Genomic DNA, 57517 nt, shown 5'->3' with positions numbered 1-57517 from the left:
ACAAGCCGGATATTCTGATCTTCGAAGGCATCAACGTGCTGCAGGTGCGCGATCTGCCGGAAGACGGCAAGATGGTGCCCTTCGTGTCGGATTTCTTCGACTTCTCCATCTATATCGATGCGGAATCGGAACTGATCCACAAATGGTATATCGACCGCTTCATGCGGCTGCGGGAGACCGCCTTCGTCAATCCGGAATCCTTCTTCCATCGTTATTCGCAGCTGTCCGAAGACGCGGCGCGTTCGATCGGCGAAGGGCTGTGGAACAACATCAACCTGAAGAACCTCAAGGATAATATCCTGCCGACGCGCCCGCGCGCCGATCTGATCCTGCGCAAGGGCAGCGATCATCTGATTGAGGAAGTGGCGCTCAGGAAAATATAGGAGCCGCTATGCTGCAGGCGCTGCGTATGTATCAGGTCGATGCCTTCACCGACCGCCTGTTCGGTGGCAATCCGGCCGCCGTTCTCATTCTCGACGCGTGGCTCTCCGATGATCTCATGCAGGCCATCGCCAGTGAGAACAATCTGGCGGAAACGGCTTTTGCCTGTCGCACCGGCGACGGCTGGCACCTGCGCTGGTTCACGCCGACCACGGAAGTCGATTTCTGCGGCCATGCCACGCTGGCAACGGCGCATGTCCTTGCCGCGCATTATGGCGCCGAAGGAGAAATGGCGTTTGAAACCCGCGTCGGAACGATCCGGGTTTCCCGTTCGGCGGACGGTTACGTCCTCGACATTCCGTGTTTCGCCCCGCAGCCTCTGATGGAACTACCGACCTGCATTGCCCCGCTTTTCGACCGGCTGGACGGGAGCCGGTTCTTCCGCAATTTCGAGAACATCTTTGTCGAGCTTGCGGATGAGGCTTCCGTGCGTGCCTTTGTTCCCGATCTGGCGCAGATCGCCAAATTGGGTCCTGTCGGTCTGGTCGTCACGGCGAAAGGCACGGTGTACGATTTCGTCTCGCGCTATTTTGCGCCCGGCGCGGGCATTCCCGAAGACCCGGTCACGGGATCGATCCATGCCACGCTCGTCCCCTATTGGAGCGGCAAACTGGGAAAGAACCGGCTACACGCTTACCAGGCGTCGGAGCGTGGCGGAGAATTGCTGTGCGAACTGAAGGGCGACCGCGTTCTGCTCGCGGGCAAGGCCGTCACCTACATGGCGGCAGATATCTATCTGCCGGACAGACTCTAGGTTCTTTTGTTTTCGTTTGTCTTTTCGGGAAAACCGGGTTCCACTTTTCCCTGACAAACTCTAATCGAAAGAAACCTTTCCCCTGCCCTTCTTGATGTCGGACCGACCGGATTTGGCCTTGAGGCGACGTTCGATAGAGCCTTTTGTCGGCTTGGTTTTCTTGCGCGGCGGCGGTGGCGGTTCGGCCGCCTTGGCGACAAGCGCGATCAGCCGCTCGCGCGCGTCTTCGCGGTTGCGCTCCTGGGTGCGGAAACGATTGGCCTCGATCAGGATATCGCCGTCCTTGGTGCCCTTCTGCCCCGCTAGCTTGAACAGCCGCGACAGGATGTCTTCCGGCAGACCCGACTGTGCCGCATGAAAGCGCAGTTGCACGGCAGTGGAAACCTTGTTGACGTTCTGGCCGCCTGGACCGGAGGCACGGATAAAGCTTTCCTCCAGATCGTCTTCACGGATCGACAGGCGATTGTTGATGCGGATGATGTTCCGGTTCTCTTCCATGGCAAGGAGATATACCGCTTTGTATCCCTTATACAAAAGAAAAACCCGGCCTTTCAGCCGGGCTCTCCCTCCTCCTCAGGATGGTAAAAGCATGTCTCCAAAAAGTGGGAACCGGTTTTTGGATAAAGACATGCGTAGAAAAAGCTATTCCGCGGCGATGCGGATCGACGGAGCCGCGTCCTTGACCTCGTGATCGACATGGCTTTCGAACTTCTCGAAATTCGTGACGAACATGTCGACGAGCTTCTTGGCCTGCGCGTCATAGGCGGCCTTGTCAGCCCAGGTCGAACGCGGATCGAGGATCGATGTGTCCACGCCCGGCACTTCGACCGGAACCGCAAAGCCGAAATTCGGATCGATGCGGAATTCGGCATTGTTCAACGAACCGTCGAGCGCTGCCGCCAGAAGCGCGCGGGTTGCCTTGATCGGCATGCGCTTGCCGGTGCCATAGGCGCCACCGGTCCAGCCGGTATTGACCAGCCAGCAATCGACCTTGTGCTCGGCGATCAGCTTGCGCAGCAGGTTGCCGTATTCCGATGGATGGCGCGGCATGAACGGTGCGCCGAAGCAGGTCGAGAAGGTCGCTTCCGGTTCGGTCACGCCCTTTTCGGTACCGGCGACCTTGGCCGTGTAGCCGGACAGGAAGTGGTACATGGCCTGTGCAGGCGTCAGCTTGGCAATCGGAGGCATCACGCCGAAAGCGTCGGCGGTGAGCATGATGATGTTCTTCGGCTGGCCGCCCTTCCCCGTTTTCGACGCGTTCGGAATGAAGTCGAGCGGATAGGCGCAACGGGTGTTTTCCGTCAGCGAGCCATCGTCGAAATCCGGCTGGCGGTGTTCGTCGAGAACGACATTTTCCAGCACCGTGCCGAAACGCTGCGTGGTTGCGTAGATTTCCGGCTCCGCTTCGGCGGACAGGCGGATGGTCTTGGCATAGCAGCCGCCTTCGAAGTTGAAGATGCCATGTTCGCCCCAGCCATGCTCGTCATCGCCGATCAGCGTGCGGGTCGGATCGGCGGAAAGCGTGGTCTTGCCGGTGCCGGACAGGCCGAAGAAGACCGCGGTGTCGCCGTTCGGGCCTTCATTGGCCGAGCAGTGCATCGGCATCACGCCCTTGGCAGGCAAGATGTAGTTGAGCGCGGTGAAGACCGACTTCTTCATTTCACCGGCATAGGAGGTGCCGCCGATCAGCACGATCTTGCGGGTCAGGTCCACGGCGATCACCGTCTCGGCGCGCACGCCATAGCGTTCCGGATCGGCCTTGAAGGATGGCAGATCGATGATCGTCATTTCCGGTACATAGGAAGCCAGTGCTTCCTGCTCCGGACGGATTAGCAGATTGCGGATGAACAGCGAATGCCAGGCATATTCGGTGATGACGCGGGCATTGATCTTGTTGTCGGCGTCGGCGCCGCCGATCAGATCCTGCACGAAAAGCTCCTTGCCTTTCGCATGCTCGATGAAATCGGCATGAAGCAGGTCGAAGGCCTCCCGGCTCATCGGCTTGTTGTTGTCCCACCAGACATGCGCTTCGGTGTCGGCGTCGCGCACGACGAACTTGTCTTTTGGCGAGCGGCCCGTGTGCTGGCCGGTGCGCGCGACGAGCGCGCCTTGCGCCGACAGTTCGGCTTCGCCCCGGCGGACGGTTTCCTCATAAAGCCGGGCCGGCCCGAGATTGTAAAAGACTGCGGAGAGTTCCTTCAGTCCTGAAGTGGCAATGGAAGCGGCCGTGTTGTGAATGCCGGTCTCTCTCATGATGTCTCCGCCGTGGTTTGACAATTGATCGGTCTCATTTCGCGTCTCCAGATTGAACGCAAAACAGAGGATGGCAGTCAGAAACAGATTAATCGTGGCAATTCAAATATTTAATCGATTTAAAATTTTTGAAATTTTTTTAAATCGGTTAACCTGTGCGTTATGAGCCATTCGATTCCGGGAATGATGGACTTATCGGCATTAACCAAAGCGCGATTCGGTGGGCGGCGTTTCACGGCTTCTTCTGGCGTCGCCACATTTTGTACCTAATTTGTACTGCACAAGCAGGCGCATTATAATAGTATCGATGCGTAATCACGCGCTCGATTGGCAGTCTGCCAGTCTTTTGGCGGCTGAACGACGCCACCAGCCAGACATTCCGGCTGGCTTAGTTGAAGGAGAAAGGTTCGCATGAAGGAAGCCTCGGCAACGCAGACAATTGCGCTGGTCGACGACGACCGCAACATCCTGACCTCCGTGTCCATCGCACTGGAATCGGAAGGCTATCGGGTTGAGACCTACACCGATGGCGCATCCGCGCTGGACGGTCTGATGGCGCGTCCGCCCAATCTTGCGATCTTCGATATCAAGATGCCGCGCATGGACGGTATGGAGCTTCTGCGCCGCCTGCGCCAGAAATCCGACCTTCCCGTCATCTTTCTCACCTCCAAGGACGATGAGATCGACGAGCTTTTCGGCCTCAAGATGGGCGCGGACGATTTCATCACCAAGCCGTTCTCGCAGCGTCTTCTGGTCGAGCGCGTCAAGGCGGTTCTTCGCCGGGTCGCCGCCCGCGACGGCACGGCCAAGCCGACCGGGCAGCAGGCAAAATCGCTTGAGCGCGGCCAGCTGGTCATGGATCAGGAGCGTCACACCTGCACCTGGAAGGGCGAGCCGGTCACGCTGACGGTCACCGAATTCCTGATTCTTCATTCGCTGGCACAGCGCCCGGGCGTCGTGAAAAGCCGTGACGCCCTCATGGATGCGGCCTATGATGAGCAGGTCTATGTGGACGACCGTACGATCGACAGCCATATCAAGCGCCTGCGCAAGAAGTTCAAGGCGGTTGACGATGATTTCGAAATGATCGAAACGCTTTATGGCGTCGGCTATCGCTTCCGCGAGGCCTGATAGATAATTGCATATCGCCAGTCCGTGAGGTCTGGCGATAGCTTAATGAGAGCAGACAGAGCGACATGGTCGCAGAAACCCGGAACGACGGCCTTGTCGGCCAGAAATCGGATTTGCGCGAACGCAGGGCCCGGCGGCAGCGCTCGGTGTTCTGGCGTCGCTTCTTCGCGCCCCTGCGCAAGTTTCTCGGCCAATATCTGTTCTCAAGCCTGACGCGCCGCATCCTGTTTCTCAATCTGGCGGCGCTGGCGGTTCTTGTTTCCGGCATTCTCTATATGAATCAGTTCCGCGAGGGGCTGATCGATGCCAAGATCGAAAGCCTGCTCACACAGGGCAAGATCATCGCGGGCGCAATTTCGGCTTCCGCGACCATCGACACCAATTCGCTGATGATCGATCCGGAAAAGCTTCTGGAACTGCAGGCCGGGCAAAGCCTGACGCCCTCGCCGGATTCGCCCGACAACTGGGAATTTCCGATCAACCCGGAAAAGGTCTCTCCGCTGCTGCGCCGGCTGATTTCACCGATAAGCACGCGGGCGCGCATCTATGATCGCTATGCCAATATGCTGCTCGATTCGCGCGCACTCTATTCGCCGAGCTTCCCGTCGGCAGGGCCGGTGCTTCGCTACGACCTGCCGCCGATTGAGGAAGAGACCCCTTCCATCTGGGAGCGCGCCGGAGCGTGGATTTCGCAGTTGTTCTACGGCGGAGGCCTGCCGGTCTATCAGGAACAGCCGGGCGGTAACGGCCTCGCCTATCCGGAAATCGTCAAGGCGCTGGCCGGTTCGCCGCAAACAGCGCAGCGTCGCAATGAAAAGGGCGAGCTGGTCGTCTCCGTGGCCGTCCCGATCCAGCGTTCGCGCGCAATTTTGGGCGTGCTCCTGCTCTCCACCGAAGGCGACGATATCGACAAGATCGTGCAGGCCGAACGCATGGCGGTTTTCCGCGTGTTCGGCGTCGTGTCGCTGGTCATGGTCATCCTGTCGCTCTTCCTCGCTTCGACGATTGCAAGCCCGCTGCGCAAGCTTTCCGCTGCCGCCGACCGTGTTCGCCATGGCGTGAAAAGCCGCGTGGAAATTCCCGATTTCTCCGAACGTCAGGATGAGGTCGGCCATCTTTCCACATCCATTCGCGAGATGACCGATTCGCTCTATACCCGTATCGAGGCCATCGAGAGCTTTGCCGCCGATGTCAGCCACGAGTTGAAGAACCCCCTCACCTCGCTGCGCAGCGCCGTTGAAACCCTGCCGCTCGCCAAGACCGATGAATCGCGCAAGCGCCTGCTCGACATCATCCAGCACGACGTGCGCCGCCTGGATCGCCTGATTACCGATATTTCCGATGCGTCGCGTCTGGACGCGGAACTGGCGCGCGAACATATCGACCGTGTCGACATGAAGACGCTTCTCACCAATCTGGTCACGGCGGCGCGCGAAGTGCGCCGCAACAAGGTCGGCACCGAAATCGTCTTCGATACCGGCAAGCTTCCCGCCGGAAAGAAGGGTTTTTATGTCGCCGGTCACGATCTGCGTCTCGGTCAGGTGGTGAGCAATCTGATTGAAAATGCCCGGTCTTTCGTGCCTGACGATACGGGGCGCATCGTGGTGACGCTTGCCGGTGAAGGCAGCCGCCTGCGCGTGCTTGTCGAGGATAACGGTCCGGGCATTCCGATCGAGAATATCGAACGCATCTTCGAGCGTTTCTATACGGATCGTCCGACTTCCGAGGCTTTCGGCCAGAATTCCGGCCTCGGCCTTTCGATCAGCCGCCAGATCATCGAAGCCCATGGCGGCACGCTGACGGCAGAAAACATTGTCGACCCGGCAAGGCCCGACCAGTTCAAGGGCGCGCGTTTCATCGTCGACCTGCCTGCAAGCGCATGACGCCCGAAGAGGAAAAAAGCGGATTGCACGCGACGACGCTTCAGGTGCGTGGCCGCGGCGTCATGATCATGGGGCGCTCCGGCGCGGGCAAGACCGAGCTGGCGTTGACGCTGGTGGAAAGGGCCCTCCTTCGCGGCGAGGCCGCTTCGCTGGTCGCGGACGACCGCACATTGCTGCATGTGGAAAACGGAGGGCTGGTCGCCAGTGTTCCCGCGGCGCTTGCGGGTGGCGTGGAGATTCGCGGCGCGGGGCTTTTCAAGGTCGCTTTCGTGGAGGCGGCGCCGCTTTATCTCGTCGTCCGGCTTGTGGACCGTGACGAGGCCGAACGCTATCCAAGCGGCGAGGCCTGGGAATTCGAGGGTGTTTCGCTGCCCCTGCTGCTTTTGCCTGCTTTGTCGTCGAATGGCGATTCCAACGCACTTTCGCGGGCAATCGAGGCCAGTTTGTTCTACGAAAAATGGCCTTCGGACGAAGGCTGAAACGGGCTTCGTTACGAATCGATTAATATTTCGCGACACTGCGGCATTTTGCTTTTTTCATGGCAGCGTGGGAATTTTTCACTTGCTATCAAGATTTGCGCTGCCAAGATGCACAACTCGCCGGCGTTTTTCCGGCGTGGTTTCAGTGCCATCTGACACTCTGGCGGGGTGATGCGGCGGGCACGCGACGGGAGCTTTTATAGTATGATCGGACTCGTGCTTGTCACGCACGGAAGATTGGCCGAAGAGTTTTTGCATGCTGTCGAGCATGTAGTCGGGCCGCAGGACAATTTCGAGACCGTGTGCATCGGTGCCGAAGACGATATGGAACAGCGTCGGCGGGATATCGTTGACGCGGTCGAGCGCGCCGACAATGGCGGCGGGGTCATTATTCTGACCGATATGTTCGGCGGTACGCCGTCCAATCTCGCCATTTCCGTCATGAAGGAAGGCAAGGTCGAAGTCATCGCAGGTGTCAACCTGCCGATGCTGATCAAGCTGTCGAGCGTGCGCATCGGGGGCGACATCAAGACAGCCCTGCGCGAGGCGCAGGATGCGGGGCGCAAATATATCAACGTTGCGAGCCAGGTGCTGACAGGAAAATAATTCATGCATTCCAGCGTGCCCGTCACCGGCGAATACGAACCCGAAACTGCAATTTCCCGATCCTTCGAGATCGTCAACAAGCGCGGCCTTCACGCTCGCGCGTCGGCCAAGTTCGTGCAGCTGGTCGATGGCTATAACGCGCATGTCCGCGTCAGCAAGGACGGCATGACGGTGGGGGGCACGTCGATCATGGGCCTGATGATGCTCGCTGCATCGCCGGGCTGCTGCATCGATGTGAGCGCTTCCGGCGAACAGGCCGATGCGGTGCTCGACGCGCTCCAGGCGCTCATCGCCGATAAGTTTGGCGAAGAATGCTGAAGCACGGAACCGCTGCCGTCGGTGATCTCGATGATCCGGTGGCCGTTTTCGATGCAGGCATCGGCAGTTACGCTCTGGTCGAATTGATCCGGCGCAGCCAGCCGCAGCGCGACATCATCTATTTCGCCGACCGCGCCAGTTTTCCTTATGGCGCCAAAAGCCGCGATGAGCTGCTTTCGATCATGCGTCATACGATCCGGTATCTGACCGGCCTTGGCGCGCAAATGATCGTGCTTGCTTCCAATGCACCCTCGGTCATGGTCCTCGACACGCTGAAAAGCGAGTTTCCAGTGCCGGTTTACGGCGTGGCGCCGCCGGTTCGGGCCGCGCTCGACAAAAGCCGCAGCGGCAAGGTCGCGGTCATGGGCGTGCGCTCGATGATCGAGAGCGAAGAGCTTGCGCGCTTTGTCCGGGCCGAGGCCGACAGACCGGATGACGTTGCCTTGATCAATGCGTCTGCAATGGTGGAACTGGTGGAAAACGGCGCTTTTCTTCGGCAACCGGACGAAACTGCACAGAAGATCGCTGCATTTTGCGACGAGATTGCCGCAAGCCACCCGCTCGTCGACACGCTGACCCTCTCCAGCACCCACCTGCCATGGCTGAGATCATTCTTCGAGCAGGCGCGTCCGGGCTGGCGGTTTCTTGATCCGGCAGACGATGTGATCGCCGCGCTCCCGCAAACCACAGGCGGCGCGGGCCGCACTGTTGCCCTTGTCACGGAAAGCGAAACCTATCCCGTTTCCGGCTTTCGCCACATGCTCGAAATATTGCAGGTCGATCTTCCCCTGACGGTCATTGATCCCCTGCATGGCAAACATGCCTGATATGCACGTATAAAGATTTCTTTATATTGCGTTGTGCTTCTGGCTGCAATCTGCTAGTCAAGTCGCCAGCCGGGGCGCTTTCCCGCATGGAAAGCCGCTCCATACTGGAACGCAATTCCGGCCGCAGACTGCTTTTTCGTCGCGCTGGGACTGCCTTTGACTGGAGCACGCGATGACCGCAAGCCAAGATTTTGTCGTCAAGGACCTTAGCCTGGCCGATTGGGGCCGCAAGGAACTCGATATCGCAGAAACCGAAATGCCCGGCCTGATGGCTGCCCGCGAGGAATTCGGCAAGTCGCAGCCGCTGAAGGGCGCGCGCATTTCCGGCTCGCTGCACATGACGATCCAGACTGCTGTTCTGATCGAAACGCTGCAGGCGCTCGGCGCACAGGTCCGCTGGGCCTCCTGCAACATCTTCTCGACGCAGGATCATGCTGCCGCCGCGATTGCCGCAACCGGCACGCCGGTTTTCGCCATCAAGGGCGAAACGCTTGAAGAATACTGGACCTATACCGACAAGATCTTCCAGTGGCCGGACGGCGAACCGTCCAACATGATCCTCGACGATGGCGGCGACGCCACCATGTATATCCTCATCGGCGCGCGCGCCGAAGCGGGCGAGGACGTTCTTTCGAACCCCGGCTCGGAAGAAGAAGAAGTGCTTTTCGCGCAGATCAAGAAGCGTATGGCTGAAACGCCGGGCTTCTTCACGCGTCAGCGCGACGCCATCAAGGGCGTGACGGAGGAAACCACCACCGGCGTCAACCGTCTTTACCAGTTGCAGAAGAAGGGCCTCCTGCCCTTCCCGGCCATCAACGTCAATGACAGCGTCACCAAGTCGAAGTTCGACAACAAGTATGGCTGCAAGGAATCGCTCGTTGACGGCATTCGTCGCGGCACCGACGTCATGATGGCAGGCAAGGTTGCCGTCGTGTGCGGTTATGGCGATGTGGGCAAGGGTTCCGCCCAGTCGCTCGCCGGTGCAGGTGCTCGCGTCAAGGTGACCGAAGTCGATCCGATCTGCGCGCTTCAGGCCGCGATGGACGGCTTCGAGGTCGTGACGCTGGACGACGCCGCTTCGACCGCCGACATTATCGTGACCACGACCGGCAACAAGGACGTGATCACCATTGACCATATGCGCAAGTTCAAGGACATGGCGATCGTCGGCAATATCGGCCACTTCGACAATGAAATTCAGGTGGCTGCACTTCGCAACCTGAAATGGACCAATGTGAAGCCGCAGGTCGACCTTGTCGAGTTCCCGGACGGCAAGCGCATCATCCTGCTTTCCGAAGGCCGCCTGCTCAATCTGGGCAACGCAACGGGCCATCCGAGCTTCGTCATGTCGGCCTCGTTCACCAATCAGGTTCTGGGCCAGATCGAGCTGTTTACCCGCACCGACGCCTACAAGAATGAGGTCTATGTGCTGCCGAAGCATCTCGACGAGAAGGTCGCGCGCCTGCATCTCGACAAGCTCGGCGCCAAGCTGACTGTGCTTTCTGAGGAACAGGCCGCCTATATCGGCGTCACTCCACAGGGGCCGTTCAAGTCGGAACACTACAGGTATTAACCATACATTAAGCATTGCACTACATGTTGAGGCCGGACGGTTGACAAGCTGTCCGGTCTTTCTTTTTGCGTGCAAGATGCTTCACGTGGATTCGCCGGAAGGGTATTGTGTAGGCGAATCAAGGTGTTTGAGCGGGTGTTTGCGTTGCGCGTTTTTTGCCGTTGTGGCGGGAAGCGAGAGGACGATTCATCCCCTGAATACCTGAAAACGCGTTGACTATCGTGCACTGTGGCGGCGTGCGTATGGTCAGGCTTTGATGTGTATTGAAGTGTTTTAATACGGCCAGTCTGCCCTCGGGCGGGTTTCATGGCCGGGTGGCGGAGAAAAGGACAACATGCCAGAGTTCGGCGCAACGGGGATTTTGCGGAATGTTTCCGCAATCGTTACTGGCAGGCAATGGCGTCCTGCCGCCCATGTTGCAAAGCCGCATGCCTGGCTCTCCCTGAAAAAAGCCGTGATGAAGGCTTCCGTTTCCCTTGCAACGCTTTTCGCTGCCGTGCCTGCTTTTGCGCAAGGCGCGGAATCGGCGCGCATCGCCCTCCCCTTTGGCGGCGGCAGCGTCGGCGCTTTCGAGGTCATCCAGTTTTCCATGTTCCTCGGCGTGATGGGCGCGGCGCTTCTTTCTGCCGGCTGGCTGATCCGCGAACGGTCGCGTGTTGCGGCGGAAAACAAGGAACTGCGCTCCAAATTCGCCGACCTCAATCTGGTCGCGCAGCGCAATGAGGCCCTGCTCAACCTCAAGGATCAGCGCATCGTGGTCTGGGATGGCCACAGCACGCGCGCCGAGGTTGTCGGGTTGCTGCCGGACGAAAGTGCGGCGCCGCAGGATCGTTCGGCATTTCTGGCCTTTGGCCGCTGGCTGCGCCCGCAATCGGTTGTGGCGCTTGAACGTGCCATTGCGATGCTGCGCGAACAGGCGCGGTCTTTCGATCTCACGGTTGAAACCGTCAACGGCACCCTGCTCGACGTGCGGGGGCGCACTTCCGGCGGCTTTGCGGTGGCGCGTTTCCTGAGCCTCCAGGGCGTACAGGCGGAACGCGCGGCACTACAGGCGCAGAACCGCGAATTTTCCGAGCGTATCGAGCTCTTCCGCCGTCTTCTCGACCGGATCGACCAGCCGGTATGGGCACGCGATGCCAGCGGTCGCGTCGAATGGGTCAATGCGGCCTATGCGCGAGCGGTCGATATGGCCGACGCAAGCCAGGTGATTTCCGAAGGGCGTGAGCTGTTCGGCGCGCAGGCGCGTCAGCGTCTGGAGCGTGACCGTTTTGCCGAACCTGTCCTGCAGGAACAATTGACGGCTATCGTGCATGGTGATCGCCGCCTTTTCAACGTGACCGATGTGAGCGCGGAAACGGGTTCTGTCGGCCTCGGCTTCGACCTGACCGAAGTGCAGGCCGTGCGCGAAGAACTGAACCGCACGCTGAAGAGCCATGCCGAAACGCTGGACCAGCTTTCCACTGCCGTGGCGATTTTCGATCCCGAAATGAAGCTGCAATTCTTCAATCAGGCTTTTGCCAAGCTCTGGTCGCTCGATACGGCCTGGCTGGAATCGCAGCCGAGCAACACGCTGATCCTCGACCGCCTGCGTTCGGAAGGCAAGCTGCCCGAACAGCCGGAATGGCGCAAGTGGAAGGATTCCGTCCTTTCCGCCTATCGTGCTGTCGAGCCGCAGGAACATATGTGGCATCTGCCGGATACCCGGACCATGCGCGTCGTCGCCAATCCGCATCCGCAAGGCGGCGTCACCTGGTTCTTCGAGAACATGACCGAAAAGTTCGAGCTCGAAGGCCGTTATAACACGCTCATCAAGGTGCAGGGCGAAACGCTCGACCATCTGGCGGAAGCCGTGGCGGTGTTCGGCTCCGATGGCCGTATCCGGCTTTCCAACCCATCCTTTGCCGATCTGTGGGCGCTGCCGATGCCGCTCATCGTCGAAGGTACGCATATCTCGTCGATTGCCAGGATATGCAGCGAGCGCGGCGGCAATGGCTTGTGGGATGATTTCGTCTCCACCGTCACCGGCTTCCTCGACAAGCGCGACGGTCGCATGGGGCAGGTGGAGCTGGACGATGGCACCATTCTTTCCTTTGCCGTGGTTCCGCTGCCCAAGGGCCAGACCATGCTGACTTTCATCGACGTCACCGACACGGTGCGCGTCGAGCGGGCGCTGAAGGAAAAGAACGAGGCGCTGGAACTGGCCGACCAGATCAAGAACGATTTCGTCCAGCACGTCTCCTATGAACTGCGTTCGCCGCTGACCAACATCATCGGCTTTACCGAGCTGTTGCAGACCCCGGCTTTCGGGTCGCTCAACGAACGCCAGATCGAATATCTCGACCATATCAGCACGTCGTCATCGGTTCTGCTGACCATCGTCAACGACATTCTGGATCTTGCCACCGTCGATGCGGGCATTATGGAGCTGGAGGTTGGCGACGTTTCCGTCGTGGAGGCGATTTCGGCTGCCGCCTCGCGCGTCAGCGAGCGGATGCGCGACCACGATATCGGTCTCGATGTCGACATTGCCGCCGATGTGGATGTGTTCAAGGCCGACGCCAACCGCGTCCGTCAGGTGCTTTTCAACCTCCTGTCCAACGCTACAAATTATGCGCCGGAAGGCTCCAGCATCCGGCTGCAAGTGGCGCGTGAAGGATCGGAAATCGTCTTCGCGGTCCACGATGACGGTCCGGGCATGCCGGGTGAGGTCCTCGATACGGTTTTCAAGCGCTTCCAGTCCTATCCGAATGGCGGCCGCCGCCGCGGCGCCGGGCTTGGACTTGCCATCGTCAAGAGCTTTGTCGAACTGCATGGCGGATCGGTCGATATCGATACGGGTTCCGGTCGCGGAACAACGGTAATTTGCCGCTTTCCATCGGAAACACGCAGCTTCCGCATCGCCGCCGAATAAGATAAAGGGTGCCCATGAGCGCCTCACAATCCAGCATCACCTATTTCTTGCCCGACGAAATCGCAACGCAGCGATTTGGTGAAGATTTCGCCCTCGCGCTTCAAAAGGGCGATCTTGTCACGCTTTCCGGCGATCTGGGGGCGGGAAAATCCTCGCTTGCCCGCGCCATCATCCGGGCAATCGCCGATGATGAAGGGCTGGACGTTCCAAGCCCGACTTTCACGCTGGTGCAAAGTTACGAGGCCTTGCGGATTCCGGTCGCCCATACCGATCTCTACCGTATTTCGCACGGCGAAGAACTGGATGAGCTGGGACTGCCGGAATTTATGGAGGATGGGGTGGTTCTGGCCGAATGGCCGGAGCAGGGCGAAGGTTTTTTGCCGGAACCGTCTTTTGCCGTCACGCTGAGCCATGAAGGGGCAGGGCGGCGCATTGCCGTGTCGGGGCCTGCAGCTGCCATCAGCCGTCTGGAACGTTCGCGGGCCATTCGCGCCTTTCTGGACAGCCACGGCCGTTCCGATGCAACGCGGCGCTATTTGCAGGGCGATGCGTCCCCACGCAAGTACGAGACGATCTACACATCTGCCCATGGTGTCGAAATTCTGATGAATGCGCCGCAGATGCCCTATGATCCGCCGCTGCGCGACGGCAAATCCTATCGGCAGATTGCGCATCTGGCGGAAAACATTTTTGCCTTTGCTGCCGTTGACGGGCTTCTTGCAAGGCAGGGCTTTCGTGTGCCGCAAATGCGTGCCGCCGATCTTGATGCCGGTTTTCTCATTCTTGAAAATCTCGGCACGGAGGGCGTGCGTGCGACCTCCGGCGAACCTGTCGCGGAACGTTATGAAGCCGCCGGGCGCTTTCTAGCACATCTGCACGGTATCACCTGGCCGGATCACGCGCCGGTGCCTGGGCATCCTGACCACATCATCGCCGGTTTTGACCGCGATGCGATGATGATCGAGGTCAGCCTGATCGGCCAGTGGTATGCGCCACGCATGATGGGCAGGCAGCTCACAGACGCAGAAAAGCAAGCTTTCGAAGCGGGATGGGATCGCGTGATCGCCGATATTGCCGATGTCGAGAAGAGCCTGCTCCTGCGCGACTATCATTCGCCGAACCTGTTCTGGTTCCCGGAGGCGCAAGGCAGGGACAGAATCGGTGTCATCGATTTTCAGGATGCGATGATCGGGCCCGCAGCCTATGACGTGGCCTCGCTGGCGCTCGATGCGCGGGTGACGATTTCGCCGGAGCTGGAGCAGGCCGTGGTCGCAGCCTATTGCGACGAGCGCCGGGCGCTCGGGCATGAGTTCGATGAGAGCTTGTTCCGCAAGGCCTATGCGGCCATGGGTGCACAGCGCAATGCCAAGCTGCTGGGGCTTTTCGTGCGGCTTGACGAGCGCGATGGTAAGCCGGCTTATCTGGAGCATCTGCCGCGCATTCACGACTATCTCGGACGCGTGCTTAAAGATCCGGTCATGGCGCCTGTGGCTGCATGGTTTGAGCAATTGGGGTTGATGCAGCAGGAAGAGGCCGCGCAATGAAAATGCCTGAACTGGTAATGGTTCTTGCTGCCGGTCTTGGCAAGCGCATGCGCCCCATCACCGAAACCATTCCAAAGCCGCTGGTCAAGGTGGCGGGCAAGCCCCTGATCGACTGGGGTCTCGATGCGGCGGCACGCGCCGGTATCCGCACCGCAGTCGTCAATGTGCATTATCTGGCCGACCAGCTTGAAGAGCATCTTCGGGACCGTAACGATCTGGAGATTGTGATCTCGGATGAACGCGACATGCTGCTCGATTCCGCTGGCGGCATTGTGAAGGCGCTGCCCGTGCTCGGAACCGAGCCGTTTTTCATATTGAATGCCGATACATTCTGGGTCGGCGATGAGATGGCCCCCAACCTTACGGCGCTGGCTGAGGTCTGGGATGCGGAGCGGATGGATATTCTCCTGATGACGGCGCGTCTCGATCAGGAAACCGGCTATGAAGGCAAGGGCGATTTCGTTGCCGACGAGAAGGGACATCTGCGTCGTGCGCGTGATGTCTCCGGCGAGCCGGTGATCTATGCCGGTGCGGGAATCATCAATCCTCGCATCTTCGATGGCGCGGAGCCTGTCGTGTCCTCGCTCAACCGTTATTTCGACGAGGCGATTGCGGCGGGTCGCCTTTATGGTATGCCAATGACCGGGCACTGGCTGACCGTCGGCACGCCGGACGCTATCGGCAAGGCGGAGGCCGCACTTACCGCATTTGCATAAGGAGGTGGAGCGCATGAGCGCACGCAGACCCAGAGATGGGAAACAGCGCCTGTTTTCAATTCCTCCCGGCACATCGTTTTTGCCAGCCTTTGCCAATGCCCTTCTGGAAGGGCGGCTGGTCGAAGGTTTTCCCGGCAATCCTTCCGATCCGCTGGCACTGGCCAATGCAACCATCTACGTGCCGACGCGCCGTGCGGCGCGTGCGCTAAGATCGATTTTAGTAGATAAGAATCTAGCTAGAAGCGCTATATTGCCGACGATAAAGCCGCTCGGCGATGTGGATGAGGATGCGGCTTTCTTCAATGCCGGTTCGTCGAGTATGTTCGACATCAATCCGCCTATCGGCACGGCGGAGCGGCTTCTGCTTCTGGCGCGATTGATCCGTCCGTGGCGGGAATCGCTGCCCTCCCATGTGCGTGCCTTGTTTGGCGTTGACGATGTTTCCGTTCCGGCAACCACTGCCGATGCGATCTGGCTTGCCCGCGATCTGGCGGGGTTGATGGATCAGGTCGAAACCGACGGAGCTGCATGGAGCGAGCTTGCGAGCATTGCCCCGGAAGACCTCGCCGACTGGTGGCAGGTCACGCTCGGCTTTCTCAATATCGTCACCAATCTGTGGCCGGATATTCTGGCGGAGCGCAAGCTCTCAAACCCCGCCGCGCATCGCAACGATCTCATATGGAGTGAGGTAAAGCGGCTGCGCACCCATCCGCCCGCCGGTCCGGTTATCGTGGCGGGTTCCACGGGTTCCATACCGGCGACTGCGGAACTGATTTCCGCCATTGCCGACTTGCCGAACGGCGCGGTGGTGCTGCCGGGGCTGGACCGCGATCTCGACGATGCCGCCTGGCAGTTGCTGGCATCGGCAACCGACAATCCGTCCACCTTCGGTCATCCGCAATTCGGTTTGCGCAAGCTTCTCGATGCAATGCAGACCCTGCGCGAGGATGTGGAACATCTGGACGATATGCCAGCTTCCAAACGCCTGCGCGAGCGGGTAGTGAGCGAGGCGCTTCGCCCGGCCGAAACGACCGATGCGTGGGGCAAGCTCGATATAGAGGCTGATAGCCTGCACGCCGCCGCGCAGACGATCGACCTGATTGAAGCCGCCAACGAACGCGAAGAGGCGCTCGCCGTCGCGCTTGCCTTGCGTGATGCGATCAATGAGGAAGGCAAGACGGCGGCGCTCGTCACCGCCGACCGCAATCTGGCCCGGCGCGTGGTGGGTGAGCTTGCCCGTTTCGGCATCGATGCCGACGATTCGGGCGGTCGGCATCTGCGCGATGTCGAAACCACCACATTGCTGCGGCTGCTGGTGGAAACGGTCTTCGATCCGGGCGATCCGGTTGCCTTGCTGGCGCTGGTCAAGCATCCGCTGTTGCGGCTGGAGGCCCCCCGCATCGAACGCCGCCTTGCCGCCGAAACGCTCGAACTCATCGCCTTTCGCGGCGGCACGGGCCGCGCTTCCGTGCTTGATCTTCCGGCATTTTTCGACCGGCGGCTGGAGGAGAGCGCCAGCCAGCCGTGGCAACCGGCATGGCACGACACGGTTCCGCCGGATATGATCGCGGCTGCGCGAAATCTATGCGAAAGCCTGTCGAATGCCGTGGCGCCGCTCGCACCTTTCGTCCTCGCTGGCCGCAGGACCGAGATCGGCGAAATCGCGCGCGCCACGGTCGAGGCGCTGGAAAATCTGGCGCGCAACGAAAAGGCCAGTGTGGCGCCTTTTTATTCCGGCGAACGCGGAGAACAGCTCGCCGCCTTTTTGCGCGGTCTGGTCTCGAGTGAAGCCGGGCTTGATTTTGAAGCTTCCGAATGGCCAGCCGTGCTGGATGCCTTGATGGCGGGTGAGACGGTGAAGCCGCATCCGGGCGGTCATCCGCGCCTCTTCATCTGGGGTGCGCTGGAAGCGCGCCTGCAAACCATGGATACGGTGGTGATCGGCGGTCTCAATGAGGGAAGCTGGCCTGCCCGCACCCGCAACGATCCGTTCATGTCGCGCCCGATGAAGTCGATGATCGCGCTCGATCCGCCCGAACGGCGCACCGGCCTTGCCGCCCACGACTTCCAGATGGCGCTGGGCATGGATCATGTCGTGCTGACGCGCTCGCAGCGTTCCGACAATGCGCCGACGGTTGCCTCGCGCTGGCTGCAGCGGCTCGAAACGGTGCTGGGCGCTGATGTGACCGCCCAAATGCGCAGGCGCGGGGCGCGTTTCATCCAGTGGTCACGGGAAATCGATCAGGCACCTGACGTGCCTTTCGTCAAGCGCCCGGAGCCAGCCCCGCCTGTTGCCGCCCGTCCGAAGCATTTTTCGGTGACGGAAATCGAAACGCTGCGCCGCGATCCCTATGCGATCTTTGCGAAGAAGATACTGAAACTGCGGCCACTTGAGCCGTTGATCCGTGATCCGGCGGCGGCAGAACGTGGCACATTGTTCCACGATATTCTGGGTCATTTCACGCAAGAGGCAATCGATCCGCTGGCGCCCGATGCCGCCGAACGCCTGATGGAGCTTGGCCGCATTCTTTTTGCCGACATGGACCTGCCAACCGAAATCGAGGCCGTGTGGTGGCCGCGCTTCACGGCGCTCATTCCGGAGTTTCTGGCCTGGGAGCGCGAGCGCGCCTATAATGTCCAGACCCGCTTTGCCGAGATTTCCTCCGACAAGCGTGAGGTTGAAGGACTTGGCGTCACGCTTTCCGGCCGCGCTGACCGTATCGACCTGATGCGCGACGGGACAGCCGAAATCATCGATTACAAGACCGGCTCGACGCCATCGCCAAAACAGGCGCATGTGCTGCTGTCGCCGCAGCTGGCGCTGGAAGCCGCACTTCTGGTGCGCGGTGCGTTTCGTGAACTGGGGTCGGTCCGCGCTTCGGACCTCACCTATGTCCGTCTCAAGGCGGGCGGCGAGGTAAAGCCGGAATCCATCCTCAAGATCGGACGACCGCCATCGGAAAAAACCGCCCCGGCGCTTGGCGAGGAATCCTGGCAGCGGCTGGCGCAACTGCTGGCCGAATATCAGAAGCCGGAAAAAGGCTATCTTTCTCGTGCATTGCCGTTCCGCGAGACGGACCTGACAGGCGATTACGATCATCTGGCGCGGGTGCTGGAATGGTCTGCCGGTGGCGACGCGGGCGGGGAGGGCGAGGCATGAAGAAAAAGCTCCATATTCCCCCGGAAACATTGTTTGCGCAGGGCAGGGCCGCCGATCCGTCAGCGTCCGTCTGGGTTTCCGCCAATGCGGGTTCCGGCAAGACTCATGTTCTGACTGAACGGGTTATCCGCCTTCTGCTCGAAGGCACCGATCCATCCAAGATTCTCTGCCTCACCTACACCAAGGCGGCGGCGGCGGTGATGCAGAACCGCGTGTTCATGCGGCTTTCCGAATGGGCGGTCCTGCCCGATATCGAACTGGCCGAACGTCTGAAATCGCTGGAAGGGCGCAGGCCGGGCGATGCCCGTCTTGCCGCAGCGCGACGGCTATTCGCGCGCGCGCTGGAAACGCCGGGCGGGCTCAAAATCCAGACCATCCATGCTTTCTGCGAAGCGATCCTGCACCAGTTTCCGCTTGAGGCGAACATTGCCGGTCATTTCGAGATGATGGACGACTTGATGCAGGCCGCTCTTGTCGGTGAAGCGCGGCGCCAGTTGCTGGAGACCGCGCATGGCGGCGGTGACATGGAGCTCGCCGCTGCCTTTGCCGATGTCCTGCAGGCAGCCGGCGAGATGGGCCTGCAATCGCTGCTCGATGAAGCGGTAAGCAGGCGCAATGGCTTGCAGACCTATATCGCCGAACTGGGCGTAGCGGCGCATCGCAACGAAGCCCTGCATCGTGCTTTCCGCTTCGACCCGCAAACCAGCGAAGACGATCTTGTTGCCGATCTCTGGCCGATACCGGAATTTTCCGATGATGCGCTTGATCTCATCATGTCGATCCAGAAAGGGGCGTCGCGCGCGCAGGATTTTGCGCTGCAACTCCGGCGTTTCGACAAGGTGACGAACCAGCGCGACCGCGAATCCGTGTTGCGCGCCGCCTTCCTGAAAAGTACCGGCGAGCCCAAATCCGGTTCCTATGTCTGCTCGGCAGCGGTGAAAAAGCTTCTGCCGGATTTTGAGGAGGATTTCGACGCGGCGGCGGCGCGTGTCGAACAGGGGCTCGACCGGCTGAAGGAGTTGCGTCTGGTGCGGCTCAATCTGGCTGCGCTCACGCTGATCGACAATCTCCTGCAACGCTATCACGACCTGAAGCGCCAGCGCGGCCTGCTCGATTTCGAAGACCTCATCACCCGAACCGTGGCGCTGCTTGCCCGCAACGGGGCAGGGCAGTGGGTGCAGTACAAGCTCGATCGCGGCATCGACCATATTCTGGTCGACGAGGCGCAGGATACCAGCCCCGACCAGTGGCAGGTGATCCGCATGCTGTCGGAAGAGTTTTTCTCCGGCCTCGGCCAGCGCAATATCAGCCGCACGCTCTTTGCCGTCGGTGACGAAAAACAATCGATCTATTCGTTCCAGGGTGCGGTGCCGGAGGATTTTGCGGCGCAGGGACGTTCCGTCAGTCTGCGGGCGGAAGATGCAGAGCTGAAATTCGAGCGCGTCAGCCTCAATTTCTCGTTCCGCTCCGCACCCGATGTTTTGCAGGCGGTGGACGAGGTTTTTGCCAGACCCGAGGCCCATCGCGGCCTTGCGGGCGCAACGGTGCATGAGGCCATTCGTTCCGACGCGCCGGGCGAGGTGGAAATCTGGGATATGCTGACGCCGGAAGAGGTAGAAGAGCCGGACGACTGGCGTGAGCCGGTCGATCATCTGGCCGCCCCCGCCGTCCGGCTGGCGGATCAGATCGCGGCTACCATTCGCCACTGGCTGGATAGCGGCGAAGCTATTCCGGGCCAGAACCGGCGGATCATGCCGCGTGACATCATGGTTCTGGTGCGAAAGCGCGACCAGTTCATGCCTGCCCTGTCGCGGGCGCTGAAAAACCTGTCCGTTCCGGTGGCAGGCGCCGACCGCCTGCGGCTCACCAGCCATATCGCCATTCAGGACCTGATGGCGCTCGGGCGCTTCGTGTTGCAGCCTTCGGATGATCTTTCGCTGGCATCGGTCCTGAAAAGTCCGCTGTTCGGCTGGGATGACGACCAGCTTTTCGATCTTGCCCATCCGCGAGGTTCAAGCCTCACATTGTTCGAGCGGCTTTATCAGGTCTCGCGTGGCGATGCCGCGCTGGCCGAGGTGCACAAGACCTTGAGCCGCTGGCGCAATATGGCCGACACCATGCCGGTGTTCGAATTCTATGCACGCATATTGAGTGCGGATGGTGCGCGGCGAAAACTCCTGGCACGGTTGGGACCGGAGGCTGGCGACATTATCGATGAATTCCAGAATTATGCGCTTTCCGCTGAGCGTGCCGGTCTGCCGGGCTTGCAGGCCTTCCTAGAAACGCTGGAAGCGGCATCGCCGGAAATCAAGCGCGAACTCGATCAGGGGCGCAATGAAGTGCGCATCATGACCGTCCATGCCGCCAAGGGGCTGGAAGGGGCGGTGGTGTTTCTGGTCGATCCGGGAAGCGCTGTCTGGACCGGCAGTCGCGCGCCAAAGCTCATTCCGTTTGATTTTTCGAACGGTAATCCGCCGGTGAAAGGCTATCTCTGGCAACCCAATGCCGGATACCAGACCGGCTTCACAGCGGCTCAGATCGACAAGCTGAAGACGCGGGCCGAGGAAGAATATCGCCGCCTGCTTTATGTCGGCATGACGCGGGCCGAAGATCGGCTCATCATCTGCGGCTATCGCGGCACGCGTGAAAGCGGAGAAACATGGCATCGCCTTGTCGAAGATGCGCTGGCCACCAAGGCCGAGACATTCGTGCATCCCGTGCTGAAAGTTGCCGCAAGGCGTTATCGCAATACGCCGCGCGGAATGGTCCAGATTGCCGATCAGGATAGAGCCGAAGAGCATAAACTGCCTTCGCTGCCGCTCGACTATCTGCGCCCGATAAAGCCGGAAACCGGATTGCCGCGCCCGCTGGCGCCGTCCGGCGCGTCTGCGCTGATCGAAGCGGATGAGGAACCGCCGCTCGACACGTTTTCGCCGGTTCTGGGGCCGGGCAACGGGACGCCCGCCTTTGCGCTGCGGCGCGGCACGGCAATCCACATGCTGCTGCAATATCTGCCCGATGTGCCGCAGGCTGACCGTGCAACGCTTGCGCATGACTATCTTGACCGGATCGCCGCCGATTGGCCGGAAACCGAGCGCCAGATGGCATGGCAAAGTGTGCGGACCATTCTGGATGATCCGACATATGCGCCTGTCTTTGCCGAAGGCTCACGCGGGGAGGTGGCCATCATGGGCACGATCGAGCTTGGCGGGCGCGATCACGCGGTGTCAGGCCAGATCGACCGTATCAGCGTTGGCGAGGACCGTGTGCTGATCGTGGACTACAAGACCAATCGACCACCGCCGAAAACCATCGAAGCGGTTCCTTTCGCCTATCGGGCGCAGCTTGCGCTCTACCGGGAATTGTTGGCGCCGCTCTATCCGGGGCGGATTGTCGAAACGGCGCTTCTGTTCACCGAAGGCCCGTTTTTGATGCCCTTGCCGGATGCGATTCTGGACGAGGCGTTGCAGTCCCTGAAAGACTCTCAAGTAAAGGTGACGAACCAGAACTTGACGGATGGCAGCAGACACGCCACATGATATAGCGAATAAAGAGCGGAATGTGTTGTGAGTCTGAAAAGATGTCTGCCGTTCTTGGAGAGAAAAGAGGATAGCCCTATGGCAACCGTTAAGGTCGATAACAGCAATTTTCAGTCGGACGTTCTTCAGTCGAGCGAGCCTGTCGTGGTGGATTTCTGGGCTGAATGGTGCGGTCCCTGCAAGATGATCGCTCCGGCTCTGGACGAAATCGCGACCGAAATGGCCGGTCAGGTCAAGATCGCCAAGGTCAATATCGATGAGAATCCGGAACTGGCCGCGCAGTTCGGCGTGCGCTCGATCCCGACGCTTCTGATGTTCAAGGACGGCGAACTCGCCGCCAATATGGTCGGCGCTGCTCCCAAGAGCCGCCTTGCCGACTGGATCAAGGCTTCTGCTGCTTAATCAGCGCATCCAAGAAATGAAAAAACCCGGCCTTCGAGCCGGGTTTTTTGTTGGTGCGAGAAAGAGTTCGGACTTACTTCGACTTTTTCCGAGCGCGGGCTCGGTCGTCGTCGCTTGGATTGCATTCCTGATGCGTTCCCGGAATGTAGAATTTTCCGTCAGCGGCGGGGTTGGTGCCGCCGTCACATCCCGGCATTCCATTCCCTGCGCTTCCTCCATCGCCGCCATTGCCGCCCGCTTGAGCGAAAGCGTGTGTCGTCGCCCCGCCAACGGCAACGAATAGAATTAAAAACACAAACGTCCTCATCTCGATTCCTCCCGTGGAGTGAGGCAGATTGCTCGTTATTCTATTACCGGAGGGCTCTGGCCGCATCTCCTACTTGTTGCCGGCAAACCAGCCAGTCAAACAGGCGGGGTTCCGTTGTCTCGCAGGACTTCGCCCGCGAGATAAAGCGATCCGCCAATCAGGATGCGCGGCGGCGCTTCATCCGGAGGCCATGTGTCGCGCAAAAGTTTCAACGCATTGGCAACCGAATGCACAGGCTCTGCCGAAAGATTGGCCTTCTGCGCGGAAACCGCCAGCTCGTCATTGGGAATGCCCGCATCGCTGGACGGGATGGGCACGGTGAAAACATGCCGCGCCATGCCGGAAAAGGCTTCGAAATAGCCGACAGGGTCCTTGGTGTTGATCATGCCGGTGATGAGGAATAGCGGGCGTGCATTGCGCTCTTCAAGGTCGCCGAAGGCTTCCGCGATCACGGCGCCCGCACCCGGATTATGACCGCCATCAAGCCAGATTTCGGATGCTGCCGGGGCCATATCCACGAGCGCGCCATGGGTAAGCCGCTGCATGCGGGCAGGCCAGTCCACCACCATCAGCGCCTTTTCGACTGCCTTGTCGGTCAGGCTGAAACCGGCCATCTGCACGGCCTCGATTGCGGCTGCGGCATTGGAAATCTGATGGCGTCCGGGCAGGCGCGGCAAAGGCAGGTCGATCAGACCATCCTCGTTCTGGAACACCATGCGGCCATGTTCCTCGAAGGCGAGAAAATCCTGTCCGTAGACCGAAACCGGACAGTCAAGCCGGTCTGCTGTCGAGACAAGCACTTCCCGCGCCGCATCGAAGGGCTGGAAGCCGACGACGACCGGGCATTTCTTCTTGATGATGCCAGCCTTTTCGGCGGCAATAAGCTCCACACGGTCACCGAGATAGGCCTGATGGTCGATGGAAACCGGCATGATGAGCGAGACGGCGGGATCGGTAATGACATTGGTGGCGTCGAAACGCCCGCCAAGGCCCACTTCCATGACGACGACATCCGCCGGATGCTCGGAAAAGAGCACGAAGGCCACAGCGGTCAGGATTTCGAAAACGGTGATGTGCTGCCCGCCATTGGCCGCTGCAACACGTTCTATGGCGTCGGCCAGAACATCATCGCTGACCAGCTTTCCGCCGCCGGGCGCCGCCAGACGATAGCGCTCGTGCCAATGGACAAGATGCGGCGAGGTGTGGACGTGAACGTCGAAGCCACCTGCCTCCAGAAGCGCACGGCAGAAAGCGGTCGCCGATCCCTTGCCGTTGGTTCCGGCAATGTGGATGACCGGCGGCAGCTTCAGATGCGGATTGCCAAGCTTTTCCAGAAGACCGCGGATGCGGTCCAGGGAAAGATCAAAACCCTTTGGATGCAACTGCATAAGCCGCTCGATTGCGGCGGCGGCTTTTTCCGTCACGATCAGGCTGCCTTGCTGTTTGCTTCCGTCTTCTTGGCGTCCGGAGTATCGCTGTTGGCAGGCTGCTTGGTCATGATCTTGAGGAGGCGCGCAATCGTGCTCTTCAGTTCAAGGCGAGAGACGACCATGTCGACCATGCCGTGTTCCATGAGATAATCGGCGCTCTGGAAGCCCTCGGGGAGCTTTTCACGGATCGTCTGTTCGATGACGCGCGGTCCGGCAAAGCCGATCAGTGCGCCGGGTTCGGCGATGTGGATATCGCCCAGCATGGCATAGGAAGCCGTCACGCCGCCGGTGGTCGGGTTGGTCAGGACGACGATATAGGGCAGGCCTGCCTCTTTCAGCATTTCCACGGCAACCGTGGTGCGCGGAAGCTGCATGAGCGACAGGATGCCTTCCTGCATGCGTGCGCCACCGGAGGCGGCGAACAGAACCATGGGACGCTTCAGCTCGATGGCCTTTTCAAAGCCCTGGATGATCGCTTCACCGGCGCCCATGCCAAGCGAGCCGCCCATGAAGCCGAAATCCTGAACGGTGGCGACAATCGGCAGGCCTTCGATGGTGCCGATGCCGTTGACGATGGCGTCATCCATGCCGGTGCGGGTGCGGTAATCCTTGAGACGATCGATATATTTCTTCTCGTCGCGGAATTTCAGCGGATCGACCGGCACTTTCGGTGCTTCAAGCGTGGTGTATTCGCCATTGTCGAAGAAGAAGCGCAGGCGATCCTTTGCCTTGATGCGCATGTGATGGCCCGAGGAGGGGATCACAAACTGGTTGCTCTCAAGGTCCTTGTGAAACACCATTTCACCGGTCGACGGATCCTTGATCCAGAGGTTTTCCGGCATTTCACGACGCCCGAGCATCGAATTGATCTTCGGACGGACGTAGTTGGTGATCCAGTTCATGACGTTTGGTTCCGTTTCTTGTTCTTCGGCAAAGAGCTTCAGCCGCCTAGCACTTTTAAGATGTGCTCTAAATGGACGATTTATTGGGCGGCTTCAAGGCGTGTGGCACGCACACTCTCTGCAAGAGCGTGGACAAGTCTTGTTGCTGCGGCGACAGGATCGCCCTTCGCCTTGCCGTTTTCGTCCAGTTCACCGGCAATCGCGTTGACAATCGCCGTGCCGACGACGACGCCATCCGCATGGGCGGCGATGGCTGCGGCGTGCTCCGGCGTCTTGACGCCGAAGCCGACGCAGATCGGCAGATCGGTGCTCTTCTTGATGTGGCGCACGGCTTCGCCAACCTTTGCCGTATCGGCAATAGCCGAACCGGTAATGCCGTTCATCGAGACGTAATAGACGAAGCCCGATGAATTATGCAGCACCTTCGGCAGGCGCTTGTCGTCGGTGGTCGGCGTGGTGAGGCGAATGAAATTGATGCCCGCCTTCATGGCCGGAATGCAAAGCTCGGCATCCATTTCGGAAGGAAGATCGACAACGATCAGCCCATCCACGCCGGAAGCCTTGGCATCAGCCAGAAAGCGCTCCACGCCATAGATATAGATCGGGTTGTAATAGCCCATCATCACGATCGGAGTCGTGTCGTCTTCCTTGCGGAATTCTGCCGCCATGTGCAGCGTCTTCGCCAGGGTCTGGCCGGCGTTGAGGGCGCGAAGGCCTGCCGCCTGAATAGCCGGACCGTCCGCCATCGGATCGGAAAATGGCATGCCAAGCTCGATCACGTCCGCACCGGCCTTTGGCAGGGCTTTCATCACCTTGAGCGAGGTTTCGAGATCCGGATCGCCACCCATGAAATAGGTAACGAGCGCCGGACGGCCCTCGGCCTTCAGTTCAGCGAATTTGGTGTCGATGCGAGTAGTCATACCGTGCCCCGTGGCAAAGTGCGCGCCAGATAGTCGGCAACGGGCTTGCCCGCCATCGCCGTTTCCATCCATGCGCGCCGTTCAAAGTCTATGATTCCCAGTTCCCACACGCAGGCCATCAAGAGCGGCTGTGCGGGCATGAATTCCACCTCGTCGCCGAGTTCCGACTGCCAGAGGATTTCCGTAGCAATGCCGCCCTCAAGCCACCAGTGCAGGAGCAGCCACAGGCCATCTTCACCCTGATGCAGAATCGCGAAACCCACGCCCAGATGCGGCAGGGCGGCGAGCTTTTCGGCGGCGGTCTCGATCTGTCTGCGGGCGAGGCCGACAGCGGCCTCCGCGACAGGATTGGCCGGATCGGCTTCGATGATGTTGAGCTTGATCGTCGCCGGACCGCACGTCGTCAGGCCGTCGAACCATGCGGCGCGCGGCTTGTAGACGGAGATTTCGGCGACGTCGTTGCCCATGTCAAATGTCCATGCCGAGAAGTTTGCCGACCGTGTGGACATCCTTGTCGCCACGACCGGACAGATTGACGATCATGACCTGATCCTTGCCCATGGTCGGGGCCATTTTCACGGCCTGCGCGATGGCATGGGCGGATTCGAGGGCGGGGATGATGCCTTCGGTGCGGGTGCAAAGCTGGAATGCATCCAGCGCCTCATCGTCGAGGATCGGCACATAGTCGACGCGCCCGCTGTCTTTCAGCCATGAATGTTCCGGCCCGACGCCGGGATAGTCGAGACCAGCAGAAACAGAGTGGCCTTCGAGAATCTGGCCGTCATCGTTCTGGAGGAGATAGGTGCGGTTGCCATGCAGCACGCCGGGACGGCCAGCGCTCATCGAGGCGCAATGTTCGTCACCGTCAAGACCGCGCCCGCCAGCTTCGACGCCGACGATTTTCACGGAGGCATCGTCGAGGAACGGATGGAACAGGCCGATGGCGTTGGAGCCGCCGCCAACCGCTGCCACGATCACGTCGGGCAGGCGTCCTTCCTGTTCCAGAATCTGCTGGCGTGCCTCGTTTCCGATCACCGACTGGAAATCGCGCACCAGTTCCGGATAGGGATGCGGCCCGGCAGCAGTACCGATCAGGTAATAGGTGTCTTCGACATTCGTTACCCAGTCACGCAGGGCTTCATTCATCGCATCTTTCAGCGTGCCGTTACCAGCAGTGACGGGCTTCACTTCGGCGCCGAGCAGCTTCATGCGGAACACGTTCGGCTTCTGGCGCTCGACGTCGGTTGCGCCCATATAGACCACGCAGGGCAGGCCGAAACGCGCGGCAACGGTGGCAGATGCCACGCCATGCTGGCCAGCGCCGGTTTCGGCGATGATGCGGGTCTTGCCCATGCGCTTGGCCAGCAGAATCTGGCCAAGGCAGTTATTGATCTTGTGACTGCCGGTGTGATTGAGGTCTTCGCGCTTGAAGTAAATCTTCGCGCCGCCCAGATGCTTGGTCAGGCCTTCGGCATAATAGAGCTTGGAAGGACGACCGGCATAGTAGGTGGAAAGCGCGTTCAGCTCCGCCTTGAACTCAGGATCGTTCTTCGCCGTTTCATAGGCTTCCTGCAATTCGAGGATCAGCGGCATCAGCGTTTCGGCAACAAAGCGTCCGCCGAAAATACCGAACATGCCCTCTTCATCGGGGCCTGTTTTGTAGGAATTGGGTTCAACCGGCTTGTTCAACGCTTCGCTCCGTCATTTCAGGCTGTCTGCGGGCGTCAGTGACAGCCCGGAAAAAATTCTCGATGAGACGCACATCCTTTTCGCCGGGCGCACGCTCGACGCCGGACGATATATCGATACCGGGCGTCTGGGTCTTGTGCAGCGCCTCCGCGATATTGTCCGCATTCAATCCACCGGAAAGCATGTAATCGATATCCGCGTCAAGCGCAGCCAGAAGTTCCCAGTCGAATGACACGCCATTGCCGCCCGGAAGCTCCGATCCCTTCGGCGGCTTGGCATCGAACAGGAAACGGTCGGCTATGCCTTTATAGGCCGCAATCGGCGCTAGATCGCTGGCCTCGCGCACCGAAAAAGCCTTCATGACCGGCAGGCCATAACGCGCCTTGATGGAGGCCACGCGTTCCGGCGTCTCGTGGCCATGCAGCTGCAAAATGTCGGGCTTCACCGTTTTCACGATGTCGTCCAGCGTTTCATCGTCGGCATCGACTGTAACGGCAACCGCAAGCGCGCGTCCCTTGACCGCATCGCGCAGGCTTGCCGCTGTCTGCGGCGTTATATGGCGCGGGCTTTTGGGAAAGAAGATGAAACCGATATGCGTCGCCCCGCCGTCGAGGGCGGCGGCAACGGCCTCCGGCGTCTTCAACCCGCATATTTTGATATCAAGGACCATAGGTTTCCCGTCGCACAAATCAGGGCACTACTCAAGTTGCTATCGGACCGGATGCCCGTCAAAACCCTGTGCAATCAGAAAATCATACGCCTCCATGGCCTCAAGGGGAACTGCCTGCGCGATCTGGTAGCCCTTGGCGGGATATTCCAGAATGCGTTGCAGGTCGCCAGTCATCTCATGGATAAGCATTTCGACCGGATGATCCGCCGTCGGCTGGTCTTCAAAGGCGGTGAGGGGAGCGGTGATGCTTGCGCGCGCTTCCGGCCATTGGCGCGCCACGGTCGCCAGAACGCGGCGCTGGGTCTGCGGCTTTGTCACAAGGATGGCGCTGATGGCGCCGGGCGCAAGCCTTTCGCGGCTAAACCTTATGTTTTCGCCGATATTGGTGGCATTGGGCTCGATCGCGATCGATTCTTTGGGCACGCCGCGCTTGATGGCGATTTCGGCAAAGGCTTCCGCTTCGCTTGTCTTATAGAGCTTTTCCGTCCAGTGGCCGCTTTTGCCGGTGAATACCAGCCAGGTCGCCATGCCTTCGAGAAAAAGATCGGCTGCTCTTTCGGCCACGCGCGGATCGTAGCTGCCAAGCCCGATAATGACATCGGCGGTTTCCAGCGGATCATAGATGCAGTGATAATCCCACAGCACCTTGGCGGCGGTCAGTATGGATGGGTTCATGTAAAGTCGATAGCCTGTAATGCGCTGCCATTGCGCTTCAGCCAAGCCTTGCAGCGCTCCGTGTCGGGGCAAAGCTCATGGCAGAGTTTCCAGAATTTGGGCCCATGGTTCATCTCGATGAGATGGGCCACTTCATGGGCGACAAGATAATTGATCACCGGGGCAGGCGCCATGCCGATGCGCCAGGAGAAGGAAAGGACGCCGTCCGAGGTGCACGATCCCCAGCGGCTTTTCGTATCCTTGAAACGCACCGCTTTCGCCTTGCGGCCGACAGCGGCGGTGTGGCGGGCGACAAGCGCCTCAATCTCGCGCTTCACCTCGCGCTTGATGTGATCGGCAACGCGGCGCGGCAGATGTGCCGGGTCACCATGGACGAGCAGGATGTTGCCTTCAAGAAGCTCGGTCGTGCCGCGTCCCGGCTGGTGCATGATCTTGTGCGGAACGCCGCGCAGGGGGATTTTGATACCGGCGCGCACGCCCGGCTGGTCTGGCAGTTTTGCGATGCGGCTTTCGATCCAGCCTTCATGGCGATTGAGGAAACTCAGCACTTCGCGCTCGGGAAGTCCGGGCGGAACCGTGACGCGCAACCCCTTGCCGCCGGTTTCGATGCGCAAGGTCAGCCGTTTGGCACGGGGATTTTCGAAAACGCGCAAGGGAAGTTCCCGCCCAGCGACCGCGTGAATGCGTTCGCTGCGAACGGTTGTCGTCCCAGCGGATGCCCCTTTGCCGCTGATTTGCCGAAGAAAGGAAAGGCCCATCATTCAAGAATAAGCGATTCGTTCAAAAAGCCAGAAAAATTTGCAGCTCAAAGCGAAACGGCGCGGTTTGACCGCGCCGTTTCCAAGGTTTTCAGGGCGTTAGGGCATTTCAAACATCGGTGATGTCGTTCGTGCCACCCTTGGCAGGCGTCTTCTTCGCGCTGGCACGGCGCTCGGCCATGAAGCGGTCGAATTCTTGCTTGTCGCGGGCACGGCGCAATTCTGCGGCATAGGCTTCGAATTCGGCGCGTGCTTCTTCAAGCTTGCGGCGTTCTTCGGCCAGTCGCTCCAGCTCGGCACGACGCCACTCATCAAAGGCCTCGTTGCCGGTGGTGCCGCCGAAGTTGAAGCTTTCGCCCTTGTGGCAGTTGCGGAACGAGCCGAACATGGAATCGGTTTTCTCGTTCACGCCGCGCTTGAACCCTTCGAGGCGATCACCCCAGAGGATATAGGCGAGCATGGCAAGGCCAAGCGGCCAGAACAGGAAAAAGCCGAGCACCATCAGCGCAATCGTGGCTGGCGTCCATGCCGGGCGGATCAATGCAGTATTGGTCATGGTCTGCTCCGTCAAAAAAAGCGCATGCCATCAAACCGTTCGACAATCGTTCGGCCACATGCGCGAAACCAGGGCCAGCCAGCCCACCCATGCGGGCATTTTCTTCTGGCGGCTTGATATCGACGTGGTGAGAAGATTGCGGCTTTTCAAGAATGCAACCTGCGGATTCAGGCCATGCGTCCCCAACCAATGTGATTAATTCGAAATTTTTTTGCGGAGATGCTCAAGAAAAGTGACGCAAAGTCCGGCTATCAGCGCCCAGAAGGCGGAACCGATGCCGAAAAACGCCATGCCGGAGGCTGTCACCGCAAAGGTTATGGTCGCGGCAAGACGCTCGTGTTCATCCTTGAGCGCCAGTGACATGGCGTTGATAAACGGGCCGGTCAGGGCAAGCCCGGCAACAAGGGCGATGAGCGTCACCGGCAGCACCGCAAAGATTGCGACCAGTGACGCTCCGAAGAGAGCAAACACGACATAGATCGCGGCATAGACCGGCCCGGTGAGCCAGCGTTTGGCGTGATCCGGATGTGCGTCCGGGTTGGTGCAAAGTGCTGCCGAGATCGCGGCAAGATTGGTGGTGGATGCGCCAAAAGGAGCAGTCAGCAGTGAAAACAGGCCGGTTACGCGCAGGCAGGCGCTGGTAGGCGGCTCATAGCCGGAAGCGCGCAGCACGGCGAAGCCCGGCAGGTTTTGCGACGCCATGGTCACCAGATAGAGCGGGATCGCAATACCGACCATCGCGCCCATGTGAAACTGCGGCCAGATGAGGGTGAGCGTGGAAATTTCAGGCGCGGGCAGCGCGGGCGACCGCCCTGTGACCAGAGCAAAGACCATGCCGATGACCAGAACGGCAATGACGGCGAGCGACGGATTGAACAGGCGGATGATGAAGAACAGCGCCACCAGCGGCAGAACGAAAATCGGATCGCCGGGCACGGTCTTGGCGGCGGCAATGACGAAACTGAGCAGCACGCCTGCCAGCATGCCCGATGCGACGGAAGCCGGGATGCGTGAAACGAGCACCGACAACTGGCGGATCAGCCCGGTGGCGACCAGTGCCAGCGCAGTCACGATGAAAGCGCCGACCGCTTCCGGCATGGTGAAGCCGGCGCTGGCTCCGATCAGCGCCAGCCCCGGCGTGGACCAGGCGGCGATGATCGGCATCTTGTAGCGGATACTAAGCCATGCGGAGGAAGCGGCAATCGCGAGACAGATCGCCGTGACCCAGCTTGCGGTTTCGGCCTGCGTGGCGCCCAGCACTTGCGCTGCCGCAATGATAAGCGCCAGCGTGCCGCCGAAGCCGACAATGGCCGCAACTGCGGAGGAAGCGAAAACCGAAAACCGCATGACTGTGCTCCGTTACGATTGTTCGCCGATGCGTTCCGCCAGACCGGACACGGTGCGGATCAGAAGATCGAGATCCTGCGGTCGCGACAGGCGATGGTCGCCGTCACGCACCAGCGTCAGGGTCACGTCGTCGACCGGCAGATGCTCCACCAGTGTCAGCGCATGCCTGTAGGGAACATCCGGGTCCTGCATCCCTTGCAGGATGTGCACGGGACAGCCCATCTCGATGATGCCTTTGAGAACCAGATTCTTTCGTCCGTCCTCGATCAAGGCGCGAGTGTAGATGTAGGGATTGGGCGAATATTCGGAGGGTTCTTCGAAATAGCCTTTTTCCTGAAGGTCGCTCTTCTGCGCTTCGGAAAGTGTCGGCTCCACAAGCACGGCGGTAAAATCGGGAGCAGGCGCGATCAGCACGATCCCGGCAGGCGGGTTGCCTTCCTTCATGAGCTCCTGCGCCATGCGTAGCGCAATCCAGCCGCCCATGGAGGACCCGACCAGAATCTGCGGACCTTTGGCAAATTTGCGATAAACGGCAAGGCTTTCGTTCAGCCAGCGCGAGATGGTGCCCTGATTGAAATCGCCGCCGGAGGAGCCGTGGCCGGAATAATCGTGACGCAAGGCGCTGTGTCCGGTCTCAGCCGCCCATTCGTCGAGGACAACGGCTTTGGTGCCCAGCATGTCCGAACGATATCCGCCGAGCCAGACGACGCCTGGTGCCTTGTCGCCTGCCCTGTATCGCACGGCGATTTTTGCTCCATCCACGTCGATGAATTCCGGCCCCGCAACGCTCATGTCAGATCTCCTCATTTTCCGGGAACGTTTTGGCATGTTCGGAAAAGAGAGAAAACCCGCCATGTGAGGCGAGGCCCTTGAAATGACGGCAAATGTGACCGATATGCCGCTTGTTCGCCGCGAAATGATAATAAAAAGTACGTTTATCACGCGGGGGTGATTTTTCCTGTCAAAGATGCTATTGACTTCGCCGCCTGCTTGACGACATTTCCGCGATCAACTGCGGTTTGATCGGGGACATGCCGTCTGGCAGCAAGCATCCGACCGCATGAGACGTAACAATTCAGGAGATAACGACCATTCGCCGACCCTTCAGAGCGACGCCGGTTCAGAAAGACGGACCGCGCTCCAACCGTGATATCCGGGTTCCCCGGGTTCAGCTTATCGATGCCGAAGGCCAGAACCATGGCGACGTTTCCATTCAGGAAGCGCTGGCCATGGCGGAAGAAGCAGGTCTCGATCTCGTTGAGATCGTGCCGAATGCAGAGCCTCCGGTTTGCAAGATCGTCGACCTCGGCAAGCTGAAATATCAGAATCAGAAAAAGGCCGCCGAAGCGCGCAAGAAGCAGAAAACGGTTGAAATCAAGGAAATCAAGATGCGACCGAACATTGACACCCATGATTATGAGGTGAAGATGAAGGCTGCTCTGCGTTTCTTTGAGGAAGGCGACAAGGTCAAGGTTACCTTGCGTTTCCGCGGACGCGAAATGGCGCATCAGGAACTTGGCATGAAGCTTTTGCAGCGCGTCAAGGAAGACACTGTTGAAATCGCCAAGGTCGAGTCCGAGCCGAAGCTTGAAGGCCGTCAGATGATGATGGTTCTCGCTCCGCGCTGAACTTTGCGAAATGCCTTGGAAAAGCCGCCTTCGGGCGGCTTTTCATTTGCCCGGACAAACCTAGGATCATGGAAACACAATGAAGACTTTGGGCGAACTGGGGAAATATCAGCAGCGGCGGCGCCTCGCGATCGGTGCCGTAGTGGTGCTTCTGGTCGTGGCGCTGCTGTTCGTAGGCTCGCAGTCGACCGGGCATTTTCACGAATATATCGAGGCTTTCGGCCTCAGCCTGATCGTTGCCGCCATTATTGGCCGCATGTGGTGCACCCTCTATATCGGCGGGCGCAAGAGCGCGGAAATCGTGCAGAGCGGTCCATATTCGGTCACGCGCAATCCGCTTTACGTCTTCAGCAGCATAGGTGCGATGGGTATTGGCGCGCAGACAGGCAGCCTCATCATCGCGATCACTTTCGGCGTGCTTTGCTATCTCGCTTTCTCGGTCGTCATCCGCACGGAAGAGAAGTTCCTGAAGCAGAATTTCGGCAAGCCGTATGAAGCCTATTGCGCCAGTGTCCCGCGCTTCTTCCCGAAGCCTTCGCTGTTTCGTGACGACAAGGAACTGATCGTCCGTCCTGACCGGCTGTACCGGACCTTCACGGATGGCCTGGTGTTTTTCGTCGCCTATCCGTTTTTCGAGTTCGTGGAATATTTGCAGGACACACAAGTTCTGCCGGTGCTCCTCCATCTTTATTGACGTTTAGATCGCGATTCAGCCCAATTCGGGCATTGCGTTTTGCGGTCTTTGAGCCTATAAGGCCGCGTTCGAACCGCCCGGCAGGGCATGCCGTGGCGGTTTCGTATGCTTTTCGGGCTTGGTCAGTCCGGAAGTGAAAACAGGGTTCCGGTCGGTTGCAGATACCGACGCCGCTTGAAGCAAGAGGCGTGGAGTGCCGCAGGCACGACGGGGACTAAACAAAGGAGTAGCAAAATGCCCAAGATGAAGACCAAATCGGCCGCCAAGAAGCGGTTCAAGATCACCGGCACCGGCAAAATCAAGGCCGCAGCTGCTGGTAAGCGTCATGGCATGATCAAGCGTTCGAACAAGTTCATTCGCGATGCACGCGGCACCATGGTTCTCGCCGATGCCGATGCAAAGATCGTGAAGCAGTTCCTGCCGAACGGCCTCTAAGATTAGTCTGAGAAGGAGATCATAACATGGCACGCGTAAAACGCGGCGTTACCGCCCACGCAAAGCACAAGAAGGTTCTGGATCAGGCTGCTGGTTTCCGTGGCCGTCGCAAGAACACCATCCGCACCGCCAAGGCTGCAGTTGACCGTTCGAAGCAGTATGCTTACCGCGACCGCAAGAACCGCAAGCGCTCGTTCCGCGCTCTCTGGATTCAGCGCATCAACGCTGCTGTCCGTGAGCAGGGCCTGACCTATGGCCGTTTCATTGACGGTCTGGCCAAGGCTGGCATCGAAATCGACCGCAAGGTTCTGTCCGACATCGCAATCCACGAACCGGATGCATTCGGTGCGCTGGTTGCTTCGGCAAAGAAGGCTCTTGAGTATCTCAAGAACACCGAGACGCCGAACGCTTTTGAAGGCGCTGTCCGCTAAGCCAGCCGCCTTTCCCAAGCAGTATCGATAATTTTGGGGACCCGCGCTGGCTCGGCTGGCGCGGGTTTTCCTTTTTGGGGAGTGCAAACCGGGCATGAAGGATGAACCGGGCAAGCTGAGACTGGATCTGGATGCGGACGATCTCCGCAGCCTGCTGGTTCTGCTCGTCCAAAGCCAGGGCAAGCGCATTTCCAGCGCTGTCATTGGCGGTCATCGTGTCTGGATCAAACGCTATGATGCCGAAAGGCGTCCGCTCCCGAAGCGTCTGCACAGCCTGATTTCGCCGCTTCTTCCCTATCCCTTCCTGCGCAGCCCGAAAAATATCGGAGAAGCAGGCATGGGCGACCGCGAAGAGCGCAAGATGAGCGCCTTTATGCAGGCGGGCTTTCAGGTGCCAAGGATCGTCTACCGCCATGGAGCGGTGTTGGTTCTGAGCGATGTTGCACCGATCATTCAGGATCGGCTCGACCATCTGGGCCATGTTGATCCGCAAGCACATGACGCGCTTCTCATCCATTGCGCGCGCGCGTTGGGCGAGGCGCATGCAGTCGGGCTTTGCCACGGGCGTCCGCACCCGCGCGATTTCTTCGAGAAGAACGGCGTAGCGGGTTTTCTCGATTTCGAGGAGGAGCCGGAAACGGTCATGCCGCTTGCCGCCGCACAGGCGCGCGACGTCTGGCTTTTGTTCTTCCAGATTACCGCGCAGGCGCGGCTTGCAGAGACGCCGCAACAGGCATTTGCAGCTTACCGGGCGCTAGCCCCGGCAGCGGTGCTGCCGGAACTGGAGAAAATCGTCGGATTTTTCCGATTTACCATCGCGCCGCTGCGGCTGTTCCGCCGCATTTTTCTCGGCGGCGATGGAAGACGGCTTTTGCAGGCGATGGAATTTTTTGACGCAAATCTTGATGCATCTCACCAATCAGGTCAAAGAGAGTAACGAAAAAGCTTCTTTGGCTGCAAAGTGGAATTTTTTGGGGTGCCGCAGGCGCAACCGGCAACTGGAAACAAGAGGCGTGGAGCGTCATAGGCGCGACAGGGATTTAAACCAAGAGGCGTGGAGCGCCGCAGGCGCGACAGGGATTTAAACAATGAGTGATCTAGAACAACTCGAACGGCAGATTCTTGAAGACATTGCGGCGGCGGCTGACGAGCCGGCGATTGAAGCCGTCCGTGTCGCGGCCCTTGGCAAGAAGGGTTCTGTTTCGGAAAAGCTGAAGACGCTGGGCAGCATGACGCCTGAAGAACGTCAGGCGCAGGGACCGGCCATCAACGGCTTGAAAAACCGGGTTACCGAAGCGTTGACCGAGCGCAAGACCGAGCTGCGTCGTCAGGCGATTGCAGCGCGCCTTGAGCGCGAAAAGGTTGATGTAACGCTTCCTGTCCGCGAAAGTGCTGCATCGCGCGGCCGCATTCATCCGATTTCGCAGGTGATCGACGAGATCACGGCAATCTTCGCCGATATGGGTTTCTCGATTGCCGAAGGTCCGGATATCGAAACCGACTATTACAATTTCACGGCGCTGAATTTTCCTGAAGGCCATCCGGCGCGCGAGATGCACGACACGTTCTTCTTCAATGCGGACGAGAAGGGCGAGCGCAAGCTTCTTCGCACCCATACCTCGCCGGTGCAGGTGCACACCATGGAGAAGTTCGCAGCCATCCGTGACAAGGAAGGCCGCGACGAGCCGATCCGCATTGTCATTCCGGGCAAGACGTACCGCATGGATTCCGATGCCACCCATTCGCCGATGTTCCATCAGGTCGAGGGTCTGGTTGTCGACAAGTCGGCCACTGTCGCCAACATGAAATGGGTGCTGGAAGAGTTCTGCAAGGCTTTCTTCGAAGTGCCTTCGGTCAAGATGCGCATGCGCCCAAGCTTCTTCCCCTTCACCGAGCCATCGGTTGAAGTGGATATCCAGTGCGACCGTTCCGGCCCGCATGTGAAGTTCGGCGAAGGCAATGACTGGCTCGAAATTCTGGGCTGCGGCATGGTGCACCCCAATGTGCTGCGCGCTTCCGGCTACGATCCGGACGTCTATCAGGGCTTTGCCTGGGGCATGGGCATCGACCGCATTGCCATGCTGAAATATGGCATGCCTGATCTGCGCGCCTTCTTTGACGCCGATGTGCGCTGGATCGAGCATTACGGTTTCCGTCCGCTCGACATTCCGACGCTGTTCGGCGGTCTGAGCGCATGACGCAACTGCCCGAACCTTATCGCGATGCCGTGACCTTCGCCTTTGGCGATTCGCCGGAACTCGCCGACGAGCTGCTTGCGCTGGTGCTGGCGGGCCGAAAGACCGCGACCTGTGCCGCGCTTGCCTCTTTCGGGGAAGACGGTGAGCCGATGCCGGTCATCGGTCGCCGCGATGTGGTTCTGGACGGTCAGGGTCGACCTGCTGCGGTACTGGAAACCGTCGAACTGACGGTGCGCCGCTTTGATGAAGTTGATGCCGCATTTGCGGAAGATGAGGGGGAAGGTCCACTGGATGACTGGCGAAAAGGACACGAAGCCTATTTTCGCCGCAACGGCGGCTTTTCTCCGGACATGAAATTGCTTTGCGAGCGCTTTCGCGTGGTCGAAGTGCTCAAACGCTGAAATTTAGGAAAGAACACGATCATGAAATTCACGCTTTCCTGGCTCAAGGATCACCTTGAAACCGATGCGACACTGGATGAAATCGTCGAAAAACTGACCGATATCGGTCTGGAAGTGGATGGGGTCGATGACCGCGCCGCTTTCAAGGCCTTCAAGATCGCCAAGGTGCTGACCGCCGTTCAGCACCCGGATGCCGACAAGCTGCGCGTGCTCTCCGTCGATACGGGTGACGGCAAGCCGGTTCAGGTCGTCTGCGGTGCGCCCAATGCACGCGCCGGTCTGGTCGGCGTTCTGGGCCGTCCGGGCGACTATGTTCCGGGCCTCGACGTCACATTGTCGGTCGGCAAGATTCGTGGCGTCGAAAGTTTCGGCATGATGTGCTCCGAGCGCGAGCTGGAATTGTCCGACGAGCATAACGGAATCATCGACCTGCCGGAAAATGCGCCGGTGGGCACCAGTTTTGCCGCCTATATGGGCCTTGACGATCCGATCATCGAAATCGGCCTGACGCCGAACCGCGCTGATTGTGCAGGCATTCGCGGCATTGCGCGCGATCTCGCTGCTGCCGGCCTCGGCAAGCTGAAAGATACATTGCCGGAAGCGGTCAAGGGTGAGGGCGAAACGCCTGTGAAGGTTATTCTGGATCAGGATGCCGAAAACCCGTTCTGCACCGGCTTCGCGCTGCGCATGGTCAAGGGCGTGAAGAACGGCCCAAGCCCGAAATGGATGCAGCAGCGCCTGAAGGCTATCGGCCTGCGTCCGATCAACGCGCTGGTGGACATCACCAATTACGTGACTTTCGATCAGGGCCGTCCGCTGCACGTCTTCGATGCGGCCAAGGTCAAGGGCAATCTGACGGTGCGCGAGGCACGGGACGGAGAAACCATTCTCGGCCTCGATCAGCGCGAATACAAGTTCAAGCCGGGCATGTACGTTATCGCCGATGAAAACGGCCCGGAATCCATTGCCGGTATCATGGGCGGCGAACATTCGGGCTGCGACGAGAACACGGTCGATGTGCTGATTGAATCAGCACTTTGGGACCCACGCATGATCGCGCGCACGGGGCGTGAACTCGGCATCGTCACCGATGCGCGCTATCGCTTCGAACGCGGCGTCGATCCGGAAATGATGGTGCCGGGTGCGGAAATCGCGACCAGGCTGGTGCTGGAATTCTGCGGCGGAAAGCCGACGGTTCTCGATGTGGTCGGCTATAGCAAGCCGGAGCCGCGCGTGATCGATTTCCCCGTTTCGGAAGTCAAGCGCCTGACCGGCATCGACGTGCCTTACGAAATCTCGCTCGATATCCTGAAGCGTCTCGGCTTCGGCGTCGAAGGTGACGGCAAGGTTATCAAGGCAACCGTTCCGTCATGGCGCGGCGATGTGGAAGGCAAGGCCGATCTCGTTGAAGAAGTCATGCGCATTCATGGCATCAATCAGATTGCGCCGCAGCCTTTGCCGAGCCACGGCGCGGTCAATGGCCGTATTCTAACGACGCTGCAAATCCGCACCCGCCATGCCCGCCGCATGCTGGCATCGCGCGGCATGATGGAAGCCGTGACTTATTCCTTCATTTCTGAAGCGCAGGCCAAGGCGTTCGGCGGCGGCGCTTCGCAACTGAAGCTTGCCAACCCGATTGCTGCCGACATGTCGGATATGCGCCCGTCGCTTCTGCCGGGCCTGTTGGCCGCGGCACAGCGCAATGCGGATCGCGGCTTTGGCGATACGGCCTTGTTCGAGGTGTCGGGCATCTATGAAGGCGACACACCGGACAAGCAGCGCCGGGTTGCCGGTGGCGTGCGTCGCGGCACGGCCAAGGTTGACGGCTCTGGTCGTTTCTGGGCTGGCAATGCGGCACCCGTCGGCGTGTTCGACGCCAAGGCCGATGCGCTGGCCGCATTGGAAGCTGCCGGTGCGCCGGTGGATCGCATCCAGATCGAAGCCGGTGGGCCGGACTGGTTCCATCCGGGCCGTTCGGGCACGCTGAAGCTCGGACCGAAGGTCGTGCTCGGTTATTTCGGCGAGTTCCATCCGGATACGCTGGAAGCGCTTGATGTTTCGGGCGCACTTTGCGGCTTTGAAGTCTATATCGATGCGATCCCTGAGCCGAAGGCAAAATCCACCCGCACCAAGCCCGCACTCAACCTCTCGCAGTTCCAGAGCCTCAAGCGCGATTTTGCGTTTGTGGTGGAAGCAAGTGTCGAGGCCGGAAATGTTGTGAAGGCGGTTTCGTCTGCTGACAAGAAACTGATCGTCGGCGTTCAGGTTTTCGATATCTTCACAGGCGCCGCGCTCGGTGAAGGCAAGAAGTCGATTGCCGTCGAAGTGCTGTTGCAGCCGCAGGACCGCACATTGACGGATGAAGATCTGGACACGCTGTCGAAACAGGTCGTGGCAAGCGTCGCCAAACAGACCGGCGGTGTTCTTCGCGGATAAAGACTGCCATGTGATGGAGATGAAAGCGCCGGCCTGATAAATTCAGGCTGGCGCTTTTTGTATTTTAAATTTTTGGAATAGGATTGATATGCGCTATTTCGAGCGGTTTTGATTTCGTTTCTATTTTCTCTTGCTGGGTGGATCAATTGACGAGATCAGGCGTCCCGGTTGCACGGGCAGGCATGGCCAGCATTGCCATATCGATGATCTTTTGCACCGCGGCGCGCGAATTGCCGTCGCGGGCTTCAAAGGAAATGCTCTGCTGGATCATGTGATAAAACTCGGTCATCTGCGCAATATCGGCGTCGGCAGGCAGTTCGCCTGTCGCGACAGCTCGTTGCAGGCGCTTTGAAAGCCGCTCATGATTGGCGTGACGGATGGCCTGGAGAAATTCCTTCACAGGCACATTTTCCGGTTTGCACTGGATCGAACTGACGCTGATCATGCAGCCGCCCGCCGGACAGGCAAAGGCGCTGTCGGCGGTTTTCTCCAGCCATTGGCGCAAGCCGTCATGAATGGTGGGCGCATTTTCAAGCGCGTCGAAAGGGACGGCGCCGATGGTGCGGCGATAATAGTCGACAGCTTCACGAAATGCCTGCTCCTTATTGCCGAAAGCGGCATAAAAGCTCGGCGGCGTGATGCCGATGGCGGTCGTGAAATCGTTGATCTGGGCGCATTCATAGCCCTTGGCCCAGAAAACCTTCATCACCTTGTCCAGCGCCGCATCGCGGTCGAAGCTGCGCGGACGTCCGCGTGGAACCATTTTTCTCCCTTTCTATAATCATCCTTATATAATTCTCTTGACCCTTTCGGGCAAGTCGATATTAATTATGTAATCTATACTATATAAATAGGATTCGTCCCATGAACGATACGTGCGATTCCGCCCTGGCGGCGGAAGGGGTCTCTGCGTCCGCGCAAAAGGCGCGGGCAATCCCGCTGGTCGTGTACTGTCTCAGTCTTGGCGTTTTTGCGCTCACGACTTCCGAGCTTATGATTTCGGGAATGCTGCCCTCCCTTCAGGTGGCGTTCGACCGTTCCATTGCCGATATCGGCAATCTCATATCGCTTTACGCTCTCGGCATGATGGTCGGCGGGCCGCTGGTGACGATATTGTTTCTGGCGCTCAAGATCGAGAACAAGCGCGGGCTTCTGCTTTTGCTGGTCTTTTATGCGGCAGCGCAAAGTGTTGCGGCGTCCACCAGTAGCTTCCAGGTTTTGCTCGTCGCGCGCGTTCTGACCGGCATGGCGGCGGCGACAAGCTTCGGGCTGATGCTCGCCATCACGGCGCAGCTTGTCGGACCGGAATTGCGCGGACGCGCCTCGTCGCTCGTCTTTGCGGGCCTCATGCTTTGTACCGTCTTCGGCGTGCCCATCGCAACGGCAATCACCAATGCGTTCGGCTGGAGGGCGAGCTTCTGGGCAATTGTGGTTCTGATCCTGGTCTGCGCGCTTGTCATCGCGATCAAGATCGAATCCTCACCCGATGCGCCGCAGGCCGATCTGCGCTCCGAACTGAAGGAAATGCGCAAGCCGAAACTCTGGGCTGCCTATGCCACAAGTGCGCTCGTCATCGGCTCGTCCTTCGCCGTCTACAGCTATCTGTCGCCGATCACGGTGCAGCTTGCCGGTTTCTCGGCGATGCAGGTGCCATTGCTGCTCGCGGTCTATGGCGGCGCCAATATCGTCGGCAATTATGTCACCGGGCGCTTTGCGGATCGCCACACGATCCCCACCATCGCCGTCGGACTGGTGCTGATGCTGGCGGCTATGCTGATTTTCGCGCTTTTCGCAGAATTGAAGCCTGCTGCAATTCTCGCCATCGTGATGATCGGCCTGACGGGCATTGCCCTCAATCCCGCCTTCATTGCGCGGGTGATGCGGATTGCACATCCGGGTGCGCTGGTGAACGCGATGCATGCGTCGGTCATCAATATCGGTCTCGGGCTCGGACCATGGGTCGGCGGACAGGCGATGGAGGCCGGCTATGGCCTGCATGCGCCGCTATGGGTGGGCTTCGCCATGACGCTGGGCGGGCTTCTGACTCTCGCGCCACCAGCCTTGCGCCGGATGTAAAAAGAAGGGAGCCGGTCGGGCTCCCTTTTCGTTTGGGGCATCTGATCAGAGACCGGTCAGCGCAAGCTGCTGTTCGTTGTAACGCTTGCCTGCAATCAGGTTTGGCGTGGACACTTCGTCCAGGCGTTGCAGGTCCTCCGGCGTCAGCACAACGTCGACGGCTTTCACATTGTCTTCCAGATGACGGATTTTGCGCACGCCGGGGATAGGCACGATGAAATCACCCCGGCTCAATACCCAAGCCAGCGCCAGTTGTGCGGGTGTGACCTGCTTTTCCTGCGCGATCTCGATGATGCGGTCCACCTGCCGGTTGTTGGCTTCCAGATTACCAGGTTGGAAACGCGGCAGCGTCTTGCGGAAATCGTCTTCTGCAAGGTCTGACTGCGAGCGTACCGTGCCGGTCAGCATGCCGCGCCCGAGTGGGCTATAGGGTACGAAACCAATACCGAGTTCGCGACAGACTGGCAGAACGCCCTCTTCTGGATCGCGAGCCCATAGCGAATATTCGCTTTGCAGCGCGGCGATGGGGTGGACCGCATGTGCGCGGCGCAGCGTGGAGGCGCCCGCTTCGGAAAGGCCGATCGCGCGAATTTTCCCCTCATCGATGAGGTCCTTCAAGGTGCCGACCACATCTTCGATCGGCACGGATGGGTCGACGCGGTGCTGGTAGAACAGGTCGATCACATCGATACCGAGCCTCTTGAGGGAAGCCTCGGCTACGTCGCGAATATGTTCGGGACGGCTATCGACACCCTTCATCTGCCCGTCTTCGATCTTGAAGCCGAACTTCGTTGCAATCGTCACCCGCTCCCTAAAGGGCTTCAGCGCCTTGCCGACGAGCTTCTCGTTCTCGAACGGGCCATAGACCTCCGCCGTATCGAAAAAAGTCACGCCGAGATCGACGGCGCGATGCAGCGTGCGGATCGCGTCCTGCTGGTCCTGTCCGCCATAGGCATAGGTCATTCCCATGCAGCCGAAACCAAGGGCGGAAACGCTCAATTGCGGGCCGAGTTTACGCTGTTGCATTGTAGTTCCTTTCGAATGACTGATTGAAAGTACTGAAAATTGTGCGGGAAAATCGGGAGACGAACCGGCTGGCTGCACCTTCGGGGCGGCAGCAGTCCGGCAGGGATCATGCGGTGAAACATAAAACAGGGAGATCAGTTCGATAATACCGATTTATTTTCACGGCTTGTTCTGTAATTTATAACAATGAATCGAAGCCAACTGTCACAGCTTGCTGTTCTTGCCGCTGTTGCCGCGCATGGAAGTTTTCGGGGTGCGGCGCGGGAATTGGCGATTGCCCCCTCAGCCGTCAGCCATGCGGTGGCAACGCTGGAGGACAGTCTGGGCGTGCGCCTTCTGGCGCGCACGACGCGCAGCGTCGCGCCAACGGAGGCGGGCCGTCGGCTTCTGGAGCGACTTGCGCCCGCGCTGGCGGAGATCGATCAGGCGCTGGGCGCGGCGCTGGAGACGAAGGACCGCCCGGCGGGAATCCTGCGCATTTCCGCCCCGCTCGTTGCCACGCAGCTGATGCTTGCGCCTCGCCTTGGTGAATTCGCCCGGCTCTATCCCGACATCACGCTGGACCTGCGTATCGACAACGCCTTCACCGATATCGTCGCTGCCGGTTTCGATGCGGGTGTGCGGCTAGGCGAAAATCTGGAAGCCGACATGATCGCGGTACGGCTCGGTGGCCCACAGCGCGGCGCCGTGGTGGGATCGCCCGCCTATTTCGAAGCCCGTTCGGCCCCTTCGCATCCGCGCGATCTGGCGCGGCACCGCTGTTTGCGTCAGCGCTTCCCGGGAGGGCGGCTCTATCGCTGGGAGTTCGAGAAGAACGGCCAGATCGTGGAAATCGGCGTCGAAGGACCACTGATCGCCAACGACAACGGCATCCTGCTCGAGGCGGCGCTGGCCGGCGCGGGGCTGGTCTGGCTGTTCGAGGATTATACGCGGGATTTTCTGGCCGAGGGTCGGCTGGTCCGGGTTCTGGAAGACTGGTGCGCGCCCTTCGAGGGGTTCCACCTTTATTATCCAAGCCGCCGCCAGATGCGCCCGGCATTGCGCGCATTCATCGACTTCTATCGCCATGGGACAGGAACCGATAAATGAACACGCTGCCGGAGCATTTGCGCTACGCTGGCCTCTCGCCCTCTCAGCAGCGGAATGTCTTTTCGCAGATGGTGCTGGAAAGTCCGATGTTGGCCGATGCGCTGCATCGGTTGCATGACCTGGGAGGAAAGGTTTCCGATTTCTGGGTCGTTTCCGGCGCGCTTTACAACACCATCTGGAACCGGCTGACTGGGCGGCCGGACCTGCTTGGAATCAAGGACCTCGACATTATTTATTTCGACGGCCGCGATCTTTCCTGGGAAGCGGAGGATGCGGTTATCGCGCGCGGTGCCGAGATATTTCGCGGTTTTCCGCTTCCGGTGGAGATCCGCAATCAGGCCCGGGTGCATCTGTGGTTCGAAAAGCGCTTCGGGCAGCCTTATGCACCACTTCGTTGCGCCACCGAATCGATAGAACGCTATTCGACGATCGCCCATTGCGTCGGCGCGCGGCTGGCAAACGAGGGTGAGGCGGCAGAGGGCGAGCTGCTCATCCACGCTCCTTTCGGCCTCGATGATATTTTTTCATTTCGCCTTCGGCCCAATCGTGCCATCGATAACCGCCAAACATATGAGATCAAGGCCGACCGCGCGCTCAAATTCTGGCCGGAACTGACTGTTCAGGGCTGGGACGTGACGGATTGAACTCTTTATAGATGAGGGAATTGCATGTTTCGTTGGGGTATTCTTTCAACCGCCAAGATCGGTGTCACGCAGGTGATTCCCGCGCTTTGCGCCTCCGAGAATGGCGTCGTTCATGCCGTCGCGAGCCGGGATCAGTCACGTGCGCGCGCTGTCGCCGATCGTTTTGGTGCACCGCTGGCATTCGGTTCCTATGAGGAGCTTCTGGCGAGCGACGCCATTGATGGCGTCTATATACCGCTGCTGACCTCACAGCACATCGAATGGAGCCTCAAGGCGGCGGAAGCTGGCAAACATGTGCTGTGTGAAAAACCGGTCGCGCTCAAGGCCGATGATATCGACCAGCTTGTCGCCGCGCGTGACAAGCATAAGGTTACGATAGCTGAAGCCTTCATGGTCTATTATCACCCGCAGTGGATCAAGTTGCAGGAACTTCTGGCCGAAGGCGCTATCGGCCGGTTGCGCCACGTGCAGGGTGTCTTCTCCTATTTCAATGTCGATCCTGGAAATATGCGCAACCAGCCGGAACTGGGCGGCGGCGCTTTGCCGGATATCGGCGTCTATCCGACCGTGGTAACCCGCATGGTAACCGGTCAAGAGCCTCTCTCGGTCCAGGCATCGGTGGAATATGATCCGGCTTTCGGTACCGACCGTTATGCCAATGTTTCGGCGCGTTTTGACGGCTTTGACCTGACCTTCTATGTCGCGACGCAACTTGCCGGACGCCAGACGATGGTTTTCCATGGCGACAAGGGCTTCATCGAGATTTATGCGCCGTTCAATACCGGTAAATATGGCCATGGCAGCATCGCGCTTTTCGATGCCGGACACACACGAGCGAGCGAATGGTCGTTTGGTGACGCCAATCATTACCAGCTTCAGGCCGAAAGCTTTGTGCGCGCCGCACGCGGCGACAGGGATGCCAGACTGTTCTCGCTTGAAAGCTCGAAGGCGAACCAGAAATTCATCGATGCGATCTATCGTGCGGGCAAAACCGGCATGAGCGAGACAGTCCGTTGATCCTGTAAGGAATATCGGGCAAGGAATCTGTCTTTGTCCGGCTCTTGTGACTTGCAGTGAAAAACCGCGTTTCTTATATACGCCTCGCACAGGGCATTGATGTGCGTCTGGAAACCGGTTCGGTGTTCGGGCGCTCATCGTGAAAAGAGCATTGTGAAACCGATAGGAACCGCCCACGGAACGCTCGGTAGAGGTCTTGGCGGTTTGCTGAATGGAGAGAAATATGGCTAAAGTTATTGGTATCGATCTGGGAACGACCAACTCCTGCGTATCCGTCATGGACGGCAAAACCGCGAAGGTCATCGAAAATGCCGAAGGTGCGCGTACAACCCCTTCGATCGTTGCATTCACCGACAGTGACGAACGTCTCATCGGCCAGCCTGCAAAGCGTCAGGCCGTCACCAATCCGGAAGGTACCATTTTTGCGGTCAAGCGCCTTGTCGGCCGCCGTTTTGACGACCCGATGGTTACCAAGGACAAGGACCTTGTCCCTTACCATATCGTCAAGGGCGACAATGGCGATGCCTGGGTTGAAGTCCACGGCAAGAAATATTCCCCGTCGCAGGTCTCTGCGATGACCCTTCAGAAGATGAAGGAAACTGCTGAATCCTATCTCGGAGAAACGGTTACGCAGGCGGTTATCACCGTTCCGGCCTACTTCAACGACGCTCAGCGCCAGGCAACCAAGGATGCCGGCAAGATCGCTGGTCTTGAAGTGCTGCGTATCATCAACGAGCCGACTGCTGCCGCGCTCGCCTACGGTCTGGACAAGAACGATGGCAAGACCATCGCTGTTTACGACCTTGGCGGCGGTACCTTCGACGTGTCGATCCTCGAAATCGGCGACGGCGTCTTTGAAGTGAAGTCGACCAATGGCGACACCTTCCTCGGCGGTGAAGACTTTGACATGCGTCTGGTCGAGTATCTGGTTTCCGAGTTCAAGAAGGAAAGCGGCATCGACCTCAAGAACGACAAGCTTGCCCTGCAGCGCCTCAAGGAAGCTGCCGAAAAGGCCAAGATCGAACTGTCGTCCTCGCAGCAGACCGAAGTCAACCTGCCGTTCATCACGGCGGACGCCACCGGTCCGAAGCACCTTGCCATCAAGCTGTCGCGCGCCAAGTTCGAAAGCCTGGTCGACGACCTCGTCCAGCGCACCGTCGAGCCTTGCAAGGCAGCGCTGAAGGATGCCGGTCTCAAGGCTGGCGAAATCGACGAAGTGATTCTAGTCGGCGGCATGACCCGCATGCCGAAGATTCAGGAAGTCGTGAAGGCTTTCTTCGGCAAGGAACCGCACAAGGGCGTCAATCCTGACGAAGTCGTCGCCATGGGCGCGGCCATTCAGGCTGGCGTTCTGCAGGGCGACGTCAAGGATGTTCTGCTGCTCGACGTGACCCCGCTTTCGCTGGGCATCGAAACGCTGGGCGGCGTCTTCACCCGTCTGATCGAGCGCAACACCACGATCCCGACCAAGAAGTCGCAGACCTTCTCCACCGCCGAGGACAACCAGTCGGCCGTGACGATCCGCGTCTTCCAGGGCGAGCGTGAAATGGCCGCCGACAACAAGATGCTTGGCCAGTTCGACCTCGTCGGCATTCCGCCAGCACCGCGTGGCGTGCCGCAGATCGAAGTGACCTTCGACATCGACGCCAACGGCATCGTCAACGTGACGGCCAAGGACAAGGGCACGGGCAAGGAACACCAGATCCGCATTCAGGCGTCCGGTGGTCTTTCCGATGCCGACATCGAAAAGATGGTCAAGGACGCCGAGGCCAATGCCGAAGCCGACAAGAAGCGTCGCGACGCCGTCGAAGCGAAGAACCAGGCTGAAAGCCTCGTTCATTCGACCGAAAAGTCGCTGGCCGAATATGGCGACAAGGTCTCGGCTGACGACAAGAAGGCCATTGAGGATGCGCTCGCAAGCCTCAAGACCGCGCTTGAAGGCGATGATGCAGAAGACATCAAGGCCAAGACGCAGACGCTTGCAGAGGCTTCCATGAAGCTTGGCCAGGCCATGTACGAAGCCGCTCAGGCTGCCGAAACCGGCGCTGCTGGCGCTGGTGAAGAGAAAGCTTCAAACGACGATGTTGTCGACGCCGATTACGAAGAAATCGACGACGACAAGAAGAAGTCGTAAATTCAGGCTCAATACGCTCAAGCCCGGGGTTCTGCCCCGGGCTTTTGCCAATTTTTGAGATGTTCATATTTGCCGGTTTTGTATAAGCCTGCATGTTGGCCGGTGTCGGTGGAAAATACCGAGAAAATCAGCCTCTGTTTGAAAAATCGCTCTGGCCTGCATACATCTTGAAGATCATGAGACGGTTTCGGACAAAGTGGTGTTGATGCTGGAAACCGGAGTGCCGCTCCGACATATCGGATCGGAAGGCGCTTCGATAAATAAACAATTGGAAACGCTGGCCCCTGACAAGTCTTGAACGCTTTTGGGGCGTGTCGCACGAATCTGGGGACCGGTTTCGGGATACGATGTCCGTGAAAGCAAAAGGCGCGTTCCTGTCGCCGGGATAACGAACTGATGAAGATCGATTACTACGAAGCTCTGGGTGTTGAAAGAACAGCAGACGACAAGGCGCTGAAGACAGCCTTTCGTAAACTCGCCATGGAATATCATCCGGATCGCAATCCGGATAATCCGGAAGCTGAACGCAAGTTCAAGGAAATCGGCGAGGCTTACGAAACGCTGAAGGACCCGCAAAAGCGGGCCGCCTATGACCGGTTTGGCCACGCGGCCTTTGAAAATGGCGGCATGGGTGGTGGCTTCGGCAACGGTTTTGCTGGCGGCGGCGGGTTTGCCGATATCTTCGAAGATATTTTTGGCGAGATGATGGGCGGCGGTCGTCGCCGCTCCAATGGCGGACGCGAACGTGGCGCCGATCTTCGCTACAATATGGAAGTGACGCTGGAAGAAGCCTATGCGGGCAAGACCGCGCAGATCCGCGTTCCGACCTCCATCACCTGCGACGAGTGTTCCGGCTCCGGCGCTAAGGCCGGTTCGCAGCCCACCACCTGTACCATGTGCTCCGGCTCGGGCCGGGTCCGTGCCGCGCAGGGCTTTTTCTCGGTGGAGCGCACCTGCCCGACCTGTAACGGCCGTGGTCAGATCATCAAGGACCCTTGTGGCAAGTGCCACGGGCAGGGCCGCGTGACGCAGGAACGTTCGCTGTCGGTCAATATTCCGGCAGGCATCGAGGACGGCACCCGTATTCGCCTCGCGGGTGAAGGGGAAGCCGGCATGCGCGGCGGCCCGTCGGGTGATCTCTACATTTTCCTTTCGGTCAAGCCGCATGAGTTTTTCCAGCGCGATGGTTCCGACCTTTATTGCAAGGTGCCAATCTCGATGACGACGGCAGCGCTGGGCGGCCAGTTCGAAGTTTCGACGCTCGACGGCACGCAGACGCGTGTGAAGGTTCCGGAAGGCACGCAAAACGGCAAGCAGTTCCGCCTCAAGGGCAAGGGCATGCCGGTTCTGCGCCAGGCAGCTGTCGGCGATCTTTATATACAGATCGACATCGAGACGCCGCAGAACCTGTCCAAACGCCAGCGCGAACTGCTGGAAGAGTTTGAAAAACTCTCCTCTCAGGAGAACAGCCCGAAATCAGCAGGGTTCTTTTCAAGGATGAAGGAATTCTTCGACGGTATCGGAGAGTAATAAAGGGGGCCGAAAGGCTCCCTTTTTTGTTCTTTTCCTTATTCACGCCTTGCTTAGATAATTCAAAGCGGCATAAACTTGTCCGATAACGACAATGGGAGCAGCGAGAATGGCAGGACAGCTCGGCAGGAAACTGGCCGCAAAGTTCGATGAGGAAATCCGTTTTTTCAAGGGATGGATAGACGGACCGAAAGCGGTCGGCGCTATTTTGCCGACGAGTTCCATTACGGCGCGCCGCATGGCGAGTGTTATCGATACCGGCTCCGGTCTTCCGGTTCTGGAGCTTGGGCCGGGTACCGGCGTTATCACCAAGGCGATCCTGAAACAGGGCGTGAAACCAGCCGACCTTTATTCCATCGAATATTCGCAGGATTTCGTGGACCACCTGAATACGATCTTTCCGGAGGTCAATATCATCCAGGGTGACGCATTCGATCTCGATACGGCACTGGGTGAAAAGAAGGACCAGAAATTCGACTGCATCATTTCTGCCGTTCCCATGCTCAATTTCCCCATGGAGCGGCGTATCCAGCTCGTGGAAAGCCTGCTTTCGCATATTCCGCGCGGGCGCCCGCTGATGCAGATCACCTACGGCCCCTTGCCGCCGGTTCCTGCCGGTCGCGGCAATTATACCGTCCAGCACTATGATTTCGTGGTGCGGAATGTGCCGCCCGCACAGCTCTGGGTTTATCGCAGCCCACTGGTTTAGTTTTTTTTCGGGTTTAGATTTTTCCTCGCGGAGTTTTAGCATGACTGCACGTATTCTCGTCTTCGCGGGGTCGGTTCGCGTTGGCGCTTTTTCCGGGCATATGGCCGATGCAGCCGAAATGGAATTGCGGGCGCAGGGTGCCGAAGTAACGCGCATCACGCTTGCCGACTATCCTCTGCCGATCATAGATCAGAATCTGGAAAACGAGCATGGCGTTCCTGAGAACGCCATGAAACTCGGTCGTCTGTTCGCCGAACAGGACGGACTGATGATCTGCTCGCCGGAATATAATGCCTCTATCCCGCCTCTTCTGAAAAACACTATCGACTGGGTCAGCCGCATTTCAAGGGATGGGGACAAGCCGTTTCGGCCCTATGCCGGTCTGACGGTCGGTCTCTGCTCGAGTTCGGATGGCATGTTCGCCGGGATGCGGGGACTTTATCATTTGCGTGCGGTGTTGATGAATGTCGGCGTGCAGATTGTCACCGAGCAATGTTCGGTCGGTCATGCATCGGTGGCATTCAATGAGGATGGCACGCTGAAAGAAGAGCGCAGCGCCAGAATGCTCTCCGCTGTCTGCCGCAGCCTCATCGCGCGGGTGGAAGAAGCAAAAAGCTGATTCCGTCTCTTTCGTATCGGGGCCTGTTGTGCGAAGAGAGTAAAAATCACCACGGAGACTCTCATGACGACGACAGATTTGCGCGATCGACTGATCGTGGGCCTTGACGTGCCGACTATTACTGAGGCCGAGAAAGTAGTCGAGGAACTGGGCGATGCCGTTTCCTTCTACAAGATCGGTTATCAGCTGGTCTTTGCCGGTGGTCTCGATTTCGCCAAAAGCCTTGTGGCGGCGCGGAAAAAAGTCTTCCTCGATATGAAGCTGCTCGACATCGACAACACCATTGCAAAGGGCGTTGAAAATGTCGCGAAGATGGGCGTTTCCATGCTTACGCTCCATGCCTATCCGAAGGCGATGCGAGCAGCGGTGGAAGCCGCGAGGGGATCGAATCTCTGCCTCCTGGGCGTGACGGTCCTGACATCAATGGACAATGTCGATCTGCGGGAAGCCGGTTATTCTGACGACGCGGAAACCCTGGTGCTGAAACGGGCGCGTCAGGCACGCGAGGCTGGTATGGGCGGCATCGTCGCTTCTGCCGCCGAAGCTGCAGCCATCCGTCAGGCGGTCGGCCCGGATATGGCTATCGTTACGCCGGGCATTCGTCCCGCCGGTTCGGAAAAGGGTGACCAGAAACGGGTCATGACACCTGCCGATGCATTGAAAGCCGGAGCCAGCCATCTCGTCGTCGCGCGCCCGATTGTCGGTGCGGCTGATCGGAACGCGGCGGCTCTTGCCATTCTCGAAGAAATGCGCTCGGTTGCGTAAGAGAAACTGGAGGAGAGAATATGACGAAAGCCTATTGGATTGCCCGTGTGGATGTCCGTGATCCCGAGCGATACAAGGATTATGTTTCGACAGCAAAACCGGCTTTTGAGCGGTACGGCGCAAATTTCATCGCACGTGGCGGCAAGGCTGAAGCCGTTGAGGGGCCGGGCCGCGCCCGCAATGTGATCATCGAATTCGAGACCATGCAGCACGCGCTTGATTGCTACAATTCGCCGGAATATCAGGCGGCGAAGGCGATCCGCCAGACAGTGGCTGACGGCGAGATCGTCATCGTCGAAGGTATCTGAAATCAAAGGGCCCAGTCGGGCCCTTTTCTATAGCCGGACCGGCGGATCGTGCCGTCCGGCCAGTGTCATGTCCAAGAGCAGCACCTTTCCGGCATGAGGGTCTGAACGGCGGGTTTCCTCATCAAGACCTTCATAGGCGCTCGTCACGATTACCGCCGTCGCATCCGGCCCCACGAAAGCCGGGCAGGAGGGCTGTTTCACCGGCAGCGCAACGGAGCGGATCAGGCGGCCCTGCGGTGAATAGGCATTGAGTGAACTGCCGCCCCAGCAGGCATTCCACAGCGTGCCTTCCGCGTCGACGACGGAGCCATCGACGCCGCCTCCTTCGGCCCGGTGGTGGAAGACGCTTTTGTCCGATACCGGCAATCCGGTTTCGGGGTCGGTATCGACCCGCCAGATGATATTGCGGTGCGTATCGGCGAAATAGGCAATCCTGCCATCGGAGGAAAAGCAGATCGAATTGGTGATCGTGATGCCGGAAAACAGCTTTTTCACCTGGCCTTCGCGATACCACCAGATGGAGCCCGCATCGGGCTCGGCTTTCTTGCCCATCGTGCCGATCCAGAACGATCCCGAAGGATGCACGCGCGCGTCGTTGGAACGAGTGATTTCGTTGTCTGCTTCAAGCGGATGATGAAGAGTCAAGCGCCCGTTGGCGCGCTCACGGACGAACAGACCGTGTTCGCTGACGATCAATTGCCGGTCGCGATCGATCACGGCGAGGGCGCTTGCTTTCATGCCGAGCGCATGGATGTGGGTTTCGCCGCTGTCCCAGTTCTTCTCGATCAGTTTCTGGCCGAGAATGTCGAACCACCAGACATTACCGCTCAGCGGATCGTAGCCGGGGCCTTCGCCCAGTTCCGCTACGTGGTCGGCAAACAGGGTAGTTTTAACAGCGGTCACATTTTCCTCCCGAGACGCCCGCGGCAATTGCATCAAGCATAGACAATGGATGAAATCTGATCCAGTTCAACTTCACACACTGGCAAAAGCACAAGCGAAGTCCGCGCCGGATTGAGAGAAAGGGCTATGTTGCCTGACCATTCCGTTTTAGATTTCCCGCAACTTCGAATCGCGAGGAAATCATGGCTCTCAAAGTCGCGGTCCAGATGGACCATATCAGCACGGTGAATATCGCGGGCGATACCACATTCGCTCTCTCGCTCGAGGCGCAAAAGCGCGGTCATGAGCTTTATCATTATACGCCGGACCGGCTTTCGATGCGTGATGGCGTCGTTTCCGCTCGCCTCGAAAAGATGGAAGTGCGCGACATCAAGGGCGATCACTACACGCTGGGCGAGCCGGTCCGCCGCGACCTGTCGGAAATGGATGTGGTGCTTCTGCGTCAAGACCCGCCCTTCGACATGAACTACATCACAACCACCCATCTTCTGGAGCGGATTCATCCGAAGACACTGGTGGTCAACGATCCGGCATGGGTGCGCAACAGCCCGGAAAAAATCTTCGTGACTGAGTTTCCTGACCTTATGCCGGAAACGCTGATCACCAAGGACCCGCAGGAAGTCATGGATTTCCGTCGCGAGTTCGGCGACATCATCTTGAAGCCGCTTTACGGCAATGGCGGTGCGGGCGTGTTCCATCTGGCCGATGGCGACCGCAACCTGACCTCGCTTCTGGAAATGTTCGGTCAGCTCTTCAAGGAGCCGTTCATTGCGCAGCGCTATCTGAAGGACGTGCGCGCCGGCGACAAGCGCATCATCCTGATTGACGGCGAACCTGTCGGCGCAATCAACCGCGTACCGTCGGAAACCGACGCCCGTTCCAACATGCATGTCGGCGGGCGTGCCGAACAGAGCAAGCTGACGCCGCGTGAACGCGAGATTTGCGAGCGTATTGGCCCTTCGCTGAAGGAGCGTGGTTTCATTCTGGTCGGCATCGATGTGATCGGCGACTACATGACTGAAATCAATGTCACCTCTCCGACCGGTATCCGGGAAATCCAGCGTTTCGACGGGACCAATATTGCGGCCCTGTTTTGGGATGCGGTCGAGGCCAAGCGCTAATTTGTTCTCTTAACGTTCTTGTGTTTGCCGCTCGTCCGTGCTTAACTCTTCAAGTTGTATTTGAGTATTTACTCACTTAAGAGATGTGGTGCGTGGCGAGCGGGGGCACATGGTCGCGCGGGTTGGAACGGTTGCTTTTCAGGGCATAGAGGCTGTACCTGTCGACGTGCAGGTAATGGTTGCGCCAGGCAAGATGGGTATGTCCATCGTCGGCCTGCCGGACAAGGCCGTGGCGGAAAGTCGTGAGCGTGTGCAGGCAGCATTGCACGCTTCCGGGCTTTCCATGCCGACCAAACGGGTGACGGTCAATCTGGCGCCTGCCGACCTGCCGAAAGAAGGGTCGCATTATGATTTGCCCATTGCCGTCGGGCTTATGGCGGCGATCGGCGCCATTCCAGCAGATGCGATCCAGTCCTATCTCGTTCTGGGCGAATTGTCGCTCGATGGTTCGATAACATCAGTGGCAGGTGTGCTGCCTGCCGCGATTGGCGCTAACAGGGAAGAAAAGGGGCTCATCTGCCCTTATGCCTGCGGGCCGGAGGCGGCCTGGGCGGGCGCTGACATTGATATTTTGGCTCCGCGTAGCCTGATCGCCCTTGCCAACCATTTTCGCGGCACGCAGGTCCTGACCCGGCCGGACCCATCCATGCGGATTTCCGGTGAAACGGAACTCGACCTTGCCGATATAAAGGGGCAGGAGACCGCCAAGCGAGCGCTTGAAATCGCGGCTGCGGGCAATCACAATCTGCTGCTTGTCGGGCCGCCGGGATCGGGCAAATCCATGCTTGCGCAGCGATTGCCCTCCATTCTGCCGCGCCTTTCCCCGCGCGAATTGCTGGACGTTTCGATGATCGCCTCGATAGCGGGCGAGCTTTCAGGTGGAAAACTGTCGGATCGCCGTCCATTCCGCGCGCCTCACCACTCAGCCTCCATGGCGGCAATGGTCGGTGGCGGGCTGCGGGCGCGACCGGGCGAAGTATCGCTGGCGCACAATGGCGTGCTGTTTCTGGACGAGTTTCCGGAGTTTTCCCCGCAAGTGCTGGATTCATTGCGCCAGCCGCTTGAAACCGGGGAATGTCTGATTGCGCGCGTCAATCATCGCACCAGCTATCCGGCGCGCTTTCAGCTGATTGCGGCCATGAATCCCTGCCGCTGCGGCATGGCGGGCGAACCCGGCCATGTCTGCGCACGCGGCCCGCGCTGTCAGGCTGACTATCAGGCGCGTATTTCAGGCCCGTTGCTGGACCGTATCGACTTGCGGGTGGATATGCCCGCCGTCTCCGCTTTCGATCTCATCAAGCCATCGCGATCAGAAACGAGCGAGACGGTCGCGCAACGCGTCGCGCGCGCCCGCACAATACAAACCGAGCGTTATTCAGCGCTCGGTCTGGAACCCTTCATGACCAATGCCTATTGTTCAGCCAAGCTGATAGAAACGGTTGCGGAACCGGATGCGGCAGGTCTCAAGCTTTTGCGCGACGCCAGCGAACAGATGCGTTTTTCTGCCCGTGCATATCATCGCATTCTGAAGGTCGCCCGCACGCTGGCCGATCTGGATGGGAGCGACAAGGTCGGCCGCATTCATCTTGCCAGCGCCATTTCCTACCGCATGGGGGCGGAAAGGCTGGCTTCCGCAGCCTGAACCCTTGCTATAGCGTTACGTTCTCGTGCGTCCTCGTCCGGTCCCGCCACTGCACGCGAATCTCGCCATCGTTGAGAAAAAGGTATGTATCGAACAAAGCGAGATCAAGCGGATTGGGAAGCCGAATATCTTCGATTGCCGGACATGGCTTCATTGCCGGATCAAAGGAGCGATCAATTTGTGATATGCAGAGAATGATGTGCCGTCGATTGGAAGCAAATGACCTCAGCGCCGCGATCTGGGTTGTCAGGTCGGGTTTTTCTCGTTTCTGATCGAGAACTTGCAGATAATCGACCACGACAACAGTTCCAGTTGGAGCATCATCAAGTTTGGCAATTATATAGTCGGCGCAGATGGCATCCGAGCAATCAAGACGAAAGACATGCTGAAAATCGTCTTGATTGACCCCAAGTGCCTGAAAGCGTCCAGCTACCTCTTTCTCAGTATACTCAAGTGAAAAGAATCGGCCGTAATTGCCTGCTCGCATGGCCTCGATCATTATGTCGAGACTCAACAGGGTCTTGCCATGGCCCGGTCTGGCGCCCACCAGCACCATGTCGCCGGATTTGAGATAGCTGTATATCTCCTCAGTAGAAACGGGGGCGGTCGCCTTATTTATAAGCGAGCTCCAGCTTTTGTAACCCTCCTGCGCGGCGATGCGATCAAGCGCTGCATGCAGTGGAATATCGGCATTATTCGCCAAATGTCTGGCGCGTCGCTTCAGGCGATAGATAGGGGACGATAACCGCATCGATAAACCTCCTGTGACGAGCTGTCGTTGCAGTCCCTCCTTGTGCATGTGCCCGAACAGTTGGTTCGTGATTTATTCTTCCTGCATGAAAAAATGCTTTCCCGAATGGAGGGGGAGGCCTGGAAGAAGCCAGAATCAAAGCATAGCGCAAATGTCAAACCTCCGGAACCGCTATGTAACCTCGATCGCCTTTTTGATGCGATTTCACTGTGGCGCTATAGGTTTCCAGTTCGCTGACATTCTGCCCGTCATTACGGCAATCATGACCAACTACGTCGGTCCCGGGATTTTATCTCAGCCTATAACTTCGCCTATGGAGTCAAGATGCTCAAGGACACACGCCCTACGAATACATCTGTAAATGACGGATTTCAGAGTTAAGGCATGTCTCCCAAAAATGGAAACTGATTTTGAGAGACATGCATAAAAACAAAAGCTTAAAGCGTGTCGTACGAGTACGCTAAAATGCGACTCATTTTCGAGAAAGTCCCCTGAAATTCGAATCAAGGGCCGGGACTAAACACCTGGTGCAGGCAGAGCAGATCGGCTTAAGATTGACCTCCGCCCTTTGGCGGATGGGGGTTGATCGTCGTGTCGCACAGAACATTCACTGCTTGCGTCGTTGTAGCCGACCCTGCATCGTTCTTGGCCTTGTAGACCAGATGTCCCTGGGCGCGGGGGTAAAGATAAAGTGCGTGCGACGATGGTAGTGTAAACGTTGTGGGGCCGTCCTTGTCGTCCGGCCCAATACGTTTGGTTTCTGTATAGGCTGCACCAGGGATGTTCGCACCGCTGCCATCAGCTTCCAAGTTTGCGGAAAACAAGATTGTTACTTCGTCGCCGACATTTTTATTAATGTAATACGGAGTGCTGATCGCAACTCCGGCCTCGGCATTCGCATATGTGATCCCTTTCCGATCTGTCGTTTTGAATACCGGTAGTGGCAGATCCTTTCCCCCACCTGGAAAATCGCTGGCGCTTTCGACTGTGACCATTGTGCTGACCGAAATTGCGGAATTGGTCACCATGGTTTCGCCGGGATTGATGGCACTGGTTCGTGAGGCAACATAATGGATGGGCATACGCCCGCTTCCCAGCGTTTGAATCACATTTGCCGGCACGGGCGTGGTAAGATCTTTGCCGTTGCCAACATCGGTGGATGAAACCGT

General features: G+C 58.9%; 54 protein-coding genes (1 of these 54 cut by a window edge). 36 read left to right on the top strand and 18 right to left on the bottom strand.

Translation table 11 applies throughout. The annotated features are described in order from the left end of the window. Together coaA and AC0TNJ_RS11935 are read left to right on the top strand one after the other, a co-directional pair. Positions 1-383, top strand: partial view of a type I pantothenate kinase gene (gene coaA / locus AC0TNJ_RS11940; protein ID WP_121981221.1) — the final stretch only. The gene continues 586 nt to the left of window position 1, outside the view; only the last 383 of its 969 coding nucleotides appear in the window; the start codon falls outside the window, past its left edge; it ends in the stop codon at positions 381-383. Between the two features lie 8 nt (positions 384-391). Further along, positions 392-1195, top strand: a complete 804-nt coding sequence (locus AC0TNJ_RS11935; protein WP_473771261.1) for a PhzF family phenazine biosynthesis protein — start codon at positions 392-394, stop codon at positions 1193-1195. A 60-nt stretch (positions 1196-1255) separates the two neighbouring features. Here AC0TNJ_RS11935 and arfB read toward each other — a convergent pair whose 3' ends face one another. Further along, positions 1256-1693, bottom strand: a complete 438-nt coding sequence (gene arfB / locus AC0TNJ_RS11930; protein ID WP_122003109.1) for an alternative ribosome rescue aminoacyl-tRNA hydrolase ArfB — start codon at positions 1691-1693, stop codon at positions 1256-1258. 144 nt (positions 1694-1837) lie between these two features. Next, positions 1838-3448: a phosphoenolpyruvate carboxykinase gene (locus AC0TNJ_RS11925; protein WP_473771260.1), complete on the bottom strand. Its 1611-nt coding sequence runs from the start codon at positions 3446-3448 to the stop codon at positions 1838-1840. A 411-nt stretch (positions 3449-3859) separates the two neighbouring features. Here AC0TNJ_RS11925 and AC0TNJ_RS11920 point away from each other — a divergent pair, with 411 nt between their 5' ends. From AC0TNJ_RS11920 to AC0TNJ_RS11855, 14 genes are all read left to right on the top strand, one after another. Continuing rightward, the gene (locus AC0TNJ_RS11920) at positions 3860-4579 is read left to right on the top strand and encodes a response regulator transcription factor (protein ID WP_006468074.1); all 720 of its coding nucleotides are present in this window, start codon (positions 3860-3862) and stop codon (positions 4577-4579) included. A 65-nt stretch (positions 4580-4644) separates the two neighbouring features. Next, positions 4645-6462, top strand: a complete 1818-nt coding sequence (locus AC0TNJ_RS11915) for a stimulus-sensing domain-containing protein (protein WP_122002829.1) — start codon at positions 4645-4647, stop codon at positions 6460-6462. Further along, entirely contained in the window at positions 6459-6941 is a 483-nt protein-coding gene (locus tag AC0TNJ_RS11910; RefSeq protein WP_473771259.1) for an HPr kinase/phosphorylase, read from the top strand. The genes AC0TNJ_RS11915 and AC0TNJ_RS11910 overlap by 4 nt, the downstream gene beginning before the upstream one ends. Before the next feature lie 204 nt (positions 6942-7145). Then, entirely contained in the window at positions 7146-7547 is a 402-nt protein-coding gene (locus AC0TNJ_RS11905; protein ID WP_122002831.1) for a PTS sugar transporter subunit IIA, read from the top strand. Between the two features lie 3 nt (positions 7548-7550). Beyond that, positions 7551-7865: an HPr family phosphocarrier protein gene (locus tag AC0TNJ_RS11900; protein ID WP_473768083.1), complete on the top strand. Its 315-nt coding sequence runs from the start codon at positions 7551-7553 to the stop codon at positions 7863-7865. After that, positions 7859-8692 carry a glutamate racemase gene (locus AC0TNJ_RS11895; RefSeq protein WP_473771258.1) on the top strand — a complete coding sequence of 278 codons (834 nt, stop codon included), beginning with the start codon at positions 7859-7861 and terminating at the stop codon, positions 8690-8692. Before AC0TNJ_RS11900 ends, AC0TNJ_RS11895 begins: the two co-directional genes overlap by 7 nt. A 172-nt stretch (positions 8693-8864) precedes the next feature. After that, entirely contained in the window at positions 8865-10265 is a 1401-nt protein-coding gene (gene ahcY / locus AC0TNJ_RS11890; protein WP_122002834.1) for an adenosylhomocysteinase, read from the top strand. A gap of 457 nt (positions 10266-10722) precedes the next feature. Then, positions 10723-13176: a sensor histidine kinase gene (locus AC0TNJ_RS11885; RefSeq protein WP_473771402.1), complete on the top strand. Its 2454-nt coding sequence runs from the start codon at positions 10723-10725 to the stop codon at positions 13174-13176. Between the two features lie 14 nt (positions 13177-13190). Further along, positions 13191-14720: a tRNA (adenosine(37)-N6)-threonylcarbamoyltransferase complex ATPase subunit type 1 TsaE gene (gene tsaE / locus AC0TNJ_RS11880; protein ID WP_473771257.1), complete on the top strand. Its 1530-nt coding sequence runs from the start codon at positions 13191-13193 to the stop codon at positions 14718-14720. Beyond that, positions 14717-15436: a nucleotidyltransferase family protein gene (locus AC0TNJ_RS11875; protein ID WP_473771256.1), complete on the top strand. Its 720-nt coding sequence runs from the start codon at positions 14717-14719 to the stop codon at positions 15434-15436. The genes tsaE and AC0TNJ_RS11875 overlap by 4 nt, the downstream gene beginning before the upstream one ends. A 13-nt stretch (positions 15437-15449) precedes the next feature. Next, positions 15450-18596, top strand: a complete 3147-nt coding sequence (gene addB / locus AC0TNJ_RS11870; protein ID WP_473771255.1) for a double-strand break repair protein AddB — start codon at positions 15450-15452, stop codon at positions 18594-18596. Then, complete coding sequence (addA, locus tag AC0TNJ_RS11865) at positions 18593-22135, top strand: double-strand break repair helicase AddA (RefSeq protein WP_473771254.1); 3543 nt, start codon at positions 18593-18595, stop codon at positions 22133-22135. The genes addB and addA overlap by 4 nt, the downstream gene beginning before the upstream one ends. A gap of 78 nt (positions 22136-22213) precedes the next feature. Beyond that, positions 22214-22537: a thioredoxin gene (gene trxA / locus AC0TNJ_RS11860; RefSeq protein ID WP_006473274.1), complete on the top strand. Its 324-nt coding sequence runs from the start codon at positions 22214-22216 to the stop codon at positions 22535-22537. A 130-nt stretch (positions 22538-22667) separates the two neighbouring features. Continuing rightward, on the top strand, positions 22668-22820 hold the full coding sequence (locus tag AC0TNJ_RS11855; RefSeq protein WP_473771253.1) for a hypothetical protein: 153 nt from the start codon (positions 22668-22670) through the stop codon (positions 22818-22820). 119 nt (positions 22821-22939) lie between these two features. Here AC0TNJ_RS11855 and AC0TNJ_RS11850 read toward each other — a convergent pair whose 3' ends face one another. The 11 genes from AC0TNJ_RS11850 to AC0TNJ_RS11800 all read right to left on the bottom strand — a co-directional run bounded on the left by AC0TNJ_RS11850 (position 22940) and on the right by AC0TNJ_RS11800 (position 32583). Continuing rightward, the gene (locus AC0TNJ_RS11850) at positions 22940-24232 is read right to left on the bottom strand and encodes a bifunctional folylpolyglutamate synthase/dihydrofolate synthase (RefSeq protein ID WP_473771401.1); all 1293 of its coding nucleotides are present in this window, start codon (positions 24230-24232) and stop codon (positions 22940-22942) included. Between the two features lie 38 nt (positions 24233-24270). After that, on the bottom strand, positions 24271-25176 hold the full coding sequence (gene accD, locus AC0TNJ_RS11845) for an acetyl-CoA carboxylase, carboxyltransferase subunit beta (protein WP_122002842.1): 906 nt from the start codon (positions 25174-25176) through the stop codon (positions 24271-24273). Between the two features lie 80 nt (positions 25177-25256). Further along, complete coding sequence (gene trpA / locus AC0TNJ_RS11840; protein WP_122002843.1) at positions 25257-26096, bottom strand: tryptophan synthase subunit alpha; 840 nt, start codon at positions 26094-26096, stop codon at positions 25257-25259. Then, the gene (locus tag AC0TNJ_RS11835) at positions 26093-26563 is read right to left on the bottom strand and encodes a hypothetical protein (protein WP_121981238.1); all 471 of its coding nucleotides are present in this window, start codon (positions 26561-26563) and stop codon (positions 26093-26095) included. Before AC0TNJ_RS11835 ends, trpA begins: the two co-directional genes overlap by 4 nt. Position 26564: 1 nt before the next feature. After that, positions 26565-27785: a tryptophan synthase subunit beta gene (gene trpB / locus AC0TNJ_RS11830; RefSeq protein ID WP_473768090.1), complete on the bottom strand. Its 1221-nt coding sequence runs from the start codon at positions 27783-27785 to the stop codon at positions 26565-26567. Beyond that, positions 27769-28455 (bottom strand): phosphoribosylanthranilate isomerase, encoded by a 687-nt coding sequence (locus AC0TNJ_RS11825; protein WP_473771252.1) that lies wholly within the window; start codon positions 28453-28455, stop codon positions 27769-27771. Before AC0TNJ_RS11825 ends, trpB begins: the two co-directional genes overlap by 17 nt. Positions 28456-28494: 39 nt before the next feature. Next, positions 28495-29130 carry a YdcF family protein gene (locus tag AC0TNJ_RS11820; RefSeq protein ID WP_473771400.1) on the bottom strand — a complete coding sequence of 212 codons (636 nt, stop codon included), beginning with the start codon at positions 29128-29130 and terminating at the stop codon, positions 28495-28497. Continuing rightward, positions 29127-29888, bottom strand: coding sequence for a M48 family metallopeptidase (locus AC0TNJ_RS11815; RefSeq protein ID WP_473771399.1), 762 nt, complete (start codon positions 29886-29888; stop codon positions 29127-29129). Before AC0TNJ_RS11815 ends, AC0TNJ_RS11820 begins: the two co-directional genes overlap by 4 nt. A 109-nt stretch (positions 29889-29997) precedes the next feature. Beyond that, complete coding sequence (locus AC0TNJ_RS11810) at positions 29998-30444, bottom strand: DUF2852 domain-containing protein (RefSeq protein ID WP_473771251.1); 447 nt, start codon at positions 30442-30444, stop codon at positions 29998-30000. Positions 30445-30639: 195 nt separating this feature from the next. After that, positions 30640-31791, bottom strand: a complete 1152-nt coding sequence (locus AC0TNJ_RS11805; protein ID WP_473771250.1) for a benzoate/H(+) symporter BenE family transporter — start codon at positions 31789-31791, stop codon at positions 30640-30642. A gap of 12 nt (positions 31792-31803) precedes the next feature. Beyond that, complete coding sequence (locus tag AC0TNJ_RS11800) at positions 31804-32583, bottom strand: alpha/beta hydrolase (RefSeq protein ID WP_473771249.1); 780 nt, start codon at positions 32581-32583, stop codon at positions 31804-31806. Positions 32584-32882: 299 nt separating this feature from the next. Here AC0TNJ_RS11800 and infC point away from each other — a divergent pair, with 299 nt between their 5' ends. The 8 genes from infC to pheT all read left to right on the top strand — a co-directional run bounded on the left by infC (position 32883) and on the right by pheT (position 40014). Continuing rightward, positions 32883-33419 carry a translation initiation factor IF-3 gene (infC, locus tag AC0TNJ_RS11795; RefSeq protein WP_122002851.1) on the top strand — a complete coding sequence of 179 codons (537 nt, stop codon included), beginning with the start codon at positions 32883-32885 and terminating at the stop codon, positions 33417-33419. 79 nt (positions 33420-33498) lie between these two features. Continuing rightward, entirely contained in the window at positions 33499-34113 is a 615-nt protein-coding gene (locus AC0TNJ_RS11790; protein WP_122002852.1) for a methyltransferase family protein, read from the top strand. A gap of 234 nt (positions 34114-34347) precedes the next feature. Next, complete coding sequence (gene rpmI, locus AC0TNJ_RS11785) at positions 34348-34548, top strand: 50S ribosomal protein L35 (RefSeq protein WP_006473268.1); 201 nt, start codon at positions 34348-34350, stop codon at positions 34546-34548. A gap of 26 nt (positions 34549-34574) precedes the next feature. Then, on the top strand, positions 34575-34979 hold the full coding sequence (gene rplT / locus AC0TNJ_RS11780) for a 50S ribosomal protein L20 (protein ID WP_006468099.1): 405 nt from the start codon (positions 34575-34577) through the stop codon (positions 34977-34979). Between the two features lie 94 nt (positions 34980-35073). Further along, positions 35074-35916, top strand: coding sequence for a serine/threonine protein phosphatase (locus tag AC0TNJ_RS11775; RefSeq protein ID WP_122002853.1), 843 nt, complete (start codon positions 35074-35076; stop codon positions 35914-35916). A 151-nt stretch (positions 35917-36067) separates the two neighbouring features. After that, complete coding sequence (pheS, locus tag AC0TNJ_RS11770; protein WP_121981248.1) at positions 36068-37177, top strand: phenylalanine--tRNA ligase subunit alpha; 1110 nt, start codon at positions 36068-36070, stop codon at positions 37175-37177. Then, positions 37174-37578 (top strand): ASCH domain-containing protein, encoded by a 405-nt coding sequence (locus tag AC0TNJ_RS11765; RefSeq protein WP_473768096.1) that lies wholly within the window; start codon positions 37174-37176, stop codon positions 37576-37578. The genes pheS and AC0TNJ_RS11765 overlap by 4 nt, the downstream gene beginning before the upstream one ends. Before the next feature lie 21 nt (positions 37579-37599). Then, entirely contained in the window at positions 37600-40014 is a 2415-nt protein-coding gene (gene pheT / locus AC0TNJ_RS11760) for a phenylalanine--tRNA ligase subunit beta (protein WP_473771248.1), read from the top strand. A gap of 142 nt (positions 40015-40156) precedes the next feature. On the opposite strand, the gene AC0TNJ_RS11755 is transcribed toward pheT, so the two are convergent. After that, positions 40157-40777, bottom strand: a complete 621-nt coding sequence (locus AC0TNJ_RS11755; RefSeq protein WP_122002857.1) for a TetR/AcrR family transcriptional regulator — start codon at positions 40775-40777, stop codon at positions 40157-40159. A gap of 101 nt (positions 40778-40878) precedes the next feature. On the opposite strand from AC0TNJ_RS11755, the gene AC0TNJ_RS11750 reads away from it, so the two are divergent. Then, positions 40879-42090: an MFS transporter gene (locus AC0TNJ_RS11750; RefSeq protein ID WP_473771247.1), complete on the top strand. Its 1212-nt coding sequence runs from the start codon at positions 40879-40881 to the stop codon at positions 42088-42090. Between the two features lie 45 nt (positions 42091-42135). Here AC0TNJ_RS11750 and AC0TNJ_RS11745 read toward each other — a convergent pair whose 3' ends face one another. Next, entirely contained in the window at positions 42136-43116 is a 981-nt protein-coding gene (locus AC0TNJ_RS11745) for an aldo/keto reductase (protein WP_473771246.1), read from the bottom strand. A gap of 186 nt (positions 43117-43302) precedes the next feature. Between AC0TNJ_RS11745 and AC0TNJ_RS11740 the strand changes: the two genes are divergently transcribed. The 9 genes from AC0TNJ_RS11740 to AC0TNJ_RS11700 all read left to right on the top strand — a co-directional run bounded on the left by AC0TNJ_RS11740 (position 43303) and on the right by AC0TNJ_RS11700 (position 51931). Beyond that, entirely contained in the window at positions 43303-44205 is a 903-nt protein-coding gene (locus tag AC0TNJ_RS11740) for a LysR family transcriptional regulator (RefSeq protein WP_473771245.1), read from the top strand. After that, positions 44202-44849, top strand: a complete 648-nt coding sequence (locus AC0TNJ_RS11735) for a nucleotidyltransferase family protein (protein WP_473771244.1) — start codon at positions 44202-44204, stop codon at positions 44847-44849. Before AC0TNJ_RS11740 ends, AC0TNJ_RS11735 begins: the two co-directional genes overlap by 4 nt. 24 nt (positions 44850-44873) lie before the next feature. Beyond that, positions 44874-45866 (top strand): Gfo/Idh/MocA family protein, encoded by a 993-nt coding sequence (locus AC0TNJ_RS11730; RefSeq protein ID WP_473771243.1) that lies wholly within the window; start codon positions 44874-44876, stop codon positions 45864-45866. 223 nt (positions 45867-46089) lie between these two features. After that, positions 46090-48000, top strand: coding sequence for a molecular chaperone DnaK (gene dnaK, locus AC0TNJ_RS11725; protein ID WP_473768103.1), 1911 nt, complete (start codon positions 46090-46092; stop codon positions 47998-48000). A 396-nt stretch (positions 48001-48396) separates the two neighbouring features. Further along, positions 48397-49530, top strand: a complete 1134-nt coding sequence (gene dnaJ / locus AC0TNJ_RS11720) for a molecular chaperone DnaJ (RefSeq protein ID WP_473771242.1) — start codon at positions 48397-48399, stop codon at positions 49528-49530. Positions 49531-49639: 109 nt separating this feature from the next. Further along, complete coding sequence (gene pmtA, locus AC0TNJ_RS11715) at positions 49640-50239, top strand: phospholipid N-methyltransferase PmtA (RefSeq protein ID WP_122002864.1); 600 nt, start codon at positions 49640-49642, stop codon at positions 50237-50239. Between the two features lie 40 nt (positions 50240-50279). Next, positions 50280-50858 carry an NADPH-dependent FMN reductase gene (locus AC0TNJ_RS11710; protein WP_473771241.1) on the top strand — a complete coding sequence of 193 codons (579 nt, stop codon included), beginning with the start codon at positions 50280-50282 and terminating at the stop codon, positions 50856-50858. 63 nt (positions 50859-50921) lie between these two features. Next, positions 50922-51623 carry an orotidine-5'-phosphate decarboxylase gene (gene pyrF, locus AC0TNJ_RS11705; RefSeq protein ID WP_473771240.1) on the top strand — a complete coding sequence of 234 codons (702 nt, stop codon included), beginning with the start codon at positions 50922-50924 and terminating at the stop codon, positions 51621-51623. A gap of 20 nt (positions 51624-51643) precedes the next feature. Then, positions 51644-51931 (top strand): DUF1330 domain-containing protein, encoded by a 288-nt coding sequence (locus AC0TNJ_RS11700; RefSeq protein WP_473768106.1) that lies wholly within the window; start codon positions 51644-51646, stop codon positions 51929-51931. A gap of 27 nt (positions 51932-51958) precedes the next feature. Here AC0TNJ_RS11700 and AC0TNJ_RS11695 read toward each other — a convergent pair whose 3' ends face one another. Further along, on the bottom strand, positions 51959-52834 hold the full coding sequence (locus AC0TNJ_RS11695) for an SMP-30/gluconolactonase/LRE family protein (protein ID WP_473771239.1): 876 nt from the start codon (positions 52832-52834) through the stop codon (positions 51959-51961). Between the two features lie 182 nt (positions 52835-53016). Here AC0TNJ_RS11695 and gshB point away from each other — a divergent pair, with 182 nt between their 5' ends. Then, the gene (gshB, locus tag AC0TNJ_RS11690) at positions 53017-53955 is read left to right on the top strand and encodes a glutathione synthase (RefSeq protein WP_122002869.1); all 939 of its coding nucleotides are present in this window, start codon (positions 53017-53019) and stop codon (positions 53953-53955) included. 109 nt (positions 53956-54064) lie between these two features. Next, positions 54065-55597 carry a YifB family Mg chelatase-like AAA ATPase gene (locus AC0TNJ_RS11685; RefSeq protein ID WP_473771398.1) on the top strand — a complete coding sequence of 511 codons (1533 nt, stop codon included), beginning with the start codon at positions 54065-54067 and terminating at the stop codon, positions 55595-55597. A 7-nt stretch (positions 55598-55604) separates the two neighbouring features. Here the strand turns inward: AC0TNJ_RS11685 and AC0TNJ_RS11680 are convergent, their stop codons facing one another. After that, complete coding sequence (locus AC0TNJ_RS11680; protein ID WP_473771238.1) at positions 55605-56348, bottom strand: DNA helicase; 744 nt, start codon at positions 56346-56348, stop codon at positions 55605-55607. Positions 56349-56896: 548 nt separating this feature from the next. Continuing rightward, positions 56897-57517: hypothetical protein (locus AC0TNJ_RS11675; protein WP_473771237.1), on the bottom strand; the 621-nt coding region annotated here is incomplete at its 5' end.

The sequence above is a fragment of the Ochrobactrum sp. PL_is483 genome, assembly GCF_055816855.1.
Note: the sequence above shows the minus strand (reverse complement) of the source record. Positions and strands in the feature narration are given on the sequence as shown.

Coding starts and splice junctions, on each gene's coding strand:
- AC0TNJ_RS11935 (WP_473771261.1), top strand. CDS start 392: ATGCTGCAGGCGCTGCGTATGTATCAGGTCGATGCCTTCACCGACCGC.
- arfB (WP_122003109.1), bottom strand. CDS start 1,693: ATGGAAGAGAACCGGAACATCATCCGCATCAACAATCGCCTGTCGATC.
- AC0TNJ_RS11925 (WP_473771260.1), bottom strand. CDS start 3,448: ATGAGAGAGACCGGCATTCACAACACGGCCGCTTCCATTGCCACTTCA.
- AC0TNJ_RS11920 (WP_006468074.1), top strand. CDS start 3,860: ATGAAGGAAGCCTCGGCAACGCAGACAATTGCGCTGGTCGACGACGAC.
- AC0TNJ_RS11915 (WP_122002829.1), top strand. CDS start 4,645: ATGGTCGCAGAAACCCGGAACGACGGCCTTGTCGGCCAGAAATCGGAT.
- AC0TNJ_RS11910 (WP_473771259.1), top strand. CDS start 6,459: ATGACGCCCGAAGAGGAAAAAAGCGGATTGCACGCGACGACGCTTCAG.
- AC0TNJ_RS11905 (WP_122002831.1), top strand. CDS start 7,146: ATGATCGGACTCGTGCTTGTCACGCACGGAAGATTGGCCGAAGAGTTT.
- AC0TNJ_RS11900 (WP_473768083.1), top strand. CDS start 7,551: ATGCATTCCAGCGTGCCCGTCACCGGCGAATACGAACCCGAAACTGCA.
- AC0TNJ_RS11895 (WP_473771258.1), top strand. CDS start 7,859: ATGCTGAAGCACGGAACCGCTGCCGTCGGTGATCTCGATGATCCGGTG.
- ahcY (WP_122002834.1), top strand. CDS start 8,865: ATGACCGCAAGCCAAGATTTTGTCGTCAAGGACCTTAGCCTGGCCGAT.
- AC0TNJ_RS11885 (WP_473771402.1), top strand. CDS start 10,723: ATGAAGGCTTCCGTTTCCCTTGCAACGCTTTTCGCTGCCGTGCCTGCT.
- tsaE (WP_473771257.1), top strand. CDS start 13,191: ATGAGCGCCTCACAATCCAGCATCACCTATTTCTTGCCCGACGAAATC.
- AC0TNJ_RS11875 (WP_473771256.1), top strand. CDS start 14,717: ATGAAAATGCCTGAACTGGTAATGGTTCTTGCTGCCGGTCTTGGCAAG.
- addB (WP_473771255.1), top strand. CDS start 15,450: ATGAGCGCACGCAGACCCAGAGATGGGAAACAGCGCCTGTTTTCAATT.
- addA (WP_473771254.1), top strand. CDS start 18,593: ATGAAGAAAAAGCTCCATATTCCCCCGGAAACATTGTTTGCGCAGGGC.
- trxA (WP_006473274.1), top strand. CDS start 22,214: ATGGCAACCGTTAAGGTCGATAACAGCAATTTTCAGTCGGACGTTCTT.
- AC0TNJ_RS11855 (WP_473771253.1), top strand. CDS start 22,668: ATGCGTTCCCGGAATGTAGAATTTTCCGTCAGCGGCGGGGTTGGTGCC.
- AC0TNJ_RS11850 (WP_473771401.1), bottom strand. CDS start 24,232: ATGCAGTTGCATCCAAAGGGTTTTGATCTTTCCCTGGACCGCATCCGC.
- accD (WP_122002842.1), bottom strand. CDS start 25,176: ATGAACTGGATCACCAACTACGTCCGTCCGAAGATCAATTCGATGCTC.
- trpA (WP_122002843.1), bottom strand. CDS start 26,096: ATGACTACTCGCATCGACACCAAATTCGCTGAACTGAAGGCCGAGGGC.
- AC0TNJ_RS11835 (WP_121981238.1), bottom strand. CDS start 26,563: ATGGGCAACGACGTCGCCGAAATCTCCGTCTACAAGCCGCGCGCCGCA.
- AC0TNJ_RS11825 (WP_473771252.1), bottom strand. CDS start 28,455: ATGGTCCTTGATATCAAAATATGCGGGTTGAAGACGCCGGAGGCCGTT.
- AC0TNJ_RS11820 (WP_473771400.1), bottom strand. CDS start 29,130: ATGAACCCATCCATACTGACCGCCGCCAAGGTGCTGTGGGATTATCAC.
- AC0TNJ_RS11815 (WP_473771399.1), bottom strand. CDS start 29,888: ATGGGCCTTTCCTTTCTTCGGCAAATCAGCGGCAAAGGGGCATCCGCT.
- AC0TNJ_RS11810 (WP_473771251.1), bottom strand. CDS start 30,444: ATGACCAATACTGCATTGATCCGCCCGGCATGGACGCCAGCCACGATT.
- AC0TNJ_RS11805 (WP_473771250.1), bottom strand. CDS start 31,791: ATGCGGTTTTCGGTTTTCGCTTCCTCCGCAGTTGCGGCCATTGTCGGC.
- AC0TNJ_RS11800 (WP_473771249.1), bottom strand. CDS start 32,583: ATGAGCGTTGCGGGGCCGGAATTCATCGACGTGGATGGAGCAAAAATC.
- AC0TNJ_RS11790 (WP_122002852.1), top strand. CDS start 33,499: ATGAAGACTTTGGGCGAACTGGGGAAATATCAGCAGCGGCGGCGCCTC.
- rpmI (WP_006473268.1), top strand. CDS start 34,348: ATGCCCAAGATGAAGACCAAATCGGCCGCCAAGAAGCGGTTCAAGATC.
- rplT (WP_006468099.1), top strand. CDS start 34,575: ATGGCACGCGTAAAACGCGGCGTTACCGCCCACGCAAAGCACAAGAAG.
- AC0TNJ_RS11775 (WP_122002853.1), top strand. CDS start 35,074: ATGAAGGATGAACCGGGCAAGCTGAGACTGGATCTGGATGCGGACGAT.
- pheS (WP_121981248.1), top strand. CDS start 36,068: ATGAGTGATCTAGAACAACTCGAACGGCAGATTCTTGAAGACATTGCG.
- AC0TNJ_RS11765 (WP_473768096.1), top strand. CDS start 37,174: ATGACGCAACTGCCCGAACCTTATCGCGATGCCGTGACCTTCGCCTTT.
- pheT (WP_473771248.1), top strand. CDS start 37,600: ATGAAATTCACGCTTTCCTGGCTCAAGGATCACCTTGAAACCGATGCG.
- AC0TNJ_RS11755 (WP_122002857.1), bottom strand. CDS start 40,777: ATGGTTCCACGCGGACGTCCGCGCAGCTTCGACCGCGATGCGGCGCTG.
- AC0TNJ_RS11750 (WP_473771247.1), top strand. CDS start 40,879: ATGAACGATACGTGCGATTCCGCCCTGGCGGCGGAAGGGGTCTCTGCG.
- AC0TNJ_RS11745 (WP_473771246.1), bottom strand. CDS start 43,116: ATGCAACAGCGTAAACTCGGCCCGCAATTGAGCGTTTCCGCCCTTGGT.
- AC0TNJ_RS11740 (WP_473771245.1), top strand. CDS start 43,303: ATGAATCGAAGCCAACTGTCACAGCTTGCTGTTCTTGCCGCTGTTGCC.
- AC0TNJ_RS11735 (WP_473771244.1), top strand. CDS start 44,202: ATGAACACGCTGCCGGAGCATTTGCGCTACGCTGGCCTCTCGCCCTCT.
- AC0TNJ_RS11730 (WP_473771243.1), top strand. CDS start 44,874: ATGTTTCGTTGGGGTATTCTTTCAACCGCCAAGATCGGTGTCACGCAG.
- dnaK (WP_473768103.1), top strand. CDS start 46,090: ATGGCTAAAGTTATTGGTATCGATCTGGGAACGACCAACTCCTGCGTA.
- dnaJ (WP_473771242.1), top strand. CDS start 48,397: ATGAAGATCGATTACTACGAAGCTCTGGGTGTTGAAAGAACAGCAGAC.
- pmtA (WP_122002864.1), top strand. CDS start 49,640: ATGGCAGGACAGCTCGGCAGGAAACTGGCCGCAAAGTTCGATGAGGAA.
- AC0TNJ_RS11710 (WP_473771241.1), top strand. CDS start 50,280: ATGACTGCACGTATTCTCGTCTTCGCGGGGTCGGTTCGCGTTGGCGCT.
- pyrF (WP_473771240.1), top strand. CDS start 50,922: ATGACGACGACAGATTTGCGCGATCGACTGATCGTGGGCCTTGACGTG.
- AC0TNJ_RS11700 (WP_473768106.1), top strand. CDS start 51,644: ATGACGAAAGCCTATTGGATTGCCCGTGTGGATGTCCGTGATCCCGAG.
- gshB (WP_122002869.1), top strand. CDS start 53,017: ATGGCTCTCAAAGTCGCGGTCCAGATGGACCATATCAGCACGGTGAAT.
- AC0TNJ_RS11685 (WP_473771398.1), top strand. CDS start 54,065: ATGGTCGCGCGGGTTGGAACGGTTGCTTTTCAGGGCATAGAGGCTGTA.
- AC0TNJ_RS11680 (WP_473771238.1), bottom strand. CDS start 56,348: ATGCGGTTATCGTCCCCTATCTATCGCCTGAAGCGACGCGCCAGACAT.